Here is a 57,671-nt window from a genome sequence, read left to right as displayed (position 1 = left end):
GACTGGTGGAGCGCCGTCAGTTCCAGGGGGTGGGGCGGCGGGAGGAGCAGGGGGGCCGCATCGGCCAGGTAGAGGGAGACCCAGCCGTCCTTGCCGGGGAGGGAGCCCGCTCCGGCCCAGACGACCTCTCCGGCGGCGGTGAGTTCGTCGAGCATCGCGGGTGTGTAGTGCGCGACACGGGACGGCAGGACGAGTTTCTCCAGGGCGGACGCGGGTACGGAAGCGCCCTGCAACTGCTCCACTGCCCGCACCAGCCCGTCGATGCCGCGCAGGCCGTGGCCCTTGCCGATGTGCTGCCACTGAGGGAGGAACTGGGCGAGGGCGGGCGGCGGCACCGGTTCCAGTTCGTGGCGCAGGGCCGCCAGGGAACGGCGGCGGAGGCGGCGCAGGACCGTCGCGTCGCACCACTCCTGGCCGATCCCGGCCGGATGGAACTCGCCCTGCACGACCCTGCCGGTCGCCGCGAGCCGCTGGAGGGCGCCCTCGGTGACGGCCACGCCCAGGCCGAAGCGGTCCGCGGCCATGGCCGAGGTGAACGGGCCGTGGGTGCGGGCATAGCGCGCGAGGAGGTCGCCCAGCGGATCTTTGACGGGCTCCATGAACGCCTCCGGCACGCCGACCGGCAGGGCGGTGCCGAGCGCGTCGCGCAGACGGCCCGCGTCCTCGATCGTCGCCCAGTGGTCGGCGCCGGCGATACGGACGCGGATCACCCGGCGGGCGGCGGCCAGCTCCTCGGCCCACTGGGGCTCGGCGCCCCGCTCGGCCAGTTCGGCGGCCGTGAGCGGGCCGAGGAGGCGCAGGATGTCGGCAACGCCTTCGGCGTCCTTGACGCGACGGTCCTCGGTGAGCCACTGGAGCTCCCGCTCCAGCTCGGTCAGCACCTCGGCGTCGAGCAGTTCGCGCAGCTCCGCCTGGCCGAGCAGTTCCGCCAGCAGACGCGAGTCCAGGGAGAGGGCGGCGGCGCGGCGCTCGGCGAGCGGTGAGTCCCCCTCGTACAGGAACTGGGCGACGTATCCGAAGAGGAGGGAGCGGGCGAAGGGGGAGGGCTCGGGGGTGGTGACCTCGACCAGGCGCACCTTGCGGGACTCCAGGTCGCCCATCAGCTCGACCAGGCCGGGGACGTCGAAGACGTCCTGGAGGCACTCGCGGACGGCTTCCAGGACGATCGGGAACGAGCCGAACTCGCTGGCCACCTGGAGCAGTTGGGCGGCGCGCTGGCGCTGCTGCCAGAGCGGGGTTCGCTTGCCCGGGTTGCGGCGCGGCAGCAGCAGCGCGCGGGCGGCGCACTCGCGGAAACGGGACGCGAACAGGGCCGAGCCGCCGACCTGGTCGGTGACGACCTGGTCGACCTCGCCCTTGTCGAACACGACGTCCGCCGCGCCGACGGGTGCCTGCTCGGTGTCGAACGCCGTACCGGCCTTCATCGGCTCCTGGTCGAGCAGGTCCAGGCCCATGAGGTCGGCGTCGGGCAGCCGTAGGACGATGCCGTCGTCGGCGTGCATGACCTGGGCGTCCATGCCGTACCGCTCGGAGAGCTTGGCGCCGAGGGCCAGTGCCCACGGGGCGTGCACCTGGGCGCCGAAGGGGGAATGGACGACGACCCGCCAGTCGCCGAGTTCGTCGCGGAAGCGCTCCACGACGATCGTGCGGTCGTCCGGGATGTGGCCGCAGGCTTCCCGCTGCTCGTCCAGATAGGACAGCACGTTGTCCGCGGCCCAGGTGTCGAGGCCCGCGGCGAGCAGGCGGAGACGGGCGTCCTCCTTGGAGAGGGAGCCCACCTCGCGCAGGAACGCGCCCACCGCGCGGCCCAGTTCGAGGGGGCGGCCCAGCTGGTCGCCCTTCCAGAAGGGGAGCCTGCCCGGGACACCGGGCGCGGGAGTGACCAGGACGCGGTCGCGGGTGATGTCCTCGATCCGCCAGGAGCTGGTGCCGAGGGTGAAGACGTCGCCCACCCGGGACTCGTAGACCATCTCCTCGTCGAGTTCGCCGACCCGGCCGCCGCCCTTCTTCGGGTCGGAGCCGACCAGGAAGACGCCGAAGAGGCCGCGGTCGGGGATCGTGCCGCCGGAGGTGACGGCGAGGCGCTGGGCGCCGGGGCGGCCGGTGATCGTCCCGGCCACCCGGTCCCAGACCACGCGCGGGCGCAGCTCCGCGAAGGCGTCGGACGGGTAGCGGCCGGCGAGCATGTCGAGGACGGCCGTGAAGGCGGACTCGGGCAGCGAGGCGAAGGGGGCGGCCCGGCGGACCATGGCGAGCAGGTCGTCCAGCTGCCAGGTGTCCATCGAGGTCATCGCGACGATCTGCTGGGCCAGGACGTCCAGGGGGTTGGCCGGGACCTTCAGCGACTCGATGGAACCGGTGCGCATGCGTTCGGTGACGACCGCCGCTTGCACCAGGTCGCCGCGGTACTTCGGGAAGACCACACCGGTGGAGACGGCCCCCACCTGGTGTCCCGCACGGCCGACGCGCTGGAGGCCGGAGGCGACGGACGGCGGTGACTCGACCTGGATGACCAGGTCGACCGCGCCCATGTCGATGCCGAGTTCGAGGCTGGAGGTGGCGACCACGGCGGGGAGGCGGCCGGCTTTGAGGTCCTCCTCGACGAGGGCACGCTGCTCCTTGGAGACCGAGCCGTGGTGGGCGCGGGCGATGACCTGGGGTGCGCCCTGGGCCGCGCCCGAGCCGCCCATGAGCTGGGCGGGGGCGTGGTGTTCGTCCAGGGGCCGGCCGGTGGCTCGTTCGTAGGCGATCTCGTTGAGCCGGTTGCAGAGCCGCTCGGCGAGGCGGCGGGAGTTGGCGAACACGATCGTCGAGCGGTGGGCCTGGACGAGGTCGGTGATCCGCTCCTCGACGTGCGGCCAGATCGACGGGCGCTCCGCGCCCTCGGAGCCGTCGGCGACCGGGGAGCCGCCCAGTTCGCCGAGGTCCTCGACTGGGACGACGACCGAGAGGTCGAACTCCTTGCCAGACTTCGGCTGGACGATCTCCACCTTGCGGCGGGGCGAGAGGTAGCGGGCGACCTCGTCGACCGGGCGGACCGTCGCGGAGAGGCCGATACGCCGGGCCGGCCTCGGCAGGAGCTCGTCCAGGCGCTCCAGGGAGAGGGCCAGGTGGGCGCCGCGCTTGGTGCCGGCGACGGCGTGCACCTCGTCGAGGATCACCGTCTCGATGCCCGTCAGCGCCTCGCGGGTGGCCGAGGTCAGCATCAGGAACAGGGACTCCGGGGTGGTGATCAGGATGTCCGGGGGACGGGTGGACAAGGCGCGGCGCTCGGCGGCGGGGGTGTCGCCGGAGCGGATGCCGACCTTGATCTCCGGCTCGGGCAGGCCCCGGCGTACGGATTCCTGGCGGATGCCGGTGAGGGGACTGCGGAGGTTGCGCTCCACGTCGACGGCGAGGGCCTTGAGCGGGGAGACGTACAGGACGCGACAGCGCTTCCTGGGGTCGGCGGGTGGGGGTGTGGAGGCGAGCTGGTCGAGGGCGGCGAGGAAGGCGGCCAGGGTCTTGCCGGAACCGGTGGGGGCTACGACCAGCACGTCCGAGCCCGCCGCGATGGCCTGCCACGCGCCGGTCTGGGCGGCGGTGGGCGCGTCGAAGGCACCCGTGAACCAGCCGCGGGTCGCGGGGGAGAAGCCGTCCAGGGCTCGGTGTGCGGAGCTGACCATGTGTCCATCCTGCACCTCGGGACTGACAATGTGGTTGACCTGCGGGAACGGCTTGTCTGCGGGGCGGGTGGGGTGGTTGTGGGCGGCTGCGGGGCGTGCTGGGTCGGGTGGCGAGCCTGCGGGTTGCGGGGGTGGGCGTGTGGTGCCTGCGGCGGTCTGTGCGGGTGGGCGGGGGCGCGTGCAGCGCATCCGGTGGTGGTGGGGAGCGGGGCCGCGCCCCTTCCCGCCGTACGCGGCTGCCGCGTGCGCTGGGCGTGGACAGCCGTGGCGGACAATGGGGTCATGGCGGGTTCGGGTGAGCTGGCGCGGCACTGGCGGTACGCCGAGTTGCCCGGGGTCGATCTGTTGCGGGCGCGGTATGTGCGCAAGACCTTCGTGCGGCACACCCATGAGCAGTTCGTCATCGCCGCCATCGCCGACGGGGTCGAGGTCTTCCATCATCGTGGGGCCGATCAGTACGTAGGAGCCGGGGCGCTGGCACTGGTCAATCCGGACACGGCGCACACGGGGCGGGCCGGGGTGCCCGAGGGGTGGCGGTACGGGGCGGTGTATCCGTCGCCGGAGGTGGTGGCGGAGATCGCTGCCGAGACCACGGTGATCCGGGGGACGCCGGGGTTCGTCCGGCCGGTGCTGGACGATCCGTACGCCGTGGGACTGGTGCACCAGGTGCTGCGTGCGGCGGAGGAGGGGCACGCGCTGGCCGCCGACACGTTGTTGCGGGTTGCCGTGACGCGGTTGCTGCGGTTGAACGGTGGCGCGCTGCCGCAGCGGGACGTGCGGACGGCGGGTGCTCGGGTCGCGGCCCGCGCGCGGGCCGTGCTGGAGGAGCGGTTGGCCGAGCCGCCGACCCTGGAGCGGCTGGCCGGGGATCTGGGGACCAGTCCGTTCGCGTTGCTGCGGGCGTTCCGGGAGGCGTACGGGATGCCGCCGCATGCCTGGCTGACCGATGCGCGGGTGCGGCGGGCGCGGAGGCTGCTGGACGCGGGGACGACGCCCGCGGAGGCGGCCGTCGCGGTGGGGTTCACGGACCAGCCGCATCTGAACCGGCACTTCTCGCGGATCGTGGGTGTGCCTCCGGGGGCGTACCGGCGGGAGCGCAAGAACGTACAAGACGCGCGGCGGCGGCCGCTTCTATCCTCCGGGGCGTGGCAGAACAGATAGCTCTCGCAGACATACGTGACGGTGGACACAAACCCGACTCCGCCGTCGTCAGGGACGCACTCGGGGTCGGGGTGGCCGTGGGACTGTCCGGGTTCGCCTTCGGGGTGACCTCGGCAGGGAGCGGGCTCACGCTGTTGCAGACCTGCGCGCTCAGCCTCCTGGTGTTCACGGGCGCGTCGCAGTTCGCGTTGGTGGGAGCGCTCGCGGCGGGCGGGAATCCGCTGACCGCTGCCGCCGGGGCTTTCTTCCTCGGTGTGCGCAACGCCTTCTACGGGTTGCGGTTGTCGCAGTTGCTCGCCCTCCCGCGCGCGGTGCGGCCGTTCGCCGCCCAGTGGGTCATCGATGAGACGGCGGCGGTGGCGCTGGCTCAGCCCACGAGGCGGAGCGTGCGGATCGGGTTCGCCGTCACAGGGCTCAGCCTGTATGTGCTGTGGAACCTCACCACACTGCTCGGCGCGCTGGGTGCCGAGGCCATCGGGGACACCGACGCCTGGGGGCTCGACGCGGCCGGGCCCGCCGTCTTCCTGGCGCTGCTGGCGCCCATGCTGCGGACCGGGACGGAGCGGGCCGTCGCCGGGCTCGCGGTTCTGCTGGGGCTCGGCCTGCTGCCCGTGCTGCCCGCCGGGGTGCCCGTCCTGGCGGCCGCGCTCGCGGCGCCGGTCGTGCTGTGGGCGGAGGGGCGTCGTAGGGGCGACGGGGGCCGGGGCGACGCTCAGGAGGGTGACCGTTGAACGTCTGGATCGCCATCGGAGTGACCGCTCTCGGGTGCTACGTCGTCAAGCTCGTCGGGCTGCTCGTGCCCGCCGGTGCCCTTGAGCGACCTCTCGTCAGGCGTCTCGCCGCGCTGCTGCCCGTAGCGCTGCTGGCCGCTCTCACGGCCCAGCAGACGTTCGCCGACGGGCGCGAGCTGGTGATCGACGCACGGGCCGCGGGACTCGCCGCCGCCGCCGTGGCGCTGGCCTTGCGGGCGCCCTTCCTACTCGTCGTGGCCGCCGCGGTGGGAGTGACCGCCGGGGTGCGGGCGATGAGCGGCTGAGCCGCCGTCCCGGGTCTGTCCCGCCGCAGGTGTGCCCGCGTACCTCGTGGGCCGTGTGACAGGGCTCGCGAAACCGGCGCGGCCCGGGGAGGAGGCGGTGCCGGTCGAACCCGTGGTGGACTGCCGGAGCCGTCCAGGCGGCTTGGCACGCCGTCGCCGGGACCGGCCTGGGGAGGGGGCAGCCCTGGAGGCCGAGCAGTATGTACGCGGAAGGTGTGCTCTCCGGTGTGCGGCTGCTCGCCGGGCCGGCTCGGCCTCTACGGTTCACCTGGTGCTGGGGCTGGTGCTGGGGCTGGTGCTGGTGCTGGTGCTGGTTCCGCGCCTGTGCCGCGCCTCCGTCCTGGCAGCAGGACCACGGGCGCTGCGCGCCGTGCTGGTGTGGCGCGCGACGCGGACGACGGGCGGGACTCGTCCGGAGGCCGCGGTGCCTCCGGTCCGGCGGCCGCGGTGCCTCAATGCAGGGGACGGCCATACGCGTGCAAGGTGCGCAGCGCCTCGATCGTCAGCATGGGGCGGGCCTCCAGGGCCGTGCCCGGAGCCCACTGGCGCCAGCGGATCGGCCAGCCGCCGTCCTCCTGCTGTGCGCCGGCCAGGAAGTCCAGGGAGCGGGCCATCTCGTCGTCCGTGAACCACGCGCGCGCGAGTGAGTCCGGCGTCCGCGCGTAGTCGTACGGGAAGTGGTGCTCCCCGGGGGCGTAACCGGGCGCGACCGGGTACGCGTCGAGGCGGTCCGGGTCCAGCACCGCGAGCCGGTGCTCGCGCACCAGACGGCCCAGACGGTCGGCGGCCGCCTCCGCGCGCGGGCGGTCGGGAACGGAGTCCAGGAAGGTCACGGCGGCCTGGATCTCGTACGGATGGGACTGCTTCAGGGACTCGACCGCCTGCCAGCAGAAGTCCGTCGCCCGGAACAGCCAGGCGTGCCACACCTCGTTGCGGTGCAGGAGACCCACCACCGGTCCGGTGGCGAGGAGTTCGCTCGGCGGGTCGTCCAGGATCGGGATGAAAGGGGCCGCCGGGTAGCCGCGCTGACTGGGGTGGATCGCCGGCAGGGCACCGTCCGGGGTGGTCACGGAGGTCAGATAGCGGCACACGCGCTCCACGCGCTGGCCGCCGCAGCGTCCGATGGCGTCCAGGACCCGCAGGGCGTGACCGGTGTGCAGCGGCTGGCTGACCGGGCCGCGCAGGTCGGGCTCCAGCGCGTGACCGTACCCGCCGTCCGCGTTGCGGTAGGCGTCCAGCGCCGTCTCCACCGGGTCGGCGTCCGCGCTCAGGAAGTGGTACGCGAAAAGACGCTGTTCCAGCACGCGCGCGGTGAGCCAGACGAAGCGCTCGGCGCGGGCGAGCGGGGAGTGCGCCGGGGGCGTCTGGGGGAGTGGGGAAGCTCCTGATTCGGCCATGCGTCAGACCGTAGGACGGAAAGCGGTCTCGGCAAGTGGTCCCGGCTCAGGCCCACCCTCAGGGGCGGGATACTGGAGTCATGCGGTTGACGGTCTTCTGGCAGCGGATGGCGGATCACTTCGGTCCGGGCTACGCCGACACCTTCGCGCGCGACCACGTGATGACGGAACTCGGCGGGAGGACGGTGCACGAGGCGCTGAACGCGGGCTGGGACGCCAAGGACGTGTGGCGTGTGATCTGCACCGTGATGAACGTTCCGCGCGAGAGGCACTGATCGGTCACAAGATCGCAGCACGGCAGCGGATTGTCGGTCACGTGGGCGAGACTTGCACCGTGGCACCCACTGACGAGACCGAACAGGTCACCCAGCCCGCATCGCCGTTCGGCGCGACCCCGCCCAACCGGCCCCCGGCCGCCGGCGCCGCCGGGCCGAACGCGCGCATGCCACGCTGGCTGCCGCGTGCCATGGTGCTCGCCCTCGCCCTCGTCGCCGTGTTCCAGCTGGGCAGTTGGGCCTTTCACCAGCTCACGGGTCTGCTGATCAACGTCCTCATCGCGTTCTTCCTGGCCCTGGCCATCGAACCCGCGGTGAGCTGGATGGCCTCGCGCGGCATGCGCAGGGGGCTGGCCACCGGAATCGTCTTCCTCGGCCTGCTGATCGTCGCCGCGGGCTTCGTCACACTGCTCGGCTCCATGCTCGCGGGCCAGATCATCAAGATCGTCGAGGACTTCCCGAACTATCTCGACTCGGTCATCAGCTGGATCAACGCCCACTTCAAGACCGAGTTGAGACGGGTGGACGTCCAAGAGGGGCTGCTGCGCTCCGACTGGCTGCGCAACTACGTCCAGAACAGCGCCACCGGCGTCCTGGACGTGTCCGCCCAGGTACTCGGCGGGCTGTTCCAGCTGCTCACGATCGCGCTCTTCTCGTTCTACTTCGCCGCGGACGGGCCCCGGCTGCGCCGCGCGCTCTGCTCCGTCCTGCCGCCCGCCAAGCAGGCCGAGGTACTGCGCGCGTGGGAGATCGCCGTGAACAAGACCGGCGGCTACATCTACTCGCGCGGTCTGATGGCGCTCATCTCCGGAGTCGCGCACTACGTTCTGCTGGAGGTGCTGAGCGTGCCGTACGCGCCCGTGCTCGCCGTGTGGGTGGGGCTCGTCTCGCAGTTCATCCCCACCATCGGCACGTACCTCGCGGGCGCCCTGCCCATGCTGATCGCCTTCACGGTCGACCCCTGGTACGCGCTGTGGGTGCTGATCTTCGTGGTGATCTACCAGCAGTTCGAGAACTACGTGCTGCAGCCCAAGCTGACCTCGAAGACCGTCGACATCCACCCCGCGGTCGCCTTCGGCTCGGTCATCGCAGGCACCGCCCTCCTCGGCGCGGTCGGCGCGCTGATCGCCATCCCGGCGATCGCCACGCTCCAGGCCTTCCTGGGGGCGTACGTGAAGCGGTACGACGTCACGGACGACCCCCGGGTGCACGGGCACCGCAGGCGGGGGACCGGGCAGGGGCTGCTGACGCGTGCTCGCGGGCTGTGGGGGCGACCCGAGGCGCGGGCCACGGACGACGGCTCCTCCCGGGGCGGGACGTGAGACCGGCCGCTGTGTGAAGGCCGGTCAGCCAGGCCCGCGTTCCCTCGCACGGCAACGGGGCCGCGGCCCGGATGACGACCGGATCGGTGAGGGCGACGCCGGATCGGTGAGGAGACGAGCGGATCCGTGAGGGCGGCGGGCTCGGCGACGGCCGGGGGACCGTGTGTGCCGGGTCCTGTGACGCCGGACAGTCATGTCCCAAGCCCTTTGCGAGGCCCGGCGCGACCCCGGAGGCCTGAGAAGCCCGAGAGGCGCTGAGAGGCCTTGTGAGGCCCGCGGGAATGTCCCGACCGGGTGTCGGCTCGGCCGACGGCGGTTGCCGCGCATCCGCAGCAGAGGCAGCAGGTGCTGGAAGACCCGGGAGTGCCGAGTGGTGCGCTTGACACGAAAATCGAACATCTATTCTGATGGAGGCTCCGGTGAGGCTCTCGATGGGGACTTCGGTACGGTTCGAACGGAAAAGTACCTGAGTTATCCACAGGCCGGACGAGCGTCGAGGCCCATTGTCAGTGGCAGGCGTTAGCGTCTTTGACGTGAAGCGATCGACTCAAGCAAATCGGGTGGAACCCATGGCAGGTACCGACCGCGAGAAGGCCCTGGATGCCGCACTCGCACAGATTGAACGGCAATTCGGCAAGGGCGCGGTCATGCGCATGGGCGACCGGACGAGGGAGCCCATCGAGGTCATCCCCACCGGGTCGACCGCGCTCGACGTGGCCCTCGGCGTCGGCGGCCTGCCGCGCGGCCGTGTCATCGAGGTCTACGGACCGGAGTCCTCCGGCAAGACGACCCTGACCCTGCACGCGGTGGCGAACGCCCAGAAGGCCGGCGGCACGGTCGCGTTCGTGGACGCGGAGCACGCCCTCGACCCCGAGTACGCGCAGAAGCTCGGCGTCGACATCGACAACCTGCTCCTGTCCCAGCCGGACAACGGTGAGCAGGCCCTGGAGATCGTGGACATGCTCGTCCGCTCCGGCGCCCTCGACCTGATCGTCATCGACTCCGTCGCGGCGCTCGTCCCGCGCGCGGAGATCGAGGGCGAGATGGGCGACAGCCACGTCGGTCTGCAGGCCCGTCTGATGAGCCAGGCCCTGCGGAAGATCACCAGCGCACTCAACCAGTCCAAGACCACCGCGATCTTCATCAACCAGCTCCGCGAGAAGATCGGCGTGATGTTCGGCTCCCCGGAGACCACGACCGGTGGCCGGGCCCTGAAGTTCTACGCCTCGGTGCGGCTCGACATCCGGCGCATCGAGACGCTGAAGGACGGCACCGACGCGGTCGGCAACCGCACCCGCGTCAAGGTCGTCAAGAACAAGGTCGCGCCGCCCTTCAAGCAGGCCGAGTTCGACATCCTCTACGGCCACGGCATCAGCCGCGAAGGCGGCCTGATCGACATGGGCGTGGAGAACGGCTTCGTCCGCAAGGCCGGCGCCTGGTACACGTACGAGGGCGACCAGCTCGGCCAGGGCAAGGAGAACGCGCGCAACTTCCTGAGGGACAACCCCGACCTGGCCAACGAGATCGAGAAGAGGATCAAGGAGAAGCTGGGCGTCGGGGTACGGCCGGAACCGGCGGCCGAGCCGGGCGCCGACGCCGCGGTCTCCGCCCCCGCGGACGACGCCGTGAAGACGGTGCCCGTCCCGGCGGTGGCCAAGGCGGCCAAGACCAAGGCCACGGCAGCCAAGAGCTGACCCGTGACAAGGCGAACCGACTGGGCGGAGTACGCCTACCCCGATGCCCCGCGTGAGCGGGGCGGAACAGGCGCCAGGGGCTCCGCCGACCCGGGCGGCGGCGACCCGGCCCACGGCATGGACGGGGGCCACGCCCGCATGACGTCGTACGACACGAGTGGGTCGTACGACAGCGAGGCGGGCGGTGGCCGATGGCCGGGCGGGCTGGAGGACGGGCCGGACGGGGGCTCGGCGTTCGGTGCCGATGTGCCGGTCGGCGGCTCGCGCTCCAGAAATGGGGCTCGTGGCGCGGGCGGCTCACGCGGGCGCCGTCGACGCGGTCGCGCGGAGCCGTCCGGTGAGGACGGAGGTTCCTCCTTCTCGTCGAGGGCCGGGAAGGAGGAACCTCCAGCGGACCCGGTCGAGCGGGCACGGGCCATCTGCCTGCGCCTGCTCACCGGGACCCCGCGCACGCGGAAGCAGCTCGCGGACGCCCTGCGCAAGCGGGAGATCCCCGACGACGCCGCCGAGGAGGTGCTGTCACGGTTCGAAGAGGTCGGCCTGATCAACGACAGCGCGTTCGCGGAAGCGTGGGTGGAGTCCCGGCATCACGGCAGAGGGCTGGCCCGGCGCGCGCTCGTCCAGGAACTGCGGACCAAAGGCGTCGACGCGACGCTGATCGACGCAGCCATGACACAGCTCGACTCCGAGCAGGAAGAGGCGACCGCGCGCGAGCTCGTCGCCCGCAAGCTGCGCTCCACCCGAGGCCTCGACCGGGACAAGCGACTTCGCCGCCTCGCGGGCATGCTGGCCCGCAAGGGCTATCCCGAGGGCATGGCACTGAGGGTCGTCCGGCAGGCGCTCGAGGACGAGGGCGAGGAGACGGAGTTCCTCGCGGACGAAGAGCCCTGAGCGGCGTCGGGAACGGAGCGGCGTCGGGTTCTGAACGGCGTCGCCGAGCGCCGCACGCCCGGCTCCTTCGCCTACGACGCGGTCACCGGAAGTCCCGCCGCCTTCCACGCCTGGAACCCGCCCACTAGATCAGTAGCCCGACGCAGGCCCAAACGGTGCAGGGACACGGCCGCCAGACTGGAGGCGTACCCCTCGTTGCAGACGACCACGACCCGCAGGTCGTGGCTGGTGGCCTCGGGGGCACGGTGGCTGCCCTGCGGATCGAGGCGCCACTCCAGCTCGTTGCGTTCGACGACGAGGGCGCCGGGGATCAGCCCGTCCCGCTCCCGCAGGGCCGCGTACCGGATGTCCACCAGCAGCGCGTCCCCGGCCCGGACGGCGTCGTACGCCTCCCGCGCCTCGATCCGCCGGTAGCCCTCGCGCACCCGTTCCAGCAACTCGTCGATCCCGGCCGGCCGGTCGCCGGCCTCGCCCGACCCCGGCACCTGTGCCTGTGCTCCTCCCACCTCTGACAGGCCGGCCACACCGATCCCCTCCAGCCCCGCACCGCTCACTCCCGGCGCCCCCGCCCCGCTCACTGCCAGTCCTCCGGACGCTCGACCTGCTCCAGCCGAAGGATCGGCCCGCTGCGGCTGTAGCGGCGGATCTGCGGCAGGGGCGGGTAGTAGGCGTGGACGGAGATCGCGTGCCGTTCGGTGGACTCGTTGAGCACCTCGTGGACGTGGTGGCGGCCGAAGGCGCGGCCCTGTCCGGTCGGCAGCCGACGCTCCCGGTCCACGCCGTCCGTCAGTTCCAGGGTCTTCCAGCCGTCGGTGGGCAGCCGGGCGGCGAGGGAGTGCTCTTTGAGTTCACCGGCCGCGGTCACGAAGGCGCCGACCGAGTCGGCGTGGTCGTGCCAGCCCGTGCCGCTGCCGGGCGGCCAGCCGATCAGCCAGGCCTCACTGCCGCCGGGCCCTTCCAGCCGCACCCAGGTGCGGCCCTCCGGATCGAGTGGCAGCGAGTCGATCAGCTCGGCGTCGGCGGCCGTACGCCGGACGAAGTCGAGAAGGTCCGCCTGTGTGGGGGCGGAACCAGCGGACACTGGGGAGACAGCGGAAACAGCGGGGGAGGAAGACACGGGCACCGTCCTGAAGGGCGTTCGCATGGGGGCGCGCGGCAGCACGGAAGGGGCGCGCGCGGGAAGTGAGAAGCGACGTCAGCAGGACGGGCGACACACGCAGCCTGCATAGCGGACGAGGTCCATATGGACCCTCCGCCACAGGTGCACACAGGTGTCGGTCACGATCCGGAGTACACCACGCGGGTGCGGACCGGTCAACTCACCGTCACTATGCGGACGCGCAGTGACCCCAAGGACGATGCACACGCGTACGTCACCGCGTACGTCACCGCGAACGGGCGCCCATCCCGGCACCCGCCCCCGCCCCCGCTCCCGCTTCCGCCCCCGCCTCGACCGGCCCGCCGAGCACCGCCTCCGCCGCCGCGTACAGGTCGGCCGGCCGGACCCCGCTCAACGCCGTCACCAGGTGACCGTCGGGCCGTACGAGAAGGACGGTGTGGGGGGCCGCGCCCGGGTACTCCTCGGCGACCAGCAGCTCGGCGGTGTGCGGCAGTGCGGTCACCGCCGCGGCCAGCCGGGGCATGATTCCGGCGGTCACCCAGTGCTTGCGTTCCCAGACGCCGGTGCCCGGTGCGATGAGGACGACGAGGAGGGCGCCGCGGCCGAGGCGGTCCCGCAGCCGTACGAAGGAGCCGTCCTCCGCCGTGACCCGCACATCGGTGACGGGCGCGCCGGGCTCCGTGTCGACCGGGATCTCGCCTTCGAGGTGTCGGGGCGCGAGCGGTGAGTCGGCGTACGCCCCCGGCGCACCGAGGACTCCGCGCCCCAAGTGACCGTCCGTGAGCAGTGCGTCGTCGCCGCGGGCCGAGCCGGGGACGTACGCGCGCAGGCCGGCGCCGCCGCGCAGCAGCGGCAGCGCCTGGTCGGCGGCGCGCAGCCGGGCGGCGACGACCGCGCGCCGCTCCGCCTGGTAGCTGTCGAGCAGCGCCTCGTGCGGGCCGTGGTGCCAGGCCAGCGCCAGCTTCCAGGCGAGGTTGTCGGCGTCCCTCAGCCCCTCGTCGAGGCCCTGGGTGCCGAGTGCGCCGAGCAGGTGTGCCGCGTCCCCGGCGAGGAAGACCCGGCCCACGCGCCAGCGGCGGGCCAGCCGGTGGTGGACGATGTGAACGCCGGTGTCGAGGAGCTCGTACGGCGGGGTCGGACCGCCGGTCCAGCCCGCCAGGGTCTCCCGGACGCGGGCCACCAGCAGCTCGGGCGTGACCAGATCCTTGCCCGGCGGCAGCAGCCAGTCGAGGCGCCACACCCCTTCCGGCAGAGGGCGCCCGGTGATCTCGCCGGCGGAGGGGCCGGAGGTGCGCCACGGGGGCATGCGGTGGAGCAACGCCTCGCCGGGGCGCGGAAGTTCCGTGCGCAGAGCCGCGACCGCGTGCCGCTCCACCGCCGTACGGCCCGGGAAGCGGATGTCCTGGAGCTTGCGGACGGTCGAGCGCGGGCCGTCGCAGCCGACCAGGTAACTGCCGCGCCACCAGGTGCCCTCGGGGCCGCGGGTGTGGGCGGTGACGCCCGAGGGTTCCTGTTCGACACCGTCGAGACGGCTCCGCACGGCGATCCTGACGAGCCGTTCGCGGGCGAGGGCCGCGCGCAGGGCGCCGGTCAGCACATGCTGGGCGATGTGCAGCGGGGCGGGACCGGCGTCGACGGCCGGCTGCGCCTCGGGGCCGGTGTCGGTGGCGCCGAACGTGACCTCGCGCATCACCTGCTTGCGCCGCAGCGACCGCCATCCGGCCCAGTGGACGCCGGCTCCGGCGAGCGGCACACCGGTCAGGCGTTCCAGCAGGGCGGCGGTGTCCTCGCGCAGCACCACCGTGCGCGCGAGACGCGGTTCGTCCTTGCCCGGCCCCTCGTCGAGGACGACGGAGGGCACCTCCTGACGCGCCAGCGCCAGGGCGAGCGTGAGCCCGACGGGCCCCGCTCCGACGATGATCACCGGGTCCACGGCGTGGCGCCCCCTGCCCGCAGCGGTGTCCTTGGGGACGTGGGTGAACAGGACGTTGGAGCAGGGTGCACGATCACAGAACGTATGCAACCCATTGCCGAAGCTTGCGTCAAGTGACGGAGGGCAGTGGCGATCATGCCACTGCCCTCCGTGCCGTTCACACCACCGGACTGCCTGTCAGAACGCGCCCCCGCCACCGCCGCCGGTGTTCTCACCGGTTCCGAAAGCGCCGCGCACCGCCGCGGGGTTCATCTCCACCGTGTCCTCACCGAGGACCGCGCCCGTGCTCTTCTTGCTGCGCCGCAGCCTCCCCTCCAGCCAGCTCGCGAAGGAGGTGAGGATGAAGTTGAGCAGGATGTAGAGGACCGCCACCACGACGAAGCTCTGCACGACGTTGGCGTAGTTGGCGGCGAGTGTGCCGCGCGTGTTGAGCAGCTCGGTGAAGCCGATCATCACGCCGCCCAGCGCGGTGTCCTTCACGATGACCACGAGCTGGCTGACGATGGCCGGCAGCATCGCGGTGACGGCCTGCGGCAGCAGGACGTTGGTCATCGTCTGGCCCTTGCGCAGGCCGACCGCCATCGCGGCCTCCGACTGGCCCTTGGGCAGGGACAGGATGCCGGCCCGCACGATCTCGGCGAGGACGGACGCGTTGTAGAGCACCAGGCCGGTGATGACGGCGTAGAGCGGACGCTGTTCGCTGGTGACGTTCGTGTAGCGGTCGTAGAACTCGTTGGCGAACAGCATCAGCAGCAGGACCGGGATCGCCCGGAAGAACTCGACCACCACGCCGGCCGGACCCCGGACCCACCGGTGGTCGGAGAGGCGCGAGATGCCGAAGAACGCGCCCAGCGGAAGGGCGATCACCATGGCCAGTGCCGCGGCCTTCAGCGTGTTGGCCAGGCCCGGGAGCAGATAGGTCGTCCAGGCCTGGGACTCGGTGAACGGCTTCCACAGGGCCCACCTCAGCTGGCCCTTCTCGTCCATGGTCTGCCAGATCCACCACAGGAACAGGGCGAGCAGGACGAAGAAGACCACGGAGAAGACCACGTTGCGCCGTTTGGCGCGAGGGCCGGGAGTGTCATACAGAATGGAGGTCATCGCTTCACCGCCAGTCGCTTGCTCAGCCAGCCGAGGATGAGGCCGGTGGGCAGGGTCAGTACCACGAACCCGAGGGCGAAGACCGCGCCGATGGCCAGCGTCTGTGCCTCGTTCTCGATCATTTCCTTCATCAGGAGGGCAGCCTCCGCGACGCCGATCGCGGCCGCCACCGTGGTGTTCTTGGTCAGTGCGATCAACACGTTGGCCAGGGGGCCGATGACCGAGCGCAAGGCCTGCGGCAGGACGATCAGGCTCAACACCTGCCGGAAGCTCAGCCCGATGGCGCGGGCCGCCTCGGCCTGACCGACCGGCACGGTGTTGATGCCGGAGCGGATCGCCTCGCAGACGAACGCGGCGGTGTAGGCGGCGAGCCCGAGCACGGCCAGCCGGAAGCCCTGGGTGTCGAAGTCGTCGGACGCGCCCATCGTCATGCCGAAGATGTCGGCGAGCCCGAGCGAGGTGAAGACGATGATCACCGTCAGGGGGATGTTCCGGACGAAGTTCACATAAGCGGTGCCGAACCCGCGCATCAGCGGGACCGGGCTGACCCGCATCGCGGCCAGCAGGGTGCCCCAGACGAGGGAGCCGAGGGCGGAGAGGACGGTGAGCTTCACCGTCATCCAGAACGCCCCTAGGACGTCGTAACCTTCAAGAAAGTCGAACACGATCTCCCGCGCTTCCGGGTGTGTGGCGTATGTGGAGGGCGCGGCGCGCCGCCGCCCTGATCGCGTGGGCGGCGGCGCGCCGGCTGGTCACTGCGCTACTTGACGATGTTGCCGATCTTGGGCGCGGGCTCGTTCTTGTAGTTGGCCGGACCGAAGTTGTCCTGGACCGCCTTGTCCCAGGACTTGTCGCTGACCATCTTCTCCAGCGCGTCGTTGATCTTGTTCACGGTCGCGGTGTCGCCCTTCTTGACACCGATGCCGTAGTTCTCGTTGCTCAGCTTGAGGCCGGCGAGCTTGAACTGGCCCTTGTACTGCTCCTGCGCGGCGAAGCCCGCGAGGATCGAGTCGTCGGTGGTCAGCGCGTCCACGGCACCGCTCTGCAGGGCGGCGATGCACTCCGAGTAGCCGCCGCGCTGAGACAGCTGGGCGTCCGGGGCGAAGTCGTTCTTGACGTTCTGCGCCGAGGTCGAGCCGGTCACGGAGCAGAGCTTCTTGTCGTTGAGGTCCGTGGCCTTGGTGATGTCCGAGTCGGCCTTGACCAGCAGGTCCTGGTGGGCGAGCAGGTACGGGCCGGCGAAGTCGACCTTCTGCTTGCGCTCGTCGTTGATCGAGTAGGTGGCCGCGATGAACTTCACGTCGCCGCGGGCGAGGGCGTTCTCACGGTCGGCGCTCTTGGTCTCGACCCACTCGATCTGATCGGGCTCGTAGCCGAGCTCCTTGGCCACGTAGGTCGCCACGTCCACGTCGAAACCGGAGAAGGAACCGTCGGGCTCCTTCAGGCCGAGACCCGGCTGGTCGTACTTGATGCCGATCTTGATCTTGTCGCCGCCGCCGGTGGAGCCGGAGTCGGTGTCCTTGTCACCGCCGCCACAGGCGGTGGCGGACAGGGCGAGCGCGAGGACGGCGGCCGAGGCGGCGGTGACCTTGCGGAGCTTCATGGTGAACATCCTTTGCGTGGTGAAGAGATGCGAGCCGTCAAGGCGGGTGACGCAGTTCGTCAGGCGCGCGAGGCGGCCGTCAGTGATGCAGGATCTTGGACAGGAAGTCCTTCGCGCGGTCGCTGCGCGGGTTGCTGAAGAACTGGTCCGGCACAGCCTCTTCGACGATCCGGCCGTCTGCCATGAAGACCACCCGGTTGGCGGCCGAACGGGCGAAGCCCATCTCGTGGGTGACGACGATCATGGTCATGCCGTCACGGGCGAGCTGCTGCATGACCTCCAGGACCTCGTTGATCATCTCCGGGTCGAGCGCCGACGTGGGCTCGTCGAAGAGCATGACCTTGGGATCCATGGCCAGGGCGCGCGCGATGGCGACGCGCTGCTGCTGGCCGCCGGAGAGCTGTGCGGGGTACTTGTCGGCCTGTGTGGCCACGCCCACCCGGTCGAGCAGGGCGCGGGCCTTCTCCTCGGCCTGCTTCTTGTCCATCCTGCGGACCTTGATCTGGCCCAGCATGACGTTCTCGAGCACGGTCTTGTGCGCGAACAGGTTGAAGGACTGGAACACCATTCCGACGTCTGCGCGCAGCCTGGCCAGCGCCTTCCCCTCCTGGGGCAGGGGCTTGCCGTCGATGGTGATCGCGCCGGAGTCGATCGTCTCCAGGCGGTTGATGGTGCGGCACAGGGTGGACTTCCCGGACCCGGAGGGGCCGATGACCACGACGACCTCACCGCGAGCGATCGTGAGATCGATGTCCTGGAGCACGTGCAACGCGCCGAAGTGCTTGTTGACGCTCTTCAGGACGACCAGATCTCCGGTCGCGGCCATGTCTTCCTTGGCCACCGATACTTCGGTCATCGCTTTAAGGCTCCGTCCTCCTCGGTTTCGGAGGACAGTAGTAACCACTCACGACCAGCGTCATTACATCTGAGGGGAATCTGAGCATCACGATCCGATAGCAATCGGACACGTGTCGTAGCACTTGTGACCTGCGTCCGTATCGGCCGGGTAACGGAAGCCGCGCGCAACCGGAACCCTCTTGACGCCGTCCTCATCCATCAGCGTGACTGCCAGGGTGCACCCGCGCGCGTGCACGCGTTATGTACATATCCAGATGGTACGTCCGATGAACCGAAGGGGGCCCGGATGAGACTTCTCCTCGTCGAGGACGACAACCATGTCGCCGCCGCCCTGTCCGCGGTCCTGGCACGGCACGGTTTCGACGTCACGCACGCCCGCAGCGGCGAGGAGGCTCTCCAGGCACTGGTCCCGGAGGGAGCCGGTTTCGGGGTCGTCCTGCTCGACCTGGGTCTGCCCGACCAGGACGGCTACGAGGTGTGCGGGAAGATCCGCAAGCGCACCAGCACCCCGGTGATCATGGTCACCGCCCGCGCCGACGTCCGCTCCCGCATCCACGGCCTCAACCTCGGGGCCGACGACTACGTGGTCAAGCCGTACGACACCGGTGAGCTGCTCGCCCGTATCCACGCCGTCAGTCGCCGCACCGTCCAGGAGGACGCCCCGGGCGGCGGGGACAGCGCGCTGCGCCTCGGTCCGGTGCGCATCGAACTGCCCACCCGCCAGGTCAGTGTGGGCGGTTCGGTGGTCCAGCTGACCCGCAAGGAGTTCGACCTTCTCGCGCTGCTCGCCCAGCGTCCGGGGGTGGTCTTCCGCCGGGAGCAGATCATCAGCGAGGTGTGGCGTACCAGCTGGGAGGGGACCGGGCGCACGCTCGAGGTGCACGTCGCGTCCCTGCGCGCCAAGCTGCGCATGCCGGCGCTGATCGAGACCGTACGCGGCGTGGGCTACCGGCTCGTCGCTCCGGGCGCCTAGCGGGCCCGGGTGCGCACACGTCTCCTGCCGCTGCTCATCGTCCTGATGGCGGCCGTGCTGCTGGCGCTCGGCATCCCGCTGGCCGTGAGCGTGGCCGCCGCCCAGCAGCAGAAGGTGGTCGTCGACCGGATCGACGACACGGCGTACTTCGCGGCCCTCGCCCAGTCCGTCACGGACACGCGCGGCGCGGCGAACGAGCGCCAGAACGCTCTGAACAGCCAACTCGCCAGTTACCACAAGGTCTACGACATCCGGGCGGGTGTCTTCTACTACGACAGCAGCCCGATGGCGCAGGCGCCGAAGAACTGGGCCGTGCCCCGTTCGGGGGAGCTGCGCGACGCGTTCGAGGAGGCGCTGCTCAGCCGGCGCAGCCCCGACCCCGAGCAGGTCTGGCCCTGGGAGCGCAATCGCCTGGTCGTGGCCTCGCCGGTGATCCGGGACGGTGATGTCGTGGCGGTCGTCGTCCTCGACTCGCCCACCGGACAGATGCGCTCGCGGACCCTGCACGGCTGGCTGGTCATCGGCGCGGGCGAGATCGCCGCGATGCTGCTGGCGGTCGGTGCCGCACTGCGTCTGACGGGCTGGGTCCTGCGCCCCGTACGCGTCCTGGACGCCACCACCCACGCGATCGCCAGCGGGGCCCTGAAATCCCGGGTCGCGGCCGCCGGCGGACCGCCGGAACTGAGACGCCTGGCCCGGGCGTTCAACGAGATGGCGGACAACGTCGAGGACGTCCTGGAGCAGCAGCGCGCCTTCGTCGCCGACGCCTCGCACCAGCTGCGCAACCCGCTCGCGGCGCTGCTGCTGCGCATCGAACTGCTCGCCTTCGAACTCCCGGAGGGCAACCAGGAGATCGCCTCGGTCCAGGCCGAGGGCAAACGTCTGGCACAGGTCCTCGACGATCTGCTCGACCTGGCCCTGGCCGAGCACACCGAGGCGGACCTGCGGATCACCGACATCGGCACGCTGACCGACGAGCGAGTCGCGGCCTGGACACCGACCGCCGACGCCAAGGGCGTCCGGCTGGTGGGGAACTGCCCGCCCACCACCGCCTGGGCCGACCCGGTCACCCTCTCCAGCGCGCTGGACGCGGTGATCGACAACGCGGTGAAGTTCACGCCGAAGGACGAGACCGTCGAGGTCACGGTCGCCGCCGACGGCGACCACTGCACCATCGTGGTCAGCGACAACGGCCCGGGCCTGACCGACGAGGAACTCAGCCGGGTCGGCGACCGCTTCTGGCGCAGCGGCCGCCACCAGAACATCAAGGGCTCCGGTCTCGGCCTGTCCATCTCCCGCACCCTGCTCGCGGCGGGCGGCGGCTCGATCTCCTACGGCCACCACGAACCGCACGGCCTGACGGTCACGGTGACGGTGCCGCGATCGGGGCCGGTCGCGTGAGGTGCGGTACGACATGGCCCCCTGCGCTGCTGCCGTAGGTGCATCAGAGCGGGCCCGGCTCGCACGTGACCGTGCGTACAGCGGATGCGTAGGGATTCCTACGTCACCGTCCAGGACGCCCTGACGTCACCTGCGTACGGCTGGCTACGGCTTCACGGAGCGGTAGTAGCGCCGGGCGCCCTCGTGCAGGGCCAGCGGGTTGGTGTAGATCGCCGTGCGCACGTCGACGAGCTGGGCGGAGTGGACGTCCTTGCCGATGCGGTCACGGCTGCGGATGACGATCCGGGTCACCCACTCAGTGAGCCTGGGGTCCATGTCCGCGCGGGTCACCAGCAGGTTGGACACCGCCAGCGTCGGCACCGAGGACCCGTTCTGGACCTGGGGATAGACCGACGCCGGCATGTTCGTGGCGCGGTAGTAGCGGGTGGCGTCGACCTCCTTGTGCAGCTTGGCGACGAGATCGGCACCGATCGGCACCAACCGGAAGCCGGACGTCTTGGCGAGGCCGGTCAGGCCGTCCGTCGGCAGCCCTCCCGACCAGAAGAACGCGTCGATCTGATGGCCCAGGCGCTTGGGCCCTATGTCGATGCCCTCCGCAGAGGCGACGATGTCCTTCTTCGGGTCGATGCCCTCCGCTCGGAGCACCCGCTCGGCGATCAGCCGCACACCCGAGTTCGGCCGCCCTATGGCGACCCGCTTGCCCTTCAGATCGGCGACGGAGCGGATGTCCGAGTCCGGCGGGACAGCGAGCTGCGCGTAGTCGTCGTACAGGCGGGCGACGCCGCGCAGCCGGCCGGCCTGAGCCGCGTGGTGGACCGTGTACGTCTCCACGGCGTCGGCCGCGGCGATGGTGAAGTCCGCCTCGCCGGTCGCCACCCGCTGGACGTTCTCCTGCGAGCCGTCGCTGTCCAGCAGCTCCACCTTCAAGCCGGGCATGTCCTTGGCCAGCTCGTCCTGCAGAAGCCCGCCGTACTTCTGGTAGACCCCTGAGGGGGTCCCCGTGCTGAACGTGATCGTCCCGCGCGGCGGTTCCTCGCCCAGGGGCAGCAGCCACCACAGCAGCAGCCCGGACACCACGAACCCGGCGGCCGCGCCTTGCAGGGCCCGGCGCCTGCCGATACGGGGGAACACCTTGGACATGCGCGCGATCCTGCCAGCCGGAACGTGGTGCTGACCAGGGCGGGGGAAGGAGACGAAGCCGACGGCGCGGGCGCGGGGCAGGCCGTCGGCCGCTCAGTCGCGTACCGCCGACGCCCCGGCCCCCGCGCCCGTCCCCGCCTCCGCCTCCGCCGCGGACGCCCCCGTGCGCAGGTCCCGGCGGTCGCCGAAGCGGTGGGACCAGAGGGAGGCCAGCGGCTCCGTGAAGCGGGCGGTGAGCGGGCCGAGGACGACCAGGATGAGGACGTACGCCGTGGCCAGCGGGCCCAGGGAGGGCTCGATGCCCGCACTCACCGCCAGCCCGGCGATGACGATCGAGAACTCGCCGCGCGCCACCAGCGCGCCGCCCGCCCGCCAGCGGCCCTTGACGGAGATCCCGGCCCGGCGGGCCGCCCAGTATCCGGTGGCGATCTTCGTCGCGGCGGTGACGAGCGCCAGCGCGAGCGCGGGCAGCAGGACGGGCGGGATGCTGGCCGGGTCGGTGTGCAGCCCGAAGAAGACGAAGAAGACGGCGGCGAACAGATCACGCAGGGGACTGAGCAGCGTGTGCGCGCCCTCCGCGACCTCGCCGGACAGCGCGATGCCCACCAGGAACGCGCCCACCGCGGCCGACACCTGGAGCTGCTGGGCGACGCCCGCGACCAGGATCGTCAGTCCCAGCACGACCAGGAGCAGCTTCTCCGGGTCGTCGCTGGAGACGAAGCGCGAGATGAGGCGGCCGTAGCGCACCGCCACGAACAGGACCAGGCTCGCCGCGCCCAGTGCGATCGCCAGGGTGATGCTGCCGGCCAGCAGCCCCGCTCCGGCCACCAGCGCGGTGACGATCGGCAGATAGACCGCCATCGCCAGGTCCTCCAGGACGAGGACGCTGAGGATCACCGGGGTCTCCCGGTTGCCGACGCGGCCCAGGTCGCCGAGCACCTTCGCGATGACCCCGGACGACGAGATCCAGGTGACGCCGGCCAGGACGACCGCGGCCACCGGCCCCCAGCCGAGCAGCAGCGCCGCCGCCGCGCCCGGGACGGCGTTGAGCGCGCCGTCGACGAGCCCGGCCGGATAGTGGGCCTTGAGGTTGGTGACCAGCTCACCGGCCGTGTACTCCAGGCCGAGCATCAGCAGCAGCAGGATCACGCCGATCTCGGCGCCCGTCGCGATGAACTCCTCGCTCGCCCCGAGCGGCAGCAGACCGCCCTCGCCGAAGGCCAGACCGGCCAGCAGGTACAGCGGGATGGGGGAGAGACGGAAGCGGGCGGCGAACCGGCCGAGCAGGCCGAGGCCGAGGATGATGGAACCGAACTCGATCAGCAGGACCGCTGAGTGCACCGGTCACTCCCGCCCGAGTATCGCCGCGGCGGCGTCGACGCCCTCGCGGGTGCCGATCACGATGAGCGTGTCACCGCCCGCGAGCCGGAAGTCCGGCGCCGGTGACGGGATCGCCTCGGTCCGCCGCAGCACCGCCACCACCGACGCGCCCGTCTCCGTCCGCAGCCGCGTGTCGCCCAGGACCCGCCCGTTCCAGTGCGAGGTCGCGGCGACCTCGATCCGCTCGGCGACCAGGCCCAGGGCCGTGGTGTAGAGCAGGCTCGCGCTGTGGTGGGACGGCTTCAGCGCGTCGGTCAGCGCGCCCGCCTCGGCACCGGTCAGCCGCAGGGACTGCGCGCAGGAGTCGGGGTCGTCGGCGCGGTACACGCTCACCGTGCGAGCGCCGTCGCGGTGCGCCACCACGGACAGATGGCGTTGTTCCCGGGTCACCAGGTCGTACTGGACCCCGATGCCCGGCAGCGGTGTCGCCTTCAGACGTGGAGCAGACACGTTTCTTTCCCTCGCTCGTCGGTGCTCTTGTTCGTCGGTGCTCTTGCTTGTCGGTGCGCGGTCGGCTCGTGGTCCTCGGTGATCACGGATGCCCGGTTTGCATGCTGTCACCCACCCGTACGGTGGCGACATGGGTGTTGTCACGGATATACGCGGCCGGCGGACGGCGCGGAGGCTGGCCGCAGCCACTTCGCGCGCGGGGAAGGCGGAGGGCGGACAGAGGGACACCGGAGAGGGAAGAGACGGGAAGAGGGGAACCAGGACCATGTCGCTGTTCTGGCGGATCTTCTCGCTCAACGCCGTCGGCCTGGTGGCGGCCGCCGCGCTGCTCCTGGGCCCGGTCACCGTGTCGACCCCCGTCCTGCCGGGCGAGGCGATGGCCGTCGTCGGCGGCCTCGCCGCCCTGCTGGCCGCCAACGCTCTCGTGCTGCGCGTCGGCTTCGCCCCGCTCCAGCGGCTGGGCAGCGCCATGGCCCTCGCCGATCTGCGGCGCCCCGGTGCCCGCGCCCCCGTCGCCGGTCCCGCCGAGACGGCCGAGCTGATCACGACGTACAACACCATGCTCGACCGTCTGGAGGCCGAGCGGGGCGCCGGTGCGGCCCGCGCGCTGTCCGCCCAGGAGCGCGAACGGCAGCGCGTCGCGCGCGAACTCCACGACGAGGTCGGCCAGACCCTGACCGCCGTCCTCCTCCAGCTCAAGCGCGTCGGCGACCAGGCGCCCGAGGAACTGCGCGACGAGGTCGGCCAGGCGCAGGAGGCCACCCGCGCGGGCCTCGACGAGATCCGCCGTATCGCACGCCGACTGCGCCCCGGCGTGCTGGACGAACTGGGTCTGACCAGCGCGCTGCGCTCCCTCGCGGCCGAGTTCACCACGCACGGCCTGACGGTCCGCCACCACGTCTGCGGCGATCTGCCCCACCTGACGGAGGAGTCCGAACTTGTGCTGTACCGGGTGGCCCAGGAGGGCCTGACCAACACCGCGCGGCACGCCGCCGCCGACCGCGCGGAGGTCCGGCTGCGGCCGGTCACGGACGGTGTCGAACTCCTCGTACGCGACAACGGCCGGGGCCTCGGCGGGGCACCGGAGGGCTCCGGCATCAGCGGCATGCGCGAACGCGCGCTCCTCGTAGGAGCGGCCCTGTCCCTCGAACCGGCCCCCGGCGGCGGCACCGACCTGAGGCTGTGCGTCCCCGCCGCACCCGGGAGCGGACGCTGATGACCCTCCGGCCGCCCACGGCTGCGACCCCCATCCGCGTGCTGCTCGCCGACGACCACACCCTCGTACGCCGAGGCGTGCGCCTCATCCTGGAGGGGGAGCCGGACCTCACCGTCGTGGCCGAGGCCGGCGACGGGGCCGAGGCGGTCGACCTGGCACGCGCGCGTGCCGTCGATCTCGCCGTCCTCGACATCGCCATGCCCCGCATGACCGGGCTCCAGGCGGCCCGCGAACTCTCCCGCCGACTGCCCGGTCTGCACATCCTCGTACTGACGATGTACGACAACGAGCAGTACTTCTTCGAGGCGCTGAAGGCGGGCGCCAGCGGATACGTCCTGAAGTCGGTCGCCGACCGCGACCTGGTCGAGGCGTGCCGGGCGGCGGTCCGTGACGAACCGTTCATCTACCCGGGTGCGGAACGGGCCCTCGTCCGTTCCTACCTGGAGCGTCTGCACCGGGGCGACGGCCTGCCCGAGCGGGCCATCACCGAACGCGAGGAGGAGATCCTCAAGCTGGTCGCCGAGGGCCACACCTCCAGGGAGATCGCCGAACTCCTCTTCATCAGCGCCAAGACGGTCGAACGCCACCGCGCGAACCTCCTCCAGAAACTCGGCATGCGCGACCGCCTGGAGCTGACCCGCTACGCGATCCGGGCCGGTCTGATCGATCCGTGAGCCGGTTGTCCACAGGGGGACGGGAGCTCCTCCGGCACCGCCTACCCTTGTCGCATGAGCAGCAGCGACCGGAGCCAGGCAGTGGACGTGAAGACATACGAGGTGCGCACCTACGGGTGCCAGATGAACGTCCACGATTCCGAGCGATTGTCCGGCCTGCTCGAAGAAGCCGGGTACGTGCGGGCACCCGACGGGTCGGACGGCGACGCCGACGTGGTGGTGTTCAACACCTGCGCGGTGCGCGAGAACGCCGACAACCGGCTCTACGGCAACCTCGGCCGGCTCGCTCCCATGAAGACCAAGCGCCCCGGGATGCAGATCGCGGTCGGCGGCTGTCTCGCGCAGAAGGACCGCGACACCATCGTGAAGAAGGCGCCCTGGGTGGACGTCGTCTTCGGCACGCACAACATCGGCAAGCTGCCCGTCCTGCTGGAGCGCGCCCGCGTCCAGGAAGAGGCGCAGGTCGAGATCGCGGAGTCCCTGGAGGCGTTCCCCTCCACCCTGCCGACGCGGCGGGAGAGCGCGTACGCCGCCTGGGTGTCGATCTCCGTCGGCTGCAACAACACCTGCACCTTCTGCATCGTCCCGGCCCTGCGCGGCAAGGAGAAGGACCGTCGTCCCGGCGAGATCCTCGCCGAGGTCGAGGCCCTGGTCGCCGAGGGCGTCAGCGAGATCACGCTGCTCGGCCAGAACGTCAACGCGTACGGCTCCGACATGGGCGACCGTGAGGCCTTCAGCAAGCTGCTGCGGGCCTGCGGCAGCATCGACGGCCTGGAGCGCGTCCGCTTCACGTCGCCGCACCCGCGCGATTTCACGGACGACGTGATCGCGGCGATGGCGGAGACCCCGAACGTCATGCCGCAGCTGCACATGCCCCTGCAGTCCGGCTCGGACACGGTCCTGAAGGCGATGCGCCGCTCGTACCGCCAGGAGCGCTACCTCGGGATCATCGAGAAGGTGCGCGCCGCCATCCCGCACGCGGCGATCACCACCGACATCATCGTGGGCTTCCCCGGCGAGACCGAGGAGGACTTCGAGCAGACCCTGCACGTGGTGCGCGAGGCCCGGTTCGCGCAGGCGTTCACCTTCCAGTACTCCAAGCGTCCCGGCACCCCGGCCGCCACCATGGAGAACCAGATCCCCAAGGAGGTCGTCCAGGCGCGCTACGAGCGTCTCGTGGCCCTCCAGGAGGAGATCTCCTGGGAGGAGAACAAGAAGCAGGTCGGCCGCACGCTCGCACTCATGGTCGCCGAGGGCGAGGGCCGCAAGGACGGCGCCACCCACCGCCTCTCCGGCCGTGCCCCGGACAACCGCCTGGTCCACTTCACCAAGCCCGCACAGGAAGTGCGTCCCGGCGACGTCGTCACGGTCGAGATCACCTACGCCGCCCCGCACCACCTCCTCGCGGAGGGCACCGCCCTCGACGTGCGCCGCACGCGCGCGGGGGACGCCTGGGAGAAGCGCAACGCGGCGGCGGCCGCCAAGCCGACGGGCGTTCTGCTCGGCCTGCCGAAGATCGGCGTGCCCGCCCCGCTGCCGGTCGCCACGGCCGGCGGCTGCGGCGACCACTGACGCCGGCGGGCGGTCACTGGCCGGTCCGGGGACAGCCGGTCCGGGGACCGAGGTCTGCGATCTGCCGGCTCTGGCCGCCCGCCCCGCAGTATGCGCACGGCGAGGTGAGCGGTGCGCGGCCGGCGGGTCCCCCGACCGTCGGCTGACGTGCCGCCGCCCCGCAGGGTTACCCTGCCGATCATGCTTGTCGCCGCCGCCGTCTGCCCCTGCCCGCCGTTGCTCGTGCCCGACCTCGCCGCGGGCGCGGCACCCGAGCTGGACGCCGTGCGGGCCGCGTGCACGGACGCGCTCGGTGTCCTCGCCGCCGCCCGCCCCGACCGGCTCGTGGTCGTCGGACCCGCCGACGAGAGCGGGCGCGGACCCCACCCGCAGGGCACCCGGGGCTCGTTCCGCGGATTCGGCGTGGACCTGGGCGTACGCCTGGGCGCGGGCAAGGGCACCACGGACCCGGACACACGCGGGGACACGGCCGACCAGCGCTCGCTTCCGACCTCCCTCGCGGTGGCCGCGTGGCTGCTGGAGCGGGCCGGCTGGGCCGCTGCCCCGGTCGAGGGACTCGGCGTGGGGGAACCTCTCGCGCCCGAGCGGTGTATCGAGGCCGGAAGGGAGATCGCCGCGGCGGCCGAGCGGGTGGCGCTGCTGGTGATGGGTGACGCCAGCGCCTGCCGCACGCTCAAGTCCCCCGGCTACCTCGACGAGCGGGCGGCGCCCTTCGACGCAGAGGTCGCGCGGGCCCTGGGCGCGGCGGACGTGGCCGCCTTGAAGGCGCTGGACGCCGGCCTGGCGTACGAACTGCAGGCCGCCGGGCGGGCCCCCTGGCAGGTCCTGGCGGGCGCGGCCGAAGGAACGGGTCTCAGCGGGGCGTTGCTGTACGAGGACGCGCCGTACGGCGTGGGGTACCTGGTCGCGACCTGGTCGTGACCCCGAGCGGCGACCGTGTCCCCGAGCGGCGACCGGGGAGTGGCCGGCGGCCCGGGGAGCGGCCGGCCGGTGTCCGGACACGGCGGACGGCCGGGAGCGTGGTGCTCCGCGGCCGTCCGTCGATGTGCGGTCGCCGGTCAGGAGACCGGCGGCGAGGCGGGCGGTGGTGAGGCCGGCGGCGGCGGACCGGGCGGGGGTGAGGCCGGCGGCGTGCCGCTGTCGCCGGTCGGGCCGGTGCCGGTTCCGGTTCCGGTACCGGCACCGGTGCCACCCGGTTCCGTGCCGTCCTTGTGCGCAAGACGGTCCATGGCGCCCTTGGCCTTGCCCGTGCCGGTCTCGATCTTGTCGCTGTACTTGCCCTTGGTCTTCTCGTCGACCACCTTCGCGGCCTTGTCGAGACCGTGCTGGATCTTGTCACCGTGCTGCAGTGCGAGACCGGAGACCTTGTCCTTGGCCGGGCTGAGCCTGGCCTTCAAATTGTCCAGGAGACCCATGGTCCACCTTCCCTCGCGGGTGATTACGTGCGAGCGCCTTCCCCGGCCTCGCTGTCGGCAACCTCCTCGGCGGACTGCTGCTTCGGGATGTCGACACCTTCGCCGCCGGTGTCACCGGCGGCAGCCGCCGTCTCCTCCCCCGGGCCCTCGGCCGTGACAGCCGCCTGGGCCTCGGCGGCCCCCTTCGCCTCCGCCGACTCCTGAACCGCGGGCTCGGCCGCCGTCGCGTCGGCCTGCGCCTCGGCGGGAGCCGCCTCCTCCGTGGTCTTCGACCTCCGGAGAAGTCGTGCGAAAACGCCCATATCCACTCCATACGTTACTCGTGCGGGCGAAATCCCGCGTCGTCCGGTGCGTCCGATTGCGCCGCCCGGTCCGCCGCCTCTGTGCTCGGGCGGCGGAGAACCTCGCAACTGGGAACGACCTCGGGTCCGTACCGTCACGTAACTCGTTCGAGGCCACGGGTGGAGGTTTGCGAGACTGGGGCGGTGAGCAGCGCACCCCCCGCCCCCCGCGTCATCGCCGTCGTCGGACCGACCGCGGCCGGAAAGTCCGATCTGGGCGTTTTCCTGGCCCAGCGGCTCGGTGGCGAGGTCGTCAACGCCGACTCCATGCAGCTCTACCGAGGGATGGACATCGGCACCGCCAAGCTGACGCCCGAGGAGCGCGACGGCGTCCCGCACCACCTCCTGGACATCTGGGACGTGACGGTCACCGCGTCCGTCGCCGAGTACCAACGGCTCGCACGCCAGCGCATCGACGCGCTGCTCGCCGAGGGCCGCTGGCCGATCCTGGTGGGCGGCTCCGGCCTGTACGTCCGGGGCGCCGTAGACAACCTGGAGTTCCCCGGCACCGACCCCGAGGTCAGGTCCCGGCTGGAGGACGAACTCACCCTGCGCGGCTCCGGCGCGCTGCACGCCCGGCTGGCCGCGGCCGACCCCGAGGCCGCGCACGCGATCCTGCCGAGCAACGGCCGCCGTATCGTCCGGGCCCTGGAGGTGATCGAGATCACCGGCAGGCCCTTCACCGCCAACCTCCCCGGCCACGACTCCGTCTACGAGACCGTCCAGATCGGTGTCGACGTGGCCCGTCCCGAGCTCGACGAGCGCATCGCCCGCCGGGTCGACCGGATGTGGGAGGCCGGACTCGTGGAGGAAGTGCGCGCGTTGGAGGCGCAGGGGTTGCGCGAGGGGCGTACGGCGTCGCGCGCACTCGGCTACCAGCAGGTGCTCGCGGCGCTCCGCGGGGAGTGCGCGATGGAGGACGCGCGGGCCGAGACGATTCGTGCCACCAAGCGCTTCGCGCGCCGGCAGGATTCCTGGTTCAGGCGCGATCCACGGGTGCACTGGTTGAGTGGGGCTGCGGCGGATCTCACAGAACTTCCGCGGCTCGCGCTGACGTTGGTCGAACGACCGGTTACAGCCTGATCACGTCCTGGCATCGGGACGCTCCGGCCGTCATCGCGGCCTCCGGGGGCGTGCCATCATCGAGCTTCGATCGACCAGTGGAGTCCAAGTTGGGAGGGCGCGTGGTGATGGAGGCCGGCCCTCGCGACACCGCACAAGGCACCGAACATCTCACCGCGAAGAGCGGCGAACCTCAGCAGGACGACGACCGTCTGAGCTCCGACGGGCCCGACGAGACGCCGGACGGGGTGACCGCCGACGGTCCCGAGCCGGAGGAGATGTTCCCGGGCGGCCCCGAGGTCGAGGTCGAACTCCGTCCGCAGCGTCGGCTGCGCATCTGGCAGCTGGCGCCCATCGTGGGCCTCGCCGCGGTCGGATCCCTGATGTTCGCCTTCCCCCTCGCCTTCGACTTCGGTGACAGCGGGGCCGTGATCGCCATGCTCGGCCTGCTGATCTGCTCCTGCGCGGCCGGCTGGGGCATGATGGCCGCCCGTCGCGTCGGTTACACGTGGCCTGGGCTGCCGCAGCGCGGTTCCGGGCGCCGGACGGACTGGCGCGTGGTGATCGCCTACGTCGTGCTGGTCGCCGCGGTGGTCGTGCTGGCGGTGTGGCGCGTGGCCCGGCTGCGCTGATCTCCACGCGCGTATCGGGTGTCGTACCCACGCCGTACGATCGAGGAATGAGCACGCGGATCGCCTTCCTCAAGGGGCACGGCACGGAGAACGACTTCGTGATCGTCCCGGACCCCGAGAACGCCCTCGACCTGCCCCCGGCCGCCGTCGCCGCCCTGTGCGACCGCCGCGCGGGCATCGGCGGTGACGGCCTGCTGCACGTCGTGCGGTCCGCCGCGCACCCCGAGGCGAAGCACATGGCGGCCGAGGCGGAGTGGTTCATGGACTACCGCAACGGCGACGGCTCGATCGCGGAGATGTGCGGCAACGGCGTGCGCGTGTTCGCGCGCTACCTCCAGCGCGCCGGACACGCCGGTGAGGGCGACCTCGCGATCGCCACGCGCGGGGGCGTGAAGAGCGCGCACATCGCCAAGGACGGCGACATCACGGTCGGCATGGGCAGAGCGCGGCTCCCCGAAGGGGATGTCACGGTGAGTGTCGGCGAGCGCAGCTGGCTCGCGCGGAACGTGAACATGGGCAACCCGCACGCCGTCGCCTTCGTGGACGACCTCGCGCACGCGGGAGACCTTGACTCCCCGCCGCCGTTCAGCCCGGCCGCCGCCTACCCGGACGGCGTCAACGTCGAGTTCGTGGTCGACCGTGGCCCCCGGCACGTCGCCCTGCGCGTGCACGAGCGCGGCGCCGGCGAGACCCGCTCGTGCGGCACGGGCGCGTGCGCCGTCGCCGTGGCCACCGCCCGCAGGGACGGCGCCGACCCGGCGGTCACCGGGACTCCGGCCACCTACACCGTGGACGTGCCCGGCGGCACCCTCGTGATCACCGAGCGGCCCGACGGCCACATCGAGATGACCGGCCCCGCCGTGATCGTCGCCGAGGGCGAGATCGACGCCGAGTGGCTGGAAAGCGTGGGGCGGTGACCGATTGCCGATCACGGGATACGCAATCGTAAACCTACCGACCTTCGCTCGAATGGGTGATCCGTTTCACGCTCGACGAGAGGCGGTCGGTCGGCCGTGATGGGCTCGGTAGCATCAAGCACCGGCCCGGACGGGGGACCGATGCCTTCCCCTGAGCTGTGTCAGCCCTGGGGCACCCGTCCGCCGGTCCACAGCCGGAGGTGCCCATGAGTGCAGAGGCCACGAACCCTGCGACCCCGGGCCCGGTGGTGACATCGGGTCCGGCCGCCTCGAGCCCGGTGCTGCCCGCAGCGCCCCGCAGGAAGGCCCGCGCCCGGATCGACCTGCGCCGCCTCGGCCGGGCCGCGCTGCTCGGTCCCGCCGCCCGTGACCGGCTGCCCGACGCCATCGGCCATGTGGCCGAGGCCCACCGGGCCCACTTCCCGGACGCCGACCTCGAACCGCTGCGCCGCGCCTACGTCCTGGCCGAGTCCTCGCACCGCGGCCAGATGCGCAAGAGCGGTGAGCCGTACATCACACATCCGCTCGCGGTGACACTCATCCTCGCCGAACTCGGCGCCGAGACAACGACCCTGACGGCCTCTCTGCTCCACGACACCGTCGAGGACACGGAGGTGACGCTTGCTCAGGTCCGCGAGCAGTTCGGCGAGGAGGTCCGCTTCCTGGTCGACGGCGTGACGAAGCTGGAGAAGGTCGACTACGGCGCCGCCGCCGAGCCCGAGACCTTCCGCAAGATGCTCGTCGCCACCGGCAACGACGTCCGGGTGATGTCGATCAAGCTCGCCGACCGGCTGCACAACATGCGCACCCTCGGAGTGATGCGCCCCGAGAAACAGGCCCGCATCGCCAAGGTCACCCGGGACGTCCTCATCCCGCTCGCCGAACGGCTCGGCGTCCAGGCGCTCAAGACCGAGCTGGAGGATCTGGTCTTCGCGATCCTGCACCCCGAGGAGTACCAGCACACCCGGGAGCTGATCGTCGGCAACGTCTCCCGGGCGGACGACCCGCTCGCCGAGACGGCCGACGACGTGCGCGCGGTCCTGCGGGACGCCGACATCCAGGCCGAGGTCCTCATCCGGCCGCGGCACTTCGTCTCCGTGCACCGGGTGGCCCGCAAACGCGGCCACCTGCGCGGCTCCGACTTCGGCCGCCTGCTGGTCCTCGTGCACGAGGACGCCGACTGCTACGGCGTCCTGGGCGAACTGCACACCTGCCTGACGCCCGTGGTCTCGGAGTTCAAGGACTTCATCGCCGTACCGAAGTTCAACCTGTACCAGTCGCTGCACACCGCGGTGGCCCGCGAGGACGGCCAGGTCGTCGAGGTGCTCATCCGCACCCACCAGATGCACAAGGTCGCCGAGGCCGGCGTGATCGCGCTCGGCAATCCCTACGCTTCCCCGGCGGAGGAGCAGAACGCCGGCGACGGCGAGCGCGTCGACCCGACCCGGCCCGGCTGGCTCTCCCGCCTCCTCGACTGGCAGGAGGCCGCGTCCGACCCCGACACCTTCTGGTCCACCCTCCGTGAGGACCTCGCCCAGGACCGCGAGATCACCGTCTTCCGCCCTGACGGCGGCACGCTCGGCCTGCCCGAGGGCGCGACCTGTGTGGACGCCGCGTACGCCCAGTACGGCGAGGACGCGCACGCGTGCTTCGGCGCCCGCGTCAACGGCCGCCTGGCGACCCTGAGCACCGTCCTGAAGGACGGCGACACCGTCCAGCTCCTCATGGGCCAGGACCCGGCCTCCGAGCCCTCCAGGGAGTGGCTGGAGCACGCCCACACGCCCGCCGCGCGGATCGCCATCCAGCGGTGGATCGCGACGCACCCCGCGCCCGCGACGGGCGAGGAGGACGCGGCCCAGGACCCGGCCCGCCCGGGCGCGGATGCCCTGGCCCGGCCCCTCGGCGACGGTCCCGCCTTCCGGTCCGCCAACCGTCCCGTCGCCGACCGTCCCGCCACCGACGGCCCCGCCGCCGCGACCGCCGTCGTCGACCAGCCCGGCGCGAGCGTACGGCTCGCCGGCTGCTGTACGCCCGTGCCGCCCGACGAGGTGGCCGGCTTCGCCGTGCGGGGGGGAGCGGTGACCGTCCACCGCGTGGAGTGCGCTGCGGTGGCGCGTATGAAGGACGCGGGGCGGGCGGAGGTCGGCGTGCGCTGGGGGGACACCACCGAGTGCCGGGTGACCCTGTTCGCTGAATCGTTCGGCCGCCCGCATCTGCTCGCGGACCTCACCGAGGCGATGGCCCTGGAGGGCGCGGAAATCGTCTCGGCCACCGTCGAGCCCCCGAGCCGGCAGCGGGTACGCCACACCTACACCGTCCAGCTGCCGGACGCGGCCCACCTGCCGGCCCTGATGCGGGCGATGCGCAACGTGCCCGGTGTCTACGACGTCAGCCGGGCCCAGCCGCAGGCGCTGACGGACTGAGGCCCCCGGCTCGCCCGCGCGCGCCGTCGGCGGACTGAGTCAGCCGGCCTACCCGTTCGGGTGGGTCGATCGCGCGCCGTCGCCACCGGGTCCGTACGCGCTGGTAGCGGTGGTGCATGCCGTTCACCCCCCGCACCCCGGCCTCCCGGGTCCGCCGCACCACACCCCGACGTCTGAAGGCGACGGCATTCCTCGCCTGCGCCGTCTCCGTCTGCCTTGTCGCGGCCGGCGCCCCCGCCACCCCGCTCGGTGTCGGCGACCGCCTCTTCCCGCACCTCGGCAACCCGGGGTACGACGTGGCGTCGTACGACCTCTCCTTCACCTATTCCGGCACCAACAGCAAGCCGCTCCAGGCGGCCACCACGATCGACGCGTGGACGACGACCCCACTGGACCGTGTGAACCTCGACTTCGCGCACGGCACGGTCGAGTCCGTCGACGTCGACGGCGAGTCCGCCGCTTTCACGAGCGCCGGCGAGGACCTGGTGGTCACGCCCGACGAGCCGCTGCCCGAGGGCAGCTGGATGCGGATCACCGTCCGGCACACCAGCGACCCGATGCCCGCCAAGAACCGGGAGGGCGGCTGGGTGCGCACCGCGGACGGCCTCGCCATGGCCAACCAGGCCGACGCCGCGCACCTGGTGTTCCCGTGCAACGACCACCCCTCCGACAAGGCCAGGTTCACCATCAGGGTCACCGCGCCCAAGGGCTACACCGCCGTGGCCAACGGCCTGCCCACCGGCGTGGAGCGGGCGGGCCGGGCCACGACCTGGACCTACCGGACCCAGCACCCCATGGCCACCGAACTCGCCCAGGTCTCCATCGGCCGCTCCACCGTGCTGCGCCGCACCGGCCCGCACGGACTGCCCGTACGCGATGTGGTGCCCACCAAGGACCGGGCCGTGCTGGAACCCTGGCTGAAGAAGACCCCGGACCAGATCGCGTGGATGGAGGGCAAGGTCGGGCCGTACCCCTTCGAGACGTACGGCCTGCTCATGGCCGATGTCGTCACCGGTTTCGAGCTGGAGACGCAGACGCTCTCCCTCTTCGAGAAGGGCCTGTTCACCGAGCCCGCCTATCCCAAGTGGTACGTCGAGTCGATCATGGTGCACGAGCTGGCCCACCAGTGGTTCGGGGACAGCGTCAGCCCGCACACCTGGTCCGACCTGTGGCTGAACGAGGGGCACGCCACCTGGTACGAGGCCCTGTACGCGGAGGAGAAGGCGGACCGGCCGATGGCGGCCCGGATGAAGGCGGCCTACGGGGCCTCGGACCGCTGGCGTGCGGCCGGCGGCCCTCCGGCGGCCCCCAAGGTGCCCGAGCCCGGCCAGAAGACCAGCATCTTCCGGCCGAACGTCTACGACGGTGCCGCGCTCGTCCTGTACGCCCTGCGCCAGGAGATCGGCCGGCCGGCCTTCGAGCGTCTGGAGAAGGTCTGGGTCAGCCGCCACCAGGACGGCACGGCGTCGACCGAGGATTTCGTACGGCTCGCCGCGGAGATGTCCGGACGCGACCTCGGAGCGTTCTTCGAGGGCTGGCTGTACGGCGAGAAGACCCCGCCGATGCCGGGCCACCCGGACTGGAAACCGGCGGCACCCGAGCGTGCGGGTGCGAAATAAGACAGTGACGAGACGGGCCGTGCCGTGCGACCATCGTCAGGTCGGCGCGGCACGGGACACGGGAATCTCCCGGGGTACTCGTGCGTTGTGAGTGGTGACGCCACAGCTCAGAAGCTCCGCTTCCGCTCTGTCGCCGCCGTACCGGAAACCCACATCGACGTAAGGATCCAATGACCTCCTCTTCATCTTCTTCCCAGGACACTGAGCGCTTCGCGCACACCTATCCCGAAGGTCTTCGGGCCGATGCCCTGATGGAAGAGGACGTCGCCTGGAGCCACGAGATCGACGGAGAGCGGGACGGGGAGCAGTTCGACCGCTCCGAGCGAGCGGCCCTGCGCCGCGTCGCCGGCCTCTCCACCGAACTCGAGGACGTCACCGAGGTCGAGTACCGCCAGCTCCGACTGGAGCGGGTCGTGCTCGTCGGCGTGTGGACCTCGGGGACCGTGCAGGACTCGGAGAACTCCCTCGCGGAGCTCGCCGCCCTCGCGGAGACCGCGGGCGCGGTCGTGCTCGACGGCGTGATCCAGCGCCGCGACAAGCCCGACGCGGCCACCTACATCGGCTCCGGCAAGGCCGAGGAGCTGCGGGACATCGTGCTCGAAACGGGCGCCGACACCGTCATCTGTGACGGTGAGCTCAGCCCGGGCCAGCTCATCCACCTCGAAGACGTCGTCAAGGTCAAGGTCATCGACCGTACGGCCCTGATCCTCGACATCTTCGCCCAGCACGCCAAGTCCCGAGAGGGCAAGGCGCAGGTGGCGCTCGCGCAGATGCAGTACATGCTGCCGCGGCTGCGCGGCTGGGGTCAGTCGCTGTCCCGTCAGATGGGCGGCGGCAAGGGCGGCGGCCTCGCCACCCGCGGTCCCGGTGAGACCAAGATCGAGACGGACCGGCGCCGGATCCGCGAGAAGATGGCGAAGATGCGCCGGGAGATCGCGGACATGAAGACCGGCCGCGAGATCAAGCGCCAGGAACGCAAGCGCCACAAGGTGCCGTCCGTCGCCATCGCGGGCTACACCAACGCCGGAAAGTCCTCGCTGCTCAACCGCCTCACGGGCGCGGGCGTCCTGGTCGAGAACGCCCTGTTCGCGACCCTCGACCCGACCGTGCGCCGGGCCGAGACCCCGAGCGGCCGCCTGTACACGCTGGCCGACACGGTCGGTTTTGTCCGGCACCTGCCGCACCACCTGGTCGAGGCGTTCCGCTCCACCATGGAGGAGGTCGGCGAGTCCGACCTGATCCTGCACGTGGTGGACGGCTCGCACCCGGCCCCGGAGGAGCAGCTGGCCGCCGTACGCGAGGTGATCAGGGACGTCGGTGCCACCGGCGTACCGGAGATCGTCGTGATCAACAAGGCGGACGCGGCCGACCCGCTGACGCTCCAGCGGCTGATGCGGATCGAGAAGCGCTCGATCGCCGTCTCGGCCCGCACCGGCCGGGGCATCGCCGAACTGCTCGCGCTGATCGACAACGAACTGCCGCGGCCGTCGGTCGAGATCGAGGTGCTCGTGCCCTACACGCACGGCAAGCTGGTCGCCCGAGCCCACGACGAGGGCGAGGTGATCTCCGAGGAGCACACCCCGGAGGGCACGCTGCTCAAGGCGCGGGTGCACGAGGAACTGGCGGCGGAACTCGCGCCGTACGTCCCGGCTCCGCTCGCCTGAGCCGTCGTAGAGCTCGGCGAAGCTCGTCGGGAGTGTGAAGGCCCGTCCCTGTCACAGGGGCGGGCCTTCTGTGCTGTCTGCCTACCGGCGAGTCACTGGCCCGCGAACTTCTCGCTGACCGAGTCGTACACGTCCTTGGCCGCCTCGCCCAGGCGGGGGCCGGCCAGCCAGCCCGCGGTCGCCGGGCCGATCGAGGTGTTGGACACCAGCGCCGGCTCGCCGGCCGAGCCCGTGGCGACCCAGCCGCCGCCGGACGAACCGCCCGTCATGGTGCAACCGATCCGGTACATCGTCGGGTCCGGCGCGGCGATCGACAGCCGTCCCGGCTTGTCCTGGCACTGGTACATCGTCTCGCCGTCGAACGGCGCCGCCGCCGGATACCCGGTCGCGGTGATGCTGTCGATCCGCGTCGCCGCCGGAGCGTTGAAGTCCACCGGAAGCGCCGAACCGACCGTCTCCTCCAGAGACTTGCCGTTGCCGCCCTGCTCCGGGGTCACATGGATGACCGCGAAGTCGTACGCGGCGCCGTCACCGCCCGTCGCGCCGCCCTGCTCGATCCACTGGTCCGAGGTCTGCGCCCAGTCGCCCCACCAGACGCCGTACGGAGCGACCTCCTCCCGGGGGACGTCCCGCAGTTCCGCGGTCGTCCTGGCCTCGTCGTTGTACGAGGGCACGAACGCGATGTTGCGGTACCAGCCGCCGCTCTTGCCGGCGTGCACACAGTGGCCGGCCGTCCACACCATGTTGGACTTCCCGGGGTGGGCCGGGTCCTTCACGACCGTCGCCGAGCAGACCATCGTGCCTTCGGGCGAGTCGAAGAACACCTTGCCCGCCTCGGGGACGTTGTCGTGGTACGCGGGCGACACCGCCGTCGCGTCCACCGGCTCGGGCGCCGGATCGGTCACGCCCTGCTCACCGGAGAGGTCGCTGTCCTCGACGGCGTTGTCCGGGTCCTCGGCCTCCCGCATCCGGTCCGGGTTCCACAGCCCCTCGATGATCGGGTTGATGTATTCGTCGGCCTCGCGCAGCCAGTCGTCCCGGTCCCAGTCCTTCCAGGCGCCGTTCTTCCACTTGTCGATGTCGATGCCGTGCTCTTTGAGCTTGTCCCTGAGGCTGTCCGGGATCGTGATCTTGCCGTCGCCCGTGGACGCGGCCGAGGAGGTGGCCTCGCCGCCCGCCTCGGCATCACCGGAGCCGCAGCCGGTGGCGGTGAGCGCGAGTGCCGACGCGAGGGCGACGGCGGCCAGGACGGGGGAGGTTCCGCGGCGCGTGCTCCTCCCCCGACGAGCGGTGAACGACGGCCGTATGGATCGCATGTCTGACTCCCCCTGGGTGGGCGAACGTGGTGCTGGGCCGTGATCCACGGGCTGAACTCTGCCGATCTCTCATGAATCTGACACCGAGTTCATACCGGTCTCACGGACTTCGGGAACGGCCTCACACGATATGCCGTCGCCGTGGGTGACTTCCGACCGAACGGCAACGGTTTCGCTACGAGCTGCCTGACCTGGCATCATCCAGCGATCTGCGGAATCGGCGCTCTCTCGGTCCTCCCGTGTCTCAGGCGGTCGTGGCCGGCGCACCCGTGCCCCTCTGTCGGCCATCGACGGCGGCGCGCACGACGTACGACTCTTCCGTCATGTCCCGCGGGTCACCGGGCGCTCGGCCTCTCGCGTTGAATGGGCGCAGATCAGGCACACAAGAAGTGGAGCGGGGATGGAACGCGTGCGGAAAGTACTGACCAGACCGCTGGTCGTCGGGGTGCTGGTGGTGGCGGTCGTCGGAGCGGGCTTGGGGCTGTACTGGTTCCAGCCGTGGAAGCTGTGGCAGGACTCGACCGTCGAGGAGGCTCTGCCGGGGGTTGTGGAGACCTCGGCGTCGGCGGCGGTCTCCGGAACGCCGTCCGGAGCGCCCCCCGAGCCGCCTTCTTCCTCGGCTGCCGGGCCGCAGGCGTTGGCGAGCGGTGAGCTGATCAGCCATGAGCACGCGACATCGGGCACGGTGAAGCTCGTCCGGCTGGCCGACGGCTCGCACATCGTCCGGCTGGAGGACCTCGACACCAGCAACGGGCCGGACCTGCGCGTGTGGCTGACCGACGCGCCGGTGCAGGAGGGGGAGGCGGGGTGGCACGTCTTCGACGACGGGGAGTACGTCAGCCTCGGCAAACTCAAGGGCAACAAGGGCAGCCAGAACTACACCCTGCCCGACGGCATCGACCCCGCCCGCTACACGAGCGTCAGTATCTGGTGCGACCGTTTCGACGTGTCCTTCGGCGCCGCCGAGCTTGTTCGCGGTTGACGCCGGTACTCGGTCGGCCCGGGTGGGTGGTGAGTGGGGGGATGTGATGTGTGGTCAGTGGGGGTAGTGCGGGGTGCCCGGGGTGCGGGCGCGCTGGGTGGTGTCGGACAAGGCGGCCTTTCGCGTGCAGGGGCGCGCCTGGACGAGAGGACAGCGGCTGCTGGGGCGGGCAGCCCGGTCCGGTGGGTGGCGGGGCGCGCACTGGCAGAGCGCCTACGCCGCTCATCCCCGTCTGTACGGCGAGCAGCTCTCCCGCCCCCGCCGTCCACGCGGTCGGCGTCTTCCGCACGGCCGGGGCCGGGCAGGTGCTCGAACTCGAAGCCGGACACGGCCGAGACGCCCCGTACTTCGCTCGCGCGGGCTTCACCGTCCAGGCCACCGACTTCAGCCCCGCCGGCCTGCGGCAACTCCGGCACGCCGCAGGCCACCGACTTCAGCCCCGCCGGCCCGCGGCAACTCCGGCACGCCACGCACGAGCGGGACATCGCCGAACGGATCAGCACCGTGGTGCACGACGTACGCGAGCCGCTGCCCTCACGCACGGGTCCGTCGACGGGGTCTTCGCGCGCACATGCTGCCGTGCTTGGCCCTGGACCTCTCCACCCGGGAGATGCACGCCCTGGCCGACGACATCCGGTGTGTCCTGCGTCCGGGCGGCACCTTCGTGTGGACCGTCCGTCCGTCACACCGGTGACGCCCACCAAGGCGCCGGCACCGCACACGGAGACGGCATCTACGAGCACGGCGGTTCCGCCGTGCGCTTCTCCCGCGCTCTGGTCGACGCGCTCGCCGAGGGCTGGAGGCTGAAGGAGGTTCACGCGTTGGAGGAGGGCGGTCTGGCCCGCCCCTGTGGCGCGTCGCCCAGACCCCGCCCGGGTGAACAGCCCGCCCTCGTGCCGACGGAGCCCATCACAGCCGGTCCTCAGGGACGGCGGGCTCCTGGTGGTCAGCCGTTCGCCGGACGCAGGACCAGACAGACGAACCCCAGCAGGTCCCGGTACACACGCAGCCACTGGTCGCGATGGAGGGCGGCTGCCTCCAGTGCCTGGGCGCTGTCCGGGTGGTCGGGGTGGTCCAGGGCCCAGGAGGTCAGCGTTCCTGTCCAGGCCCACTCGTAGTCGTCGAGCTCCTGCCGGGTGCTGACATGCCCCTGGACGGGGGCCCATCCGTCCTCGACGACCCGGTCCAGCGTGGTCGGCAGGTCGGTGAAGTCACCGAGCATGTCGATGGCCTCGGGTGAGGGCGCACGGTCCCAGAATCCGTCACCGACCAGAACGCGCCCCCCAGGAGCCAGGTGCTCGCGCGCCGCCGCCAGGGTGGGGAGCAGGCCGCCGAAAGCGTGCGTGGCTCCCACACAGAGCACCAGGTCGAAGGCGGGGGAGGGGGCGAAGCGCGCGGCGTCCTGACGGTGGAGGACCAGGCGGTCCTGAACGCCGAGCTGTTGCGCGCTCCGACGCGCGTGTGCCAGCGATGCCTCGGAGACGTCGACCCCCTCGGCCCGCAGCCGCGGACGCGTGGCCAGGGCACGCAGCAGCCATTCCCCGCCCCCGCAGCCCAGGTCGAGTACGCGCTCGTCACCGCGCGGGAGACTGTGGTCCAGCAGTCGGCGCACGGAGTCGTCGTCGAGCGGGGCCGCGATCGGATGGTCCGCGTGAGCACGCCTGGAGATCAGTTGTCGGTCCATCGGCGGAGCGTGACACACCGAGTCACCCGCCCGCACGTGATATGCGGCGGCTTGATCCGTGCCGGGTGCGTGCCGGGTGCGTGCCGGGACCGGGCCGTGCCGGGATCGGTTTCACTCGTGCGAGGCCGAGACGTACGGGACTTCGGCCGGAGGTGTCAGGTGCTCGGGTGCTGGGTCTCAGGTGTCGTCGGGTGTCGGTGTGGGTGTCGGCGTCTGCGGTCCTCGCGTCTGTCGCCGATTCCGGCTACGCCTCTGTCCACAGCCCCGGCCGCGCAGCTGTCCGTGTCCCCGCTGTCCCCGCTGTCCCCGCTGTCCGTGCGGTCCCCGCTGTCCGTGCGGTCCCCGCTGTCCGTGCGGTCCCCGCTGTCCGTGCGGTCCGCGCGGTCCGCGCGGTCCCCGCTCACGCATGTGGCCCTGGTCCTGCCCCCCGGCCGCCCATGCGTCGGCGGACCCGATGGCGCGTACGCCGGTCAGTGGCTGGTGAGTTCGCCGCTGAGCGTCTTGTGGATCCGGGCGCTGGGCTCGTTCAGCCCGATGATCTCGACGGTCTTGCCGCGCTGAGCGTATTTGGTCTCGACGGCGTCCAGGGCGGCGACGGAGGAGGCGTCCCAGATGTGGGCGGCGGACAGGTCGATGACGACCCTGTCGGGATCGCTGGTGTACGCGAACTGGCCGACGAGGTCGTTGGAGGAGGCGAAGAACAGTTCTCCCGTCACCCGGTAGACGACGGTGCCGCCGTCGGGGTCGAGGTCGGCGGTGACCTCGGCGAGGTGGGCGACGCGCCTGGCGAAGATGACCATGGCGGTCAGCGAGCCGACGACGACGCCGACGGCGAGGTTGTGGGTGGCGACGACGCACGCGACGGTGACCACCATGACGGTGATCTCTCCGGCGGGCATCCGCTGCAACGTCTTCGGAGCGATGGAGTGCCAGTCGAAGGTGGCCACCGACACCATGACCATCACCGCGACCAGCGCGGCCATGGGAATGTCGGAGACGACCGGCCCGAAGACGATGCACAGCACCATCAGGAACGCCCCGGCGAGGAATGTGGACAGCCGGGTGCGGGCACCGGACACCCGGACGTTGATCATCGTCTGGCCGATCATCGCGCAGCCGCCCATGCCGCCGAAGAAGCCGGTGACGATGTTGGCGACGCCCTGGCCGACGGACTCACGGGTCTTGGAGGAGCGGGTGTCGGTGATCTCGTCGACCAGCTTGGCCGTCATCAACGACTCCATCAGGCCGACCAGGGCCATGGCGAGCGCGTACGGTGCGACAGTCGTCAGCGTGTCCAGGGTGAACGGCACGTCGGGCAGGCCCGGTACCGGCAGCGCGGACGGCAGGTCGCCCTTGTCTCCCACGGTCGGCACCGCGATGCCGGCCGCCACCGTGAGGACGGTGAGGATGACGATCGACACCAGCGGCGCCGGGATCACCGTGGTGACCTTCGGGAAGAACACCATGAGCGCCAGCCCGGCGGCGATGAGTGGATAGACGGGCCAGGGCACGTCCGTCATCTCCGGCACCTGGGCCATGAAGATCAGGACGGCGAGCGAGTTGACGAAGCCGACCATCACGCTGCGTGGCACGAACCGCATCAGCTTCGCCACGCCCAGCGCGCCGAGGACGATCTGGATGACGCCGGCGAGGATCACGGCCGCGACCAGGTAACCGAAGCCGTGCTCACGGTTGAGCGGGGCGATGACCAGCGCGACCGCGCCGGTGGCCGCGGAGATCATGGCGGGCCGGCCGCCGACGACCGCGATGGTCACGGCCATGGTGAACGAGGCGAACAGACCGATGGCCGGGTCGACCCCGGCGATGATCGAGAACGAGATCGCCTCCGGGATCAGCGCCAGGGCGACCACGAGACCGGCCAGCACCTCGGTGCGCAGCACCTTCGGGTCGGACAGCCAGGACGGACGCCGGGTGCCGCGCATCCACGCGGCCGGGGACGATGCGGTGGGTGACAAAACGAGAGGAACCTGTCGTGCTCGGGCACACCCGGCATCACGGCGGGCACGCGGGAAGGCGTGGAGGATCGGGGCGGCGATCCACGGAGTCCGCCGGCGGCGGACCGGCATCAGGGAGCGGCAGCGAAGCGATCCGCGAGGCGATCGGGCGACGCTGGTCGGAGGCGAAGGGCTGCTCGAAGGGTTGCTCGGGGGCGAAGGGTCACGGCGGACAGGTGGCGGCGCCGGGCATCGCGGACATGCGCACGCTCTCTCCTGCGGACCACGGTCTTCGCCGGGGGCTTCGTCGGCCCCGACACGGCTGACGGTCACGGGAGGGCGCCCCGCACCATCGGAACGGACACGGCGGGCAGCCGATCCGGACACGCGGCAACTCTACCCTAACGTTAGGGTAGAGATCGGCGCCGGTCGTCCGCGCCCGCAGCGAGAGACGAGGAAGGCACCCGCGTGAGCAGCGAGCACATGCAGATCGGCGAGGTCGCCGCCCGGACCGAACTGTCGCTGCGCACCATCCGGCACTACGAGGACACCGGTCTCGTCATTCCCTCCGCCCGCTCTCAGGGCGGCTTCCGCCTCTACACCGAGGCCGATGTCGCTCGCCTGATGGTCATCCGCCGCATGAAGCCGCTCGGCTTCACCCTGGACGAGATGCGTGCCCTGCTGGACGCCACGGAGCGCCTGGACTCGGGCGAGGACCTGCCGTCCGCGGAGCGCGAGCGGCTGCTGGAGCGACTGCGCGGTTTCGAACAGGCGGCACAGCAGCGGGTGGCGGACCTGCGCACCCAGCTGGCCCGCGCCGAGGAGTTCGCGGCCACGCTGGCGGAGCGTCTCTCTCGGCCTTTCACCATCTGACACGGTTCCGCTGGCCGCTGGCCGCTGGCCGCTGGCCGCTGGCCGCTGGCCGCTGGGCGTTGAACGCTGGGGCTGCGGTTGCCGTTCCTGCTGGCGGTGACGGTGACGGTGACGACGGCGCCGAACCCGGTGGCCCGGCGGCTGATCGACCGGGCCGACTGGCTGTTACGGCGCTACGCCGGCCGCCGCGCCGAGCTGGAGGGCGGCGGTGTCGATGGCCGAGGACGAACTGCTGCCGGTGCTGCACGACCACGAACGCCGCCGCCGGGATGAGCGCGAATGCCCCGCCAGATGGGCACGTCACCGACCGTGCGGGCCCGGTGCCGGAAGATCGGCGATGGCAGCAGCGGGGCGGCACCGGCGCCGCGTCCCGCTGCCAAGGGATGAACGCCCGGAGCAGCACCGCTTCCCCGAAGTCGGGCGGGGGTGGCACGAGCAGGACCCGGAAGGGCAACACCCCGCCGTGGCCGGTGCCCTGTGCGCGCTCGCGGACCAGGGCCGGCTGGTCCTCCCCGCCCTGTAGGCCGCGAACATCCAGCTGTACGCGGCGCCCAGGCGTGAGGGACGGCACGTCGGCACAGGGCTGACCCTGTCCAGCCCGCAGCCCGCAGCCCGCAGCCCGCAGCCCGCAGCCCGCAGCCCGCAGCCCGCAGCCCGCAGCCCGCCAGCCCGCAGCCCGCAGCCGTGGGAGCCGGCCGCAGATGCTCTGGAGTTGCCCGGCTTCGGGGGACCGGAGGTTGTCGGTGCCGCCTGTCTTCACGCGGCCCTCGGCGGGCCGGCCCTCTCCAGGTCGGCCGGCTCGCGGTGCGTGATCGTCGCCGTCCGCGCTACGTGAAGGACCGAAGGCGGAGGCTGTTGGTGACGACGAACACCGAGGAGAAGGCCATCGCGGCACCGGCGATCATGGGGTTGAGCAGGCCGGCGGCGGCAAGCGGCAGGGCCGCGACGTTGTAACCGAAGGCCCAGAACAGGTTGCCCTTGATGATGGCCAGGGTCCTGCGGGACAGGCGGATGGCGTCCGCCGCGACCCGCAGGTCGCCGCGGACGAGAGTCAGGTCGCCCGCCTCGACGGCCGCGTCGGTGCCGGTGCCCATGGCCAGGCCCAGGTCGGCCTGCGCGAGGGCGGCCGCGTCGTTGACGCCGTCGCCGACCATCGCGACCGTCCGGCCCTCGGACTGGAGTCGCTTGACCACATCGACCTTGTCCTGCGGCAGGACGTCGGCGATGACCTCGTCGATACCGACGGCCCCGGCCACCGACTCGGCGACCGTCCGGTTGTCGCCGGTCAGGAGCACGGGCGTCAGACCCAGCCGGCGCAGCTCTGCCACCGCCTCGGCACTGGTCTCCTTGATGGCGTCGGCGACGGTCAGGACACCGCGCGCCTGGCCGTCCCAGGCGACGACGACCGCCGTACGTCCCTCCGCCTCCGCGGCGGCCTTGGCCTCGGCCAGGTCCCGGGGCAGCTCGATGGCCCACTCCGTCAGGAGCTTCTCGCGCCCGACGAGGACGGCGTGCCCGTCGACGACGCCCTGGACCCCGAGACCCGCGACGTTCTCGAAGTTCTCCGGCACGGGCAGGCCCCCGGCCCGCTCCACTGCCCCGGCCGCTACGGCCCGGGCGATGGGGTGCTCGGAGGCGTGCTCCAGCGCGCCCGCCAGCCGCAGCAGTTCGGCCTTGTCCGTTCCGCGCGCCGTGAAGACGTCCTGCAACTGCATCCGGCCCGTGGTCACCGTGCCGGTCTTGTCGAGGACGACGGTGTCGACGCGGCGTGTCGACTCCAGGACCTCCGGACCCTTGATGAGGATGCCGAGCTGGGCGCCGCGGCCCGTGCCGACCATCAGTGCGGTCGGCGTCGCGAGCCCGAGGGCGCACGGGCAGGCGATGATCAGGACGGCCACGGCGGCCGTGAACGCGGCGGTCACGTCACCCGTGACGCCGAGCCAGGCCCCGAGGGTGGCGACGGCGATCAGCAGTACGACGGGCACGAAGACGCCTGAGATCCGGTCCGCGAGACGCTGTACCTCGGCCTTCCCGTTCTGCGCGTCCTCGACGAGTTTCGCCATGTGGGCGAGCTGGGTGTCGGCGCCGACCCGGGTCGCCTCGACGACCAGGCGTCCGCCGGCGTTCACGGTCGCCCCGGTCACCGCGTCGCCGACGGCCACGTCCACCGGCACGGACTCGCCGGTCAGCATGGAGGCGTCCACCGCCGACACGCCTTCGACGACGGTCCCGTCGGTCGCGATCTTCTCCCCGGGGCGTACGACGAACCGGTCACCGACCGCCAACTGGGCGACCGGGATACGTACCTCCGTGCCGCCCCGCAGTACCGACACGTCCCTCACGCCCAGCTCCAGCAGCGCCCGGAGCGCGGCACCCGCCTTGCGCTTGGACCTCGTCTCCAGATAGCGCCCGGCAAGAATGAACGTGGTGACGCCGGCCGCGGCCTCCAGATAGATGGACGACGAGCCGTCCGAGCGGGTGATGGTGAATTCGAACCCGTGCCGCATGCCCGGCATCCCGGCGTCCCCGAAGAACAGCGCCCACAGCGACCAGCCCAGGGCGGCGAGCGTACCGATGGACACCAGCGTGTCCATGGTCGCGCCACCGTGCCGGACATTCGTCCAGGCCGCCGTGTGGAAGGGGAACGCGCCCCAGACGACGACCGGAGCGGCGAGCGTCAGCGACAGCCACTGCCAGTTGTCGAACTGCAGGGCCGGGACCATCGCCATCAGGACGACCGGTACCGAGAGCGCGAGCGACACGAACAGCCGCTGCCGCAGGGAGAGCAACTCCCCGTCCGCGGCAGGGGCGGCCGACCGGACGTCGCCCTCCTCACCGGCCGGGGGCGCGGGCACAGGCGGCTCCTTCGCCGTGTATCCGGTCTTCTCGACGGTGGCGATGAGGTCGGCCACCTCGATCCCGTCCGAGTAGGAGATCTTCGCCTTCTCGGTGGCGAAGTTGACGGTCGCCGTGACGCCGTCCATGCGGTTGAGCTTCTTCTCGATACGGGCCGCGCACGAGGCGCAGGTCATGCCGCCGATGGAGAGCTCGACCTCAGGGGCGGACGCGGGTGCCGTGCCGGGACGCGTCTTCTCGGGAACGGTGCTGGGCATGGGGGATTCTCCTGGGGAGGGCCGGGACGTACGGCGTCCGTATCAGCGGAGCGGCACATCCCGGCGCGGAGGTCATCGCGTGGTCCGGTCCGGGGTCGGGTGCCCGGACGGGGTCACACCGTGCCGACGAGCTCGTAACCCGCCTCGTCGACGGCGGCGCGGACGGCCTCTTCGTCGAGCGGGCCGGCGGAGGTGACGGTCACTTCACCCGTCTTGGCGTCGGCCTGGACCGCGGCGACGCCGTCCAGCGCGGACACTTCCTGCGAGACCGCGCCCTCGCAGTGGCCGCAGGTCATGCCGGACACCTTGTAGACGGTGGTGACGCCACTGCCCTGGCCGTCGGCCGTGGTGCCGGGGTTCTTCTGGTCGGTCATGGCTTCTTCCTCAGGTGTCGATGCGTGGTCTGCTTCCGGGAGGCGGGAGGAGTCCGTCCCCTTACATCCCGTCGAGGTCAACCATATACCCCCTCGGGGTATTCCTGAAGTGAGACCCCGCGTGCGGGATTCTTTCTGTGCCCCGTGGCCGAGCGGGGGCGGAATGTGATGCCCGTCGACCAGGACCGGACCATCAACCGCTTCGCCCCGGCCGCGACGGGCGGTGTCCAGGAGGTGATGTCCGGCCGGTCCGCCGGTGCCGAGCAGACAGGTCCGATCCGCGACCGCCTGCGCAATGAGGCCGCAGCGTCCCGTCCCAGCACGGCAAGGATCTTGAGGCAACCCGTAACCCCGTGGGCGACCCGGGGTTGGTAGCGCTGGGGGCTTGGTGCCGATGGTGGTCGTTCCGATCCCCATGCCCAAATCCCGGCGATGTCGAGTGAAGGCTCGCGGGGTTGCGTATGTCGGGTCGGGCGAGAACGCGAGAGACCGCACGCCCTGGACAGCGGGAGGACGGGGAAAACCGTGACCGAGATGGTGCCAGGGAAGGCCGCGGTGGCCGCGACGGAGGGGACCGGCGCCGCGACACCTGACGTTGCCGGCGCCTCTGCTCCTGAAGAGGGCGCGCACACCGTACTCGGACATGCGACTGATGCCGATGCCGCTGCCTCCGAAGTGGCCGGCGGGGCCGACAAGGCCGGAGAGGTTGCCAGGAGGTGTGCTGAAGCGGGGCGCACTGAGGTGGGTGCCGGGGCGCCCGCAGGGGCGCGTTCGCCGTACGAGGGAGGCCTGAGGCGTCAGCCGGCGCGCGAGCCGGCGGCGCGCACCTACGCGCGTGCCCTGCCGATCGTCCCGGTGCGAGCACGCGGGCTGACCATCGAGGGTGCGGACGGGCGCCGCTACCTGGACTGCCTCTCGGGCGCGGGAACCCTGGCCCTCGGGCACAACCACCCCGTGGTCCTGGAAGCGATCCGCAAGGTCCTCGACTCGGGCGCACCGCTGCACGCCTTCGGTCTGGCGACCCCCGTCAAGGACGCCTTCCTCACCGAACTGTTCCGCACCCTGCCGCGGGGACTCGCCGACCACGCCCGGGTGCGGTTCTGCGGGCCGGCCGGAACGGACGCCGTCGGGGCCGCGTTCGAGCTCGTCCGTTCCGCGACCGGCCGGAGCGGCCTGTGCGCCTTCACCGGCGCCCACCACGGGATCACCACCGGGGCACTGGAGGCGTCCGGGAACGCTTTCGACGTACGGGTCGCGCGCCTGCCCTATCCGCAGGACTACCGCTGTCCGTTCGGCGTCGGCGGCGAGCGCGGTGCTGAACTCGCCGCCCGCTGGACCGAGTCCGTTCTCGACGACCCCCAGTCGGGGGTGCCACTGCCCGCCGGGATGATCCTCGAACCCGTGCAGGACGAGGGCGGGGTGCTTCCCGCGCCGGACGAGTGGATGCGACGCGTCCGGCAGATCACCGCCGCACGGTCCATCCCCCTGATCGCCGACGAGGTCCAGACCGGCATCGGTCGCACCGGCGCCTTCTGGGCGGTGGAGCACAGCGGCGTCACCCCTGATGTGATGGTCCTCTCGAAGGCCATCGGAGGCAGCCTGCCCTTGGCCGTCGTCGTGTACCGCGACGACCTCGACGTAGAGGAATGCGGCGCCCACGGGGACACGTTCCGCGGCAACCAACTCGCCATGGCCGCGGGAACGGCGACCTTGGCCTACGTCCGCGAGAACCGCCTCGCCGAACGCGCGGCCACGCTGGGCTCCCGCATGCTCATCCAACTCCGGGAACTGGCGGACCGGTTCCCGATGATCGGGGAAGTACGGGGGCGGGGACTGATGATCGGCGTGGAGATGGTGGACACGGCGGAGAGGCAGAGAGGTGCCGAGAGCGGTGGACGTGGCGGCGCCGGCGAGTCCGACGGTGATGGCGGCGCTGGCGGCGCTGGCGGTGCCGGTGAGATCGGCGACGGTGCCAGTGATACCGGTGGCGACAGGGCGCTTTGGGCAGGCCGCGCGGGTGGTGTCGGCGTGAGTCCGAAGATGCCCCGCGTCGCCACCACCGCGCCTCGCCCGGCTGCTCCAGAACTCGCGGCCGCTGTGCAGCGGGAGTGCCTGCGCCGTGGCCTGATCGTCGAGCTCGGCGGCCGTCACGCGAGCGTCGTGCGGCTGCTTCCGCCGCTGACGATCAGCGACGAGCAGGCGACCGCGGTGCTGGAACGCCTGGCCGACGCGGTGGAGACGGTGGCCCGCAGCCACGTCCATGGCGACCAGCAGCGCCCAGGGTGACCGGACGCGCGGTGCGGGGGCTTCGCGCCCGTACGTCCACGCGGACTCCTGCGTCCGCAAGAACCCATGTGCCTGCCTCGTCTTGCGTGTGCAAGGGACCTGGTGCGCACGCGTGGGCCCCCAGGTCCGCGCCTCCGCCAGCTCCTGCGCGCTCACGAACTCGCCCACCCACGCCGACTCGTACGACCGAGCAGACGTGCTCCGCCCGCCCTTCGCCGACTGACGTACCCCGAACATCGCTCACCTCCGAACACACTCCCCGACGTCTGCAACACCCGAACCCAGCGCGTGTCCCTGCTCCGGCACGGCGCCGACACGTCCCGCCCGCACGAGCCAGAACCACCCCGAGGAACATGCCTTGAACACCAGCTCCGGCCCAGACGGCATTGCCCCCGCAGTCCTCCCCTCACCCGGCTCGTCCGGCGCGGCCCTGCCGTGCTCCGCCGACGAAAGGGTCCCCCGCCAGGCGGCACCCGTCGGCCCCGCCCCGACCGCCACGTCGACCGAACGACGCACGACGGAGCCCTCGCTCCAAAGCGCGGCCTCACCAGGGCTGGACGGCAGCCCCGCACCGCAAGAGACATCCCATGCCCAGGGAGGCAACCCGGTGGCCGAGTCGCTGCGCGCCGCCGGCCCCGACCCCCTGGAGCATCCCGACCCGCACGCCGCAGCTGAGGCCGCGGGCGTGGAGAACCTGTTGCGATGCTGGGTACGCGAGGCCCATCTCCCCGCCCCCGACAACGGCATCCTCCGCATCCCGCTCCCGGCCAGCGGAACGGCCCTCCTCGCGCCCGTCCGCTACTGGTCCCCGACGGGATGGCACCGCTTCGGTCTCCCGTCCCTGGCGGGGACTCCCGCTGAGTCCCCGCCGGCCGACGCGGTAACGGTCGCCGCACTGCTCGCCAGAGAGGCAGCGCTCACCGACAAGACCGAAGAGACACCGCTGACCGAAGAGACACCACTGACCGAAAAGACACCGCTCGCCGAGCGGACACCGCTCAGCGGAGAGACACCGCTCCCCCGGAAGACGCCGAGCACCCCAGCCCCCCGCCCGGACCTCGGGCCAGCCGGCCATACCGCCAAGACCCCGGAGTCGATCGCCAGCCCCCGTGCACCGCTCGCGATCCAGGTACCTCCCGGCTCCGCCACGATCACCCCCGCGATTGCATCCACGGCCACCCCTTCGACAGGCACGACCTTTCCCGTGACCGGTGCAGCCGCTCCCGCAGTCACCGCCCGGGCCCTCGCCCAGCCGGCCGCCGGCGCCGCCGACCTCGTCGCACGCGTGGCCGACTCCGTCCGCCGAACCGGTGCCATCCTGAGCGAGCGAAGGAAGCATCCCGCCGACGTCTGCGACCTCTTCCTCGCCGCCGAACAGGCGCTCGTGCTCGGACACCCCCTGCACCCGACCCCGAAGAGCCGCGAGGCTCTCTCCGAAGCCGAAGCCCGGCTGTACTCGCCCGAGCTGCGCGGCTCCTTTCCTTTGCACTGGATGGCTGTCGCCCCCTCCGTACTCGCCACCGACTCCGCCTGGACCGAACGTGGCCGCCTCGTCCCCGCCGATCAGCTCACCGCACGTCTGGCCGCAACCGGACTGCCGCTGCCCGACGCTCACGCGGCCCTGCCCCTGCATCCATGGCAACTGCGCGAGGTCCTGCACCGCCCCGAGGTCGCGGCCCTGCTCGACGCCGGACTCCTGAGGGACCTCGGCGCCCACGGCGTTCCATGGCACCCCACCTCCTCTCTACGAACCGTCCACCGCTCCGGTTCCCCCGCCATGCTCAAGCTGTCGCTGGGCCTGCGCATCACCAACTCCCGTCGTGAGAACCTCCGCAAGGAACTTCACCGCGGTGTGGAGGTCCACCGGCTGCTCCGCGGTGGCCTGTTCCAGCAGTGGCGGGCCGCCCACCCCGGGTTCGACATCGTCCGTGACCCGGCCTGGCTCGCCGTGGACGGACCCGACGGCAACCCCGTGCCCGGACTGGACGTGATGATCCGGCACAACCCGTTCAGCCCCTCGGACAGCGTCTCCTGCATCGCCGGACTCGTGTCGCTCCGCCCGCAGGCCGCACCAGCCGCCACCGAACGCCGGACCGCTGACCGGCCGGTTCTGCGATCCCGCCTGGCCGAGGTCATCACCCGGCTTGCCGGCCGGACCGGCCGCCCCCGGGAAGCCGTTGCCACCGAGTGGTTCCTGCGCTACCTCGAACAGGTGGTCCGTCCGGTGCTGTGGCTGGACGCGGCGGCCGGAATCGCCCTGGAGGCGCACCAGCAGAACACGCTGCTCCTGCTGGACGGCGACGGCTGGCCCGTCGGCGGCCGTTACCGCGACAACCAGGGCTACTACTTCCGCGAGTCCCGACGTACGGAACTCGACGCCCGGCTGCCCGGCATCGGCGAACACAGCGACACCTTCGTCTCCGACGAGGTCACCGACGAGCGTTTCGCGTACTACCTCGCGATCAACAACGTCTTCGGTCTCATCGGCGCGTTCGGCTCCCAGCGTCTGGCCGACGAACGGCTGCTGCTCGCCGCATTCCGATGCTTCCTCCGGACAGTCACCTCCGGTCCCTCCCGCCCGCGCAGTCCCTTGCCCGCCCGCCTGCTCGACTCACCCGCCCTGCGCTGCAAGGCCAACCTGCTGACCCGCGTGCACGGCCTCGACGAACTGGTCGGCCCGGTGGACACCCAGTCCGTCTACGTCACCATCGCCAACCCTCTGCACGCCTGAGCGGTATGTCCGACCACCGCCCGTGGGCCCCGCGATCCTGAGTGGTACGTCCGACCACCGCCAACCTGCCGTGCTCCTGACCGGTTCGCCCGACCACCACCCACCCCCTTCACTTCGAAGAACGTGACCGACTCCGCAGCTTGAACTCCGCAGCTTGAGAGGAGCGCCGCCGTGCCCCCCGCCGACGCGAACACCACCGGCGCCACCATCACCGCCTCCGTCGGTGGCACCGGAGTCGACGCGCGACCCGGGACGGGCGAAAGCAGCACCGACTCGGGCGTACGCGGGGACGGCGTCCACCCGAACGGCCCGGACCGTGAGGACATGACCCCTACCGTGGCCGGCGCACGGACCGCTCCCGTCCTCCCGGCAGCCCAGGACCTGCTCGGCCACATCGCCGACTGGGGAGCCGTCGCCACCCCGGCGGGCACGTTCCGCCTCGTCCCCGTCCGCGTCGAACGGGACCTACCGCTCGTCAGCCGCTGGATGAACGACCCCGCCGTCGCGGAGTTCTGGGAGCTGGCCGGGGATCGGACCGTCACCGAGGAGCACCTGCGGACCCAACTCGACGGCGACGGACGCAGCGTTCCGTGTCTCGGTGTGCTGGAAGGCACGCCGATGAGCTACTGGGAGATCTACCGCGCGGACCTCGATCCACTGGCCCGTCACTATTCCGCGCGCCCACACGACACCGGTATCCACCTCCTCGTCGGCGATGCCGCCGACCGGGGGAAAGGTCTTGGCAGCGCACTGCTCAAAGCCGTCGCCGATCTCGTGCTCGACAGACGCTCGTCCTGTGCCCGCGTCGTCGCGGAACCCGACTTTCGCAACATGCCCTCCATCGCCGCCTTCCGCAGGGCCGGATTCCGCTTCTCCGCCGAGGTCGATCTGCCCGCCAAGCGGGCCGCCCTCATGCTTCGAGACCGGTCCTTGCCCCCTCTCCTGTAACGCCACGTCACAGCGTCGACACTTTTAGTACGTGTCGCGCGCCGGTCCGGTTCCCACTCGCGCCGAACCGATTTTTAGCCGAGTCGATCTCAGCCGTACACAACCCCACGACCTCTGCCCTGACCGGCGTGATCTCCGCGACAGTCGAGCCCCGCCTGCGCCCGGCCGATCCCTCACCGGACGAAAACGAAGCGCCCCCGGCCCGCAAGCGATCCGGCCCCGTCCCGAACCCGCCAACCCCGGCCGCCGCCGGACCGATCCGATCCCTCGCGAGGAGCACCCGGTCTTGATCCCATCCCTCGTCCCCGCCGTGACCGCCCGTTTGTCAGTGCCGGGCCGTAGGGTGGTCGCGCTATGACGAAGCCCTCACTCCCTGAACTCCTGCACGCTGCCGTCACCGCCGTCGGCGGCACGGAGCGCCCTGGCCAGGTGACCATGGCCGAAGCCGTCGCGAACGCGATCGACGACGGCTCCCATCTGCTGGTCCAGGCCGGCACCGGCACCGGAAAGTCGCTGGGTTATCTCGTGCCCGCGCTCGCGCACGGGGAGCGCGTCGTCGTAGCGACCGCCACCCTCGCCCTGCAGCGCCAGCTGGTGGAGCGGGACCTGCCCCGCACGGTCGAGTCGCTGCACCCGCTGCTGCGCCGTCGCCCGGAGTTCGCGATGCTCAAGGGCCGGTCGAACTACCTCTGTCTGCACCGCCTGCACGAGGGCGTCCCGCAGGACGAGGAGGAGGGCCTCTTCGATCAGTTCGAGGCCGCTGCGCCCACCAGCAAGCTGGGCCAGGACCTGCTGCGGCTGCGGGAATGGTCGGACGAGACCGAGACGGGCGACCGTGACAACCTCACGCCCGGTGTCTCCGACCGCGCCTGGGCCCAGGTGTCGGTCTCCTCGCGCGAGTGCCTGGGCGCCACGAAGTGCGCGTACGGCGCCGAGTGCTTCGCCGAGATGTCCCGCGAGCGCGCCAAACTCGCCGACGTCGTCGTCACCAACCACGCGCTGCTCGCGATCGACGCGATCGAAGGCGCCCCGGTCCTTCCGCAGCACGAGGTGCTGATCGTCGACGAGGCGCACGAACTCGTCTCCCGGGTCACCGGAGTGGCCACCGGTGAGCTCACGCCCGGCCAGGTCAACCGCGCGGTGCGCCGCGCCGCGAAGCTGGTCAACGAGAAGGCGGCCGACCAGCTCCAGACCGCCGCCGAGGGCTTCGAGCGGCTGATGGAACTGGCGCTGCCGGGCCGCCTTGAGGAGATCCCGGAGGATCTCGGCTACGCGCTCATGGCACTGCGGGATGCCTGCCGCACCGTGATCTCCGGGATCGGCGCCACCCGCGACAAGTCCGTCCAGGACGAGGACGCGGTCCGCAAGCAGGCGCTGGCCTCCGTGGAGAGCGTGCACGACGTGGCGGAGCGGATCACGAACGGCTCCGAGTGGGACGTCGTCTGGTACGAGCGGCACGACCGCTTCGGCGCCTCCCTGCGCGTCGCCCCCATGTCCGTGTCGGGCCTGCTGAGGGAGAAACTCTTCGCGGACCGCTCGGTGGTCCTGACGTCCGCGACTCTCAAACTCGGCGGCGACTTCAACGGCGTCGGCGCTTCGCTCGGCCTCGCCCCCGAGGGCACGGAAGGCGAGGACGTTCCGCAGTGGAAGGGCGTCGACGTCGGCTCGCCCTTCGACTATCCCCGGCAGGGCATCCTGTACGTCGCCAAACATTTGGCGCGCCCCGCGCGGGACGGCGACCGCGCGGACATGCTCGACGAACTCACCGAGCTGATCGAGGCGGCCGGCGGCCGCACGCTCGGCCTGTTCTCCTCGATGCGGGGCGCCCAGCTGGCCGCGGAGGAACTGCGCTCCCGCATCCCCGAGTTCCCGATCCTCCTGCAGGGCGAGGAGACACTCGGCGAACTGATCAAAAACTTCGCGGCGGATCCGAAGACCTGCCTCTTCGGCACGCTGTCGCTCTGGCAGGGCGTCGACGTCCCCGGACCCAGCTGCCAGTTGGTCGTCATGGACAAGATCCCGTTCCCCCGGCCGGACGACCCGCTGATGAGCGCCCGCCAGAAGGCCGTGGAGGAGGCCGGAGGCAACGGCTTCATGGCGGTCGCCGCCACTCACGCGGCGCTGCTCATGGCGCAGGGTGCCGGCCGCCTCGTCCGCGCGTCGGGGGACCGTGGCGTCGTCGCCGTCCTCGACCAACGGCTGGCTACCGCGCGGTACGGGAGCTATCTGAAGGCGTCACTGCCGGACTTCTGGTACACCACTGACCGTCACCAGGTACGGAAGTCGCTGGCAGCGATCGACGCGGCTGCGAAGCAGACGGAAACCGACTGACACGGCGCTTCGGGCCCGGCAAGCGGTAGCTTGCCGGGCCCGAAGCGGCTGGGGCCTCGATCGACGCCGAAGCCAGAAAACACAGGGCCCCGGAACCGGCGCAGGGGTCCCGGGGCCCGGTCAGAGGGCGGCCTTCGAGGGCCGGCCCGCCGCAGCCGTCACACGCGGCGCAGCACTGCCACCACCTTGCCGAGGATGGTCGCGTCGTCGCCCGGGATCGGCTCGTAGGCAGAGTTGTGCGGGAGGAGCCAGACGTGGCCGTCCTCGCGCTTGAAGCGCTTGACGGTGGCCTCACCGTCGAGCATCGCGGCCACGATGTCACCGTTCTCGGCGACCGGCTGGCGGCGGACGGTGACCCAGTCTCCGTCACAGATCGCGGCCTCGATCATGGAGTCGCCGACGACCTTGAGGACGAACAGCTCACCGTCACCGACCAACTGCCGGGGCAGCGGGAAGACGTCCTCGACGGACTCCTCCGCGAGGATCGGGCCACCGGCGGCGATGCGGCCGACCAGGGGGACGTAGGACGCGGCGGGCTTGCCGGCGGTGTCGGTGGGCTGCGCCGACGACGCCTGGTCCGAGCCGCGTACCTCGTACGCGCGCGGCCGGTGCGGGTCGCGGCGCAGGAAGCCCTTGCGCTCCAGTGCCATCAGCTGGTGGGCGACGGAAGAGGTGCTGGACAGGCCGACGGCTTGTCCGATCTCCCGCATCGACGGCGGGTAGCCGCGCCGCTGCACCGAGTCCCTGATGACCTCGATCACCCGGCGTTGCCGGTCGGTGAGTCCGGAGCTGTCCGCCCGGATGCCTGGAGGTCGGCCCGGCAGGGAGCGCTTGTGCCCCTCGGGATTCGTGGCTTCGTTCATCGCATGCACCGGCTCAAGTCGGCCCTGGGAGCGGTCCTGGGCAGTGATGGTGGCACTGTCTGCGGTGGTGGTCACGTCGGCCCCTCTCGATGGTCTCCCTGCTGGACAACGGTAGTTGCTTTCGAAAGGTTGCGCCAAACACACGTTCGAGTGAAAAAAGGCGGATAGCCTGACTTGATCATGAGTCTGGGTGTATGGCTGACGCGGCACCTAGCAGGCAAAAGGGCTCATTGTTGTACTCTTCACCGCCGGGGTGGCGACCTCGTGGGTGCCGCCCCAGTCTGCCATCCGCGGTCGTGCCGGCCGGGGACCGGCCCCCATCTGTGCGGGAACCGCACGTGCCCTCCGTGCGGCGCCCACGCTATCTCCGCATGTGGCGAAGCGATACGGCTGTGCGCGCGTGGGTGCGGTGTGGGTGGGCGGGCCCGGGGCACACGCCTCTACGCGAGCGACACGCGCGTACGGTGTGTATGTATGAGCCAATCCCCACATGTAGTGGTTGGATTGCGGCAGCAGCCCAGAAGTTGTGGTCCCCCGGGTCTTCGCGCCCTCGACGATCGCCTATGCTGGGGCTGCTTCATGGGGCCGGAGAGGCTTTCTGAGGCTATTGAGTCTGCTGTGAGGAGGGTTGGAGTTCATGCACTGCCCTTTCTGCAGGCACCCCGACAGCCGTGTCGTCGACAGCCGTACGACCGACGACGGCACGTCGATCCGCAGGCGCCGCCAGTGTCCTGACTGCTCCCGTCGTTTCACGACCGTGGAGACGTGCTCGCTCATGGTGGTCAAGCGGTCCGGAGTCACCGAGCCTTTCAGTCGTACCAAGGTCATCAACGGTGTGCGCAAGGCATGCCAGGGACGGCCTGTCACCGAGGACGCGCTCGCCCAGCTCGGCCAGCGGGTCGAGGAGGCGGTGCGGGCCACCGGGAGTGCCGAGCTGACCACGCACGACGTGGGGCTGGCCATACTCGGCCCGTTGCAGGAGCTCGATCTCGTCGCCTATCTGCGGTTCGCCTCCGTCTATCGGGCGTTCGACTCGCTCGAGGACTTCGAGGCCGCCATCGCGGAACTCAGGGAACAGACGGGGCCCCCCGCCGCGGACGACGAAGACCGCGAAGGCACTGTCGCGGGGAGCCAGGAAGACCAACGCGGGTCCGGAGGGACTGCTCAGGTCCCCGAACCCGCACGCGCCGCCGACTGACCGGCGGGCCGGACCGGAGCCTCAGGCGGAGAACTTGTGGTGCTTGCGGTGGTCGGCCACCCACCGCACCAGCGGCCCCTCG

49 protein-coding genes (1 of these 49 running past the window's edge) are annotated in these 57,671 nt (G+C 71.4%); 28 read left to right on the top strand and 21 right to left on the bottom strand.

What is annotated here, in order from left to right; translation table 11 throughout:
* Positions 1–3,665, bottom strand: the 5' portion of a protein-coding gene (locus ACWD0J_RS21910) for an ATP-dependent helicase (RefSeq protein WP_451497472.1). It extends 1,411 nt beyond the left edge of the window; only the first 3,665 of its 5,076 coding nucleotides appear in the window; its start codon is at positions 3,663–3,665; the stop codon falls past the left edge of the window.
* 282 nt (positions 3,666–3,947) lie between these two features.
* Here ACWD0J_RS21910 and ACWD0J_RS21905 point away from each other — a divergent pair, with 282 nt between their 5' ends.
* Genes ACWD0J_RS21905 through ACWD0J_RS21895 form a run of 3 tightly spaced genes read left to right on the top strand, consistent with a single transcriptional unit; the run spans position 3,948 to position 5,862 of the window.
* The gene (locus ACWD0J_RS21905) at positions 3,948–4,826 is read left to right on the top strand and encodes an AraC family transcriptional regulator (RefSeq protein ID WP_451497471.1); all 879 of its coding nucleotides are present in this window, start codon (positions 3,948–3,950) and stop codon (positions 4,824–4,826) included.
* Positions 4,811–5,557: an AzlC family ABC transporter permease gene (locus ACWD0J_RS21900; RefSeq protein ID WP_451497470.1), complete on the top strand. Its 747-nt coding sequence runs from the start codon at positions 4,811–4,813 to the stop codon at positions 5,555–5,557. The genes ACWD0J_RS21905 and ACWD0J_RS21900 overlap by 16 nt, the downstream gene beginning before the upstream one ends.
* On the top strand, positions 5,554–5,862 hold the full coding sequence (locus ACWD0J_RS21895) for an AzlD domain-containing protein (protein WP_451497469.1): 309 nt from the start codon (positions 5,554–5,556) through the stop codon (positions 5,860–5,862). Before ACWD0J_RS21900 ends, ACWD0J_RS21895 begins: the two co-directional genes overlap by 4 nt.
* 452 nt (positions 5,863–6,314) lie before the next feature.
* Here the strand turns inward: ACWD0J_RS21895 and ACWD0J_RS21890 are convergent, their stop codons facing one another.
* Positions 6,315–7,259 (bottom strand): hypothetical protein, encoded by a 945-nt coding sequence (locus ACWD0J_RS21890; protein WP_451497468.1) that lies wholly within the window; start codon positions 7,257–7,259, stop codon positions 6,315–6,317.
* Positions 7,260–7,339: 80 nt separating this feature from the next.
* On the opposite strand from ACWD0J_RS21890, the gene ACWD0J_RS21885 reads away from it, so the two are divergent.
* The 4 genes from ACWD0J_RS21885 (at position 7,340) to recX (ending at position 11,441) form a co-directional block, all read left to right on the top strand.
* A complete protein-coding gene (locus ACWD0J_RS21885; protein WP_451497467.1) occupies positions 7,340–7,534 on the top strand; it encodes a DUF3046 domain-containing protein in 195 nt (64 codons plus the stop codon).
* 59 nt (positions 7,535–7,593) lie between these two features.
* Positions 7,594–8,856 (top strand): AI-2E family transporter, encoded by a 1,263-nt coding sequence (locus ACWD0J_RS21880; RefSeq protein ID WP_451497466.1) that lies wholly within the window; start codon positions 7,594–7,596, stop codon positions 8,854–8,856.
* 569 nt (positions 8,857–9,425) lie between these two features.
* Positions 9,426–10,550, top strand: a complete 1,125-nt coding sequence (gene recA / locus ACWD0J_RS21875) for a recombinase RecA (protein ID WP_451497465.1) — start codon at positions 9,426–9,428, stop codon at positions 10,548–10,550.
* Between the two features lie 3 nt (positions 10,551–10,553).
* Positions 10,554–11,441, top strand: coding sequence for a recombination regulator RecX (gene recX, locus ACWD0J_RS21870; RefSeq protein ID WP_451497464.1), 888 nt, complete (start codon positions 10,554–10,556; stop codon positions 11,439–11,441).
* A gap of 71 nt (positions 11,442–11,512) precedes the next feature.
* Here recX and ACWD0J_RS21865 read toward each other — a convergent pair whose 3' ends face one another.
* The 8 genes from ACWD0J_RS21865 to ACWD0J_RS21830 form a co-directional block, all read right to left on the bottom strand.
* The gene (locus tag ACWD0J_RS21865; protein ID WP_451497485.1) at positions 11,513–11,956 is read right to left on the bottom strand and encodes a rhodanese-like domain-containing protein; all 444 of its coding nucleotides are present in this window, start codon (positions 11,954–11,956) and stop codon (positions 11,513–11,515) included.
* A gap of 59 nt (positions 11,957–12,015) precedes the next feature.
* Entirely contained in the window at positions 12,016–12,585 is a 570-nt protein-coding gene (locus tag ACWD0J_RS21860; RefSeq protein WP_451497463.1) for a cysteine dioxygenase, read from the bottom strand.
* Positions 12,586–12,636: 51 nt separating this feature from the next.
* On the bottom strand, positions 12,637–12,708 hold the full coding sequence (locus ACWD0J_RS21855) for a putative leader peptide (RefSeq protein ID WP_311710492.1): 72 nt from the start codon (positions 12,706–12,708) through the stop codon (positions 12,637–12,639).
* Between the two features lie 118 nt (positions 12,709–12,826).
* A complete protein-coding gene (locus ACWD0J_RS21850) occupies positions 12,827–14,494 on the bottom strand; it encodes an FAD-dependent monooxygenase (protein WP_451497462.1) in 1,668 nt (555 codons plus the stop codon).
* Between the two features lie 177 nt (positions 14,495–14,671).
* A complete protein-coding gene (locus tag ACWD0J_RS21845) occupies positions 14,672–15,595 on the bottom strand; it encodes an amino acid ABC transporter permease (protein WP_451497461.1) in 924 nt (307 codons plus the stop codon).
* Complete coding sequence (locus tag ACWD0J_RS21840) at positions 15,592–16,260, bottom strand: amino acid ABC transporter permease (RefSeq protein ID WP_451497460.1); 669 nt, start codon at positions 16,258–16,260, stop codon at positions 15,592–15,594. Before ACWD0J_RS21840 ends, ACWD0J_RS21845 begins: the two co-directional genes overlap by 4 nt.
* A 95-nt stretch (positions 16,261–16,355) precedes the next feature.
* Positions 16,356–17,198, bottom strand: a complete 843-nt coding sequence (locus tag ACWD0J_RS21835; protein WP_451497459.1) for a glutamate ABC transporter substrate-binding protein — start codon at positions 17,196–17,198, stop codon at positions 16,356–16,358.
* A 79-nt stretch (positions 17,199–17,277) separates the two neighbouring features.
* The gene (locus ACWD0J_RS21830; protein ID WP_451497458.1) at positions 17,278–18,054 is read right to left on the bottom strand and encodes an amino acid ABC transporter ATP-binding protein; all 777 of its coding nucleotides are present in this window, start codon (positions 18,052–18,054) and stop codon (positions 17,278–17,280) included.
* Between the two features lie 288 nt (positions 18,055–18,342).
* On the opposite strand from ACWD0J_RS21830, the gene ACWD0J_RS21825 reads away from it, so the two are divergent.
* Positions 18,343–19,029, top strand: coding sequence for a response regulator transcription factor (locus tag ACWD0J_RS21825; RefSeq protein ID WP_451497457.1), 687 nt, complete (start codon positions 18,343–18,345; stop codon positions 19,027–19,029).
* Between the two features lie 9 nt (positions 19,030–19,038).
* On the top strand, positions 19,039–20,430 hold the full coding sequence (locus ACWD0J_RS21820; RefSeq protein ID WP_451497456.1) for an ATP-binding protein: 1,392 nt from the start codon (positions 19,039–19,041) through the stop codon (positions 20,428–20,430).
* A gap of 144 nt (positions 20,431–20,574) precedes the next feature.
* Here ACWD0J_RS21820 and ACWD0J_RS21815 read toward each other — a convergent pair whose 3' ends face one another.
* The 3 genes from ACWD0J_RS21815 to ACWD0J_RS21805 all read right to left on the bottom strand — a co-directional run bounded on the left by ACWD0J_RS21815 (position 20,575) and on the right by ACWD0J_RS21805 (position 23,400).
* Positions 20,575–21,570: a TAXI family TRAP transporter solute-binding subunit gene (locus ACWD0J_RS21815; protein ID WP_451497455.1), complete on the bottom strand. Its 996-nt coding sequence runs from the start codon at positions 21,568–21,570 to the stop codon at positions 20,575–20,577.
* A 93-nt stretch (positions 21,571–21,663) separates the two neighbouring features.
* Positions 21,664–22,911, bottom strand: a complete 1,248-nt coding sequence (locus ACWD0J_RS21810; RefSeq protein ID WP_451497454.1) for a cation:proton antiporter — start codon at positions 22,909–22,911, stop codon at positions 21,664–21,666.
* A gap of 3 nt (positions 22,912–22,914) precedes the next feature.
* On the bottom strand, positions 22,915–23,400 hold the full coding sequence (locus ACWD0J_RS21805) for a cation:proton antiporter regulatory subunit (protein ID WP_451497453.1): 486 nt from the start codon (positions 23,398–23,400) through the stop codon (positions 22,915–22,917).
* 265 nt (positions 23,401–23,665) lie between these two features.
* Between ACWD0J_RS21805 and ACWD0J_RS21800 the strand changes: the two genes are divergently transcribed.
* The 4 genes from ACWD0J_RS21800 to ACWD0J_RS21785 all read left to right on the top strand — a co-directional run bounded on the left by ACWD0J_RS21800 (position 23,666) and on the right by ACWD0J_RS21785 (position 27,783).
* Positions 23,666–24,616, top strand: coding sequence for a sensor histidine kinase (locus tag ACWD0J_RS21800; RefSeq protein WP_451497452.1), 951 nt, complete (start codon positions 23,666–23,668; stop codon positions 24,614–24,616).
* A complete protein-coding gene (locus ACWD0J_RS21795; protein ID WP_451497451.1) occupies positions 24,616–25,290 on the top strand; it encodes a response regulator in 675 nt (224 codons plus the stop codon). The genes ACWD0J_RS21800 and ACWD0J_RS21795 overlap by 1 nt, the downstream gene beginning before the upstream one ends.
* A gap of 54 nt (positions 25,291–25,344) precedes the next feature.
* Entirely contained in the window at positions 25,345–26,862 is a 1,518-nt protein-coding gene (miaB, locus tag ACWD0J_RS21790) for a tRNA (N6-isopentenyl adenosine(37)-C2)-methylthiotransferase MiaB (RefSeq protein WP_451497450.1), read from the top strand.
* 180 nt (positions 26,863–27,042) lie between these two features.
* Positions 27,043–27,783: a class III extradiol dioxygenase subunit B-like domain-containing protein gene (locus ACWD0J_RS21785; RefSeq protein WP_451497449.1), complete on the top strand. Its 741-nt coding sequence runs from the start codon at positions 27,043–27,045 to the stop codon at positions 27,781–27,783.
* A gap of 137 nt (positions 27,784–27,920) precedes the next feature.
* Here the strand turns inward: ACWD0J_RS21785 and ACWD0J_RS21780 are convergent, their stop codons facing one another.
* Positions 27,921–28,277: an antitoxin gene (locus ACWD0J_RS21780; protein ID WP_451497448.1), complete on the bottom strand. Its 357-nt coding sequence runs from the start codon at positions 28,275–28,277 to the stop codon at positions 27,921–27,923.
* Between the two features lie 23 nt (positions 28,278–28,300).
* Positions 28,301–28,579: a hypothetical protein gene (locus tag ACWD0J_RS21775; RefSeq protein ID WP_451497447.1), complete on the bottom strand. Its 279-nt coding sequence runs from the start codon at positions 28,577–28,579 to the stop codon at positions 28,301–28,303.
* 183 nt (positions 28,580–28,762) lie between these two features.
* On the opposite strand from ACWD0J_RS21775, the gene miaA reads away from it, so the two are divergent.
* The 6 genes from miaA (at position 28,763) to hflX (ending at position 36,935) form a co-directional block, all read left to right on the top strand.
* A complete protein-coding gene (gene miaA, locus ACWD0J_RS21770; RefSeq protein ID WP_451497446.1) occupies positions 28,763–29,701 on the top strand; it encodes a tRNA (adenosine(37)-N6)-dimethylallyltransferase MiaA in 939 nt (312 codons plus the stop codon).
* 107 nt (positions 29,702–29,808) lie between these two features.
* Positions 29,809–30,312, top strand: a complete 504-nt coding sequence (locus tag ACWD0J_RS21765; RefSeq protein WP_451497484.1) for a hypothetical protein — start codon at positions 29,809–29,811, stop codon at positions 30,310–30,312.
* 47 nt (positions 30,313–30,359) lie between these two features.
* Complete coding sequence (dapF, locus tag ACWD0J_RS21760; RefSeq protein WP_451497445.1) at positions 30,360–31,229, top strand: diaminopimelate epimerase; 870 nt, start codon at positions 30,360–30,362, stop codon at positions 31,227–31,229.
* Positions 31,230–31,435: 206 nt separating this feature from the next.
* Positions 31,436–33,652, top strand: coding sequence for a RelA/SpoT family protein (locus ACWD0J_RS21755; protein WP_451497444.1), 2,217 nt, complete (start codon positions 31,436–31,438; stop codon positions 33,650–33,652).
* Positions 33,653–33,768: 116 nt separating this feature from the next.
* The gene (locus ACWD0J_RS21750) at positions 33,769–35,271 is read left to right on the top strand and encodes a M1 family metallopeptidase (protein WP_451497443.1); all 1,503 of its coding nucleotides are present in this window, start codon (positions 33,769–33,771) and stop codon (positions 35,269–35,271) included.
* A gap of 170 nt (positions 35,272–35,441) precedes the next feature.
* On the top strand, positions 35,442–36,935 hold the full coding sequence (gene hflX, locus ACWD0J_RS21745; protein WP_451497442.1) for a GTPase HflX: 1,494 nt from the start codon (positions 35,442–35,444) through the stop codon (positions 36,933–36,935).
* 92 nt (positions 36,936–37,027) lie between these two features.
* Here hflX and ACWD0J_RS21740 read toward each other — a convergent pair whose 3' ends face one another.
* Entirely contained in the window at positions 37,028–38,251 is a 1,224-nt protein-coding gene (locus ACWD0J_RS21740) for a trypsin-like serine peptidase (protein WP_451497441.1), read from the bottom strand.
* Between the two features lie 400 nt (positions 38,252–38,651).
* Here ACWD0J_RS21740 and ACWD0J_RS21735 point away from each other — a divergent pair, with 400 nt between their 5' ends.
* Positions 38,652–39,233 carry a DM13 domain-containing protein gene (locus ACWD0J_RS21735; protein WP_451497440.1) on the top strand — a complete coding sequence of 194 codons (582 nt, stop codon included), beginning with the start codon at positions 38,652–38,654 and terminating at the stop codon, positions 39,231–39,233.
* Between the two features lie 946 nt (positions 39,234–40,179).
* On the opposite strand, the gene ACWD0J_RS21730 is transcribed toward ACWD0J_RS21735, so the two are convergent.
* Together ACWD0J_RS21730 and ACWD0J_RS21725 are read right to left on the bottom strand one after the other, a co-directional pair.
* The gene (locus tag ACWD0J_RS21730; protein ID WP_451497439.1) at positions 40,180–40,917 is read right to left on the bottom strand and encodes an SAM-dependent methyltransferase; all 738 of its coding nucleotides are present in this window, start codon (positions 40,915–40,917) and stop codon (positions 40,180–40,182) included.
* A gap of 470 nt (positions 40,918–41,387) precedes the next feature.
* A complete protein-coding gene (locus ACWD0J_RS21725; protein WP_451497438.1) occupies positions 41,388–42,860 on the bottom strand; it encodes a SulP family inorganic anion transporter in 1,473 nt (490 codons plus the stop codon).
* A gap of 480 nt (positions 42,861–43,340) precedes the next feature.
* Between ACWD0J_RS21725 and ACWD0J_RS21720 the strand changes: the two genes are divergently transcribed.
* The 3 genes from ACWD0J_RS21720 (at position 43,341) to ACWD0J_RS21710 (ending at position 44,268) form a co-directional block, all read left to right on the top strand.
* Positions 43,341–43,745, top strand: a complete 405-nt coding sequence (locus tag ACWD0J_RS21720) for a MerR family transcriptional regulator (protein ID WP_451497437.1) — start codon at positions 43,341–43,343, stop codon at positions 43,743–43,745.
* A 78-nt stretch (positions 43,746–43,823) separates the two neighbouring features.
* Positions 43,824–44,018: a hypothetical protein gene (locus ACWD0J_RS21715; RefSeq protein WP_451497436.1), complete on the top strand. Its 195-nt coding sequence runs from the start codon at positions 43,824–43,826 to the stop codon at positions 44,016–44,018.
* A gap of 64 nt (positions 44,019–44,082) precedes the next feature.
* A complete protein-coding gene (locus tag ACWD0J_RS21710; protein ID WP_451497435.1) occupies positions 44,083–44,268 on the top strand; it encodes a hypothetical protein in 186 nt (61 codons plus the stop codon).
* 304 nt (positions 44,269–44,572) lie between these two features.
* Here the strand turns inward: ACWD0J_RS21710 and ACWD0J_RS21705 are convergent, their stop codons facing one another.
* Positions 44,573–46,858 (bottom strand): heavy metal translocating P-type ATPase, encoded by a 2,286-nt coding sequence (locus ACWD0J_RS21705; protein WP_451497434.1) that lies wholly within the window; start codon positions 46,856–46,858, stop codon positions 44,573–44,575.
* Positions 46,859–46,971: 113 nt separating this feature from the next.
* The gene (locus ACWD0J_RS21700; RefSeq protein ID WP_451497433.1) at positions 46,972–47,232 is read right to left on the bottom strand and encodes a heavy-metal-associated domain-containing protein; all 261 of its coding nucleotides are present in this window, start codon (positions 47,230–47,232) and stop codon (positions 46,972–46,974) included.
* 741 nt (positions 47,233–47,973) lie between these two features.
* On the opposite strand from ACWD0J_RS21700, the gene ACWD0J_RS21695 reads away from it, so the two are divergent.
* From ACWD0J_RS21695 to ACWD0J_RS21680, 4 genes are all read left to right on the top strand, one after another.
* Positions 47,974–49,518, top strand: coding sequence for an aminotransferase class III-fold pyridoxal phosphate-dependent enzyme (locus ACWD0J_RS21695; RefSeq protein ID WP_451497432.1), 1,545 nt, complete (start codon positions 47,974–47,976; stop codon positions 49,516–49,518).
* Between the two features lie 607 nt (positions 49,519–50,125).
* Positions 50,126–52,249, top strand: coding sequence for an IucA/IucC family protein (locus ACWD0J_RS21690; protein ID WP_451497431.1), 2,124 nt, complete (start codon positions 50,126–50,128; stop codon positions 52,247–52,249).
* 171 nt (positions 52,250–52,420) lie between these two features.
* Entirely contained in the window at positions 52,421–53,197 is a 777-nt protein-coding gene (locus tag ACWD0J_RS21685) for a GNAT family N-acetyltransferase (RefSeq protein ID WP_451497430.1), read from the top strand.
* A 354-nt stretch (positions 53,198–53,551) separates the two neighbouring features.
* On the top strand, positions 53,552–55,528 hold the full coding sequence (locus tag ACWD0J_RS21680) for an ATP-dependent DNA helicase (protein ID WP_451497429.1): 1,977 nt from the start codon (positions 53,552–53,554) through the stop codon (positions 55,526–55,528).
* Positions 55,529–55,686: 158 nt separating this feature from the next.
* On the opposite strand, the gene lexA is transcribed toward ACWD0J_RS21680, so the two are convergent.
* Positions 55,687–56,466: a transcriptional repressor LexA gene (lexA, locus tag ACWD0J_RS21675; RefSeq protein WP_232031127.1), complete on the bottom strand. Its 780-nt coding sequence runs from the start codon at positions 56,464–56,466 to the stop codon at positions 55,687–55,689.
* Between the two features lie 562 nt (positions 56,467–57,028).
* Between lexA and nrdR the strand changes: the two genes are divergently transcribed.
* Positions 57,029–57,589, top strand: a complete 561-nt coding sequence (gene nrdR / locus ACWD0J_RS21670) for a transcriptional regulator NrdR (protein WP_451497428.1) — start codon at positions 57,029–57,031, stop codon at positions 57,587–57,589.
* Positions 57,590–57,671 lie beyond the last annotated feature (82 nt).

It is taken from the genome of Streptomyces sp. NPDC003011 (assembly GCF_053591515.1).
The sequence above is the reverse complement of the archived record's forward strand: the minus strand, read 5'-3'. Positions and strand labels throughout refer to the sequence as shown.

Bases quoted from the DNA above. Each gene is read 5' to 3' on its own strand.
- ACWD0J_RS21905 (WP_451497471.1), top strand. From the start codon at position 3,948: ATGGCGGGTTCGGGTGAGCTGGCGCGGCACTGGCGGTACGCCGAGTTG.
- ACWD0J_RS21890 (WP_451497468.1), bottom strand. From the start codon at position 7,259: ATGGCCGAATCAGGAGCTTCCCCACTCCCCCAGACGCCCCCGGCGCAC.
- ACWD0J_RS21885 (WP_451497467.1), top strand. From the start codon at position 7,340: ATGCGGTTGACGGTCTTCTGGCAGCGGATGGCGGATCACTTCGGTCCG.
- recA (WP_451497465.1), top strand. From the start codon at position 9,426: ATGGCAGGTACCGACCGCGAGAAGGCCCTGGATGCCGCACTCGCACAG.
- ACWD0J_RS21860 (WP_451497463.1), bottom strand. From the start codon at position 12,585: ATGCGAACGCCCTTCAGGACGGTGCCCGTGTCTTCCTCCCCCGCTGTT.
- ACWD0J_RS21845 (WP_451497461.1), bottom strand. From the start codon at position 15,595: ATGACCTCCATTCTGTATGACACTCCCGGCCCTCGCGCCAAACGGCGC.
- ACWD0J_RS21835 (WP_451497459.1), bottom strand. From the start codon at position 17,198: ATGAAGCTCCGCAAGGTCACCGCCGCCTCGGCCGCCGTCCTCGCGCTC.
- ACWD0J_RS21830 (WP_451497458.1), bottom strand. From the start codon at position 18,054: ATGACCGAAGTATCGGTGGCCAAGGAAGACATGGCCGCGACCGGAGAT.
- ACWD0J_RS21825 (WP_451497457.1), top strand. From the start codon at position 18,343: ATGAGACTTCTCCTCGTCGAGGACGACAACCATGTCGCCGCCGCCCTG.
- ACWD0J_RS21815 (WP_451497455.1), bottom strand. From the start codon at position 21,570: ATGTCCAAGGTGTTCCCCCGTATCGGCAGGCGCCGGGCCCTGCAAGGC.
- ACWD0J_RS21800 (WP_451497452.1), top strand. From the start codon at position 23,666: ATGTCGCTGTTCTGGCGGATCTTCTCGCTCAACGCCGTCGGCCTGGTG.
- ACWD0J_RS21795 (WP_451497451.1), top strand. From the start codon at position 24,616: ATGACCCTCCGGCCGCCCACGGCTGCGACCCCCATCCGCGTGCTGCTC.
- miaB (WP_451497450.1), top strand. From the start codon at position 25,345: ATGAGCAGCAGCGACCGGAGCCAGGCAGTGGACGTGAAGACATACGAG.
- ACWD0J_RS21785 (WP_451497449.1), top strand. From the start codon at position 27,043: ATGCTTGTCGCCGCCGCCGTCTGCCCCTGCCCGCCGTTGCTCGTGCCC.
- ACWD0J_RS21780 (WP_451497448.1), bottom strand. From the start codon at position 28,277: ATGGGTCTCCTGGACAATTTGAAGGCCAGGCTCAGCCCGGCCAAGGAC.
- ACWD0J_RS21775 (WP_451497447.1), bottom strand. From the start codon at position 28,579: ATGGGCGTTTTCGCACGACTTCTCCGGAGGTCGAAGACCACGGAGGAG.
- ACWD0J_RS21765 (WP_451497484.1), top strand. From the start codon at position 29,809: ATGGAGGCCGGCCCTCGCGACACCGCACAAGGCACCGAACATCTCACC.
- dapF (WP_451497445.1), top strand. From the start codon at position 30,360: ATGAGCACGCGGATCGCCTTCCTCAAGGGGCACGGCACGGAGAACGAC.
- ACWD0J_RS21755 (WP_451497444.1), top strand. From the start codon at position 31,436: ATGAGTGCAGAGGCCACGAACCCTGCGACCCCGGGCCCGGTGGTGACA.
- ACWD0J_RS21750 (WP_451497443.1), top strand. From the start codon at position 33,769: ATGCCGTTCACCCCCCGCACCCCGGCCTCCCGGGTCCGCCGCACCACA.
- hflX (WP_451497442.1), top strand. From the start codon at position 35,442: ATGACCTCCTCTTCATCTTCTTCCCAGGACACTGAGCGCTTCGCGCAC.
- ACWD0J_RS21740 (WP_451497441.1), bottom strand. From the start codon at position 38,251: ATGCGATCCATACGGCCGTCGTTCACCGCTCGTCGGGGGAGGAGCACG.
- ACWD0J_RS21735 (WP_451497440.1), top strand. From the start codon at position 38,652: ATGGAACGCGTGCGGAAAGTACTGACCAGACCGCTGGTCGTCGGGGTG.
- ACWD0J_RS21730 (WP_451497439.1), bottom strand. From the start codon at position 40,917: ATGGACCGACAACTGATCTCCAGGCGTGCTCACGCGGACCATCCGATC.
- ACWD0J_RS21725 (WP_451497438.1), bottom strand. From the start codon at position 42,860: ATGCGCGGCACCCGGCGTCCGTCCTGGCTGTCCGACCCGAAGGTGCTG.
- ACWD0J_RS21710 (WP_451497435.1), top strand. From the start codon at position 44,083: ATGGCAGCAGCGGGGCGGCACCGGCGCCGCGTCCCGCTGCCAAGGGAT.
- ACWD0J_RS21705 (WP_451497434.1), bottom strand. From the start codon at position 46,858: ATGCCCAGCACCGTTCCCGAGAAGACGCGTCCCGGCACGGCACCCGCG.
- ACWD0J_RS21700 (WP_451497433.1), bottom strand. From the start codon at position 47,232: ATGACCGACCAGAAGAACCCCGGCACCACGGCCGACGGCCAGGGCAGT.
- ACWD0J_RS21680 (WP_451497429.1), top strand. From the start codon at position 53,552: ATGACGAAGCCCTCACTCCCTGAACTCCTGCACGCTGCCGTCACCGCC.
- nrdR (WP_451497428.1), top strand. From the start codon at position 57,029: ATGCACTGCCCTTTCTGCAGGCACCCCGACAGCCGTGTCGTCGACAGC.